Origin of the sequence: Microbacterium sp. AG238 (genome assembly GCF_003610405.1) — a bacterium.
Taxonomy (GTDB): Bacteria; Actinomycetota; Actinomycetes; order Actinomycetales; family Microbacteriaceae; genus Microbacterium.
In genome coordinates this window covers 1,475,809-1,531,883 of record NZ_RAQC01000001.1, presented here as the reverse complement: position 1 = coordinate 1,531,883, position 56,075 = coordinate 1,475,809, and the positions used below count along the sequence as shown (strand labels likewise).

Genomic DNA, 56,075 nt, shown 5'->3' with positions numbered 1-56,075 from the left:
GCGCACCAGGCGTCGATGCGCGAGGTCATGTCGCCGGGCGCGAGGAACCGCGGGTCGTTGACGTCGAAGACGACGCCGTCGGCCTCACGAGCGGCGTCCAGGAGCGTCGGCAGATCGATGCGGTGGCCTTCGCGACGCTCCCACTGCCGCACGGCCTCGCTCAGGATCCACAGCCCCATGACGTTGTGCAGCAGGCGCACGCGCCCGTCGACCCCGCCCTCGTTCGTGAAGTTCGCCTCGAGCGCGGCGCGGGTGAGTACGAGGTGGTCGACCTCCACACCCACGAGGCCCCACGTGCCGCACGAGATGTAGGCCGCGGCATCCGGCTGCATCGGCACGGCGACGACGGCCGAGGCGGTGTCGTGCGAGCCGACGGCAGTCACGGGCGTGCCGGTCGGCGCCCCGATCGACGCGGCGACGTCGGTACGCAGCGGTCCCAGCCGATCGCCCGGTGCGATGAGCGGGGGGAGGATGCCGCGGGGGATGCCGAGCGCCGAGACGAGGGCGCCGTCCCATGAGGCCTGGAGCACCCGCAACAACCCGGTCGTCGAGGCGTTGGTCTGCTCGGCGCGGGCGACGCCGGTGAGCCAGTATCCGACGAGATCGGGCACGAGCAGCGCGGTGTCGGCGAAGGCGAGCAGCTCGGGGTCCTCGGCGGCGAGCTGGTACAGAGTGTTGAACGGCAGGAACTGCAGGCCGTTGCGCTCGAAGAGCTCCGCGTGCGGGAACCGTGCGTGCACGCTCTCGACCCCGCGCGAGGTGCGCTCGTCGCGGTAGTGGAACGGTTCGCCCAGCAGGCGTCCGCCGCGCAGCAGCCCGTAGTCGACGGCCCACGAGTCGACGCCGATCGAGGCGATGCCGGGGGTCGTGCGGAACGCGTCGCGCAGCCCTCCCAGCACCGAGCCGTACATGCCCACGAGGTTCCAGTGCAGGCCATCGCCGGCGTGCACCGGTTCGTTGGCGAACCGCGCTACCGTCTCCGTTTCGAGGGTGTCGGCCCCCACGTGCCCGACGATGACCCGCCCACTGGTGGCCCCGAGGTCAACAGCCACCACATTCCCTGGTGCGCTCATGCGCGGCACCTCTCTGCCGAATGCACGGCCGCGTGCCGAGCGCACGAGATCGGCGCGTGGGGGTGCCGTGCACTCGGCGCGAAGCCATGCACTCGGGTGCCGGCGTTCATCGGAGGAAGGCGGCGGCGACGCCGGAGTCGACGGGGATGTGCAGGCCCGTCGTGCGTGAGAGCTCGGGGCCGGTGAGGACGTAGACGGCGTCGGCGACGTTCTCGGGCACGACCTCGCGCTTGAGGATCGTGCGGTTGGCGTAGAACTGGCCGAGGTCCTCTTCCTTGACGCCATAGGTCGCGGCGCGGTTGGCGCCCCAGCCGGCGGCGAAGATGCCCGAGCCGCGCACGACGCCGTCGGGGTTGATGCCGTTGACCCGCACGCCGTGCTCGCCGAGCTCGACTGCGAGCAGCCGCACCTGGTGGGCCTGGTCGGCCTTCGTCGCCGAGTACGCGATGTTGTTGGGCCCGGCGAAGACGGAGTTCTTCGAGGAGATGTAGATGACGTCACCGCCCATTCTCTGCTCGATGAGCGCCTTGGCCGCAGCCTTGGACACGAGGAACGAGCCCTTCGCCATGACGTCGTGCTGCAGGTCCCAGTCCTTCTCGGTGGTCTCCAGCAGCGGCTTCGACAGCGACAGCCCGGCGTTGTTGACGACGAGGTCGATGCCCCCGAACGCGAGCAGCGTCGCGTCGATCGCGGCCTGCACGCCGTCGGCGTCGGCGACGTTGGCGGCGACGCCGATCGCGACGTCGGTGCCGCCGAGCTCCGCGGCTGCGGCCTGCGCCTTCTCGAGGTCGAGGTCGGCGACGACGACGCACGCGCCCTCGGCCGCGAGCCGGGTGGCGATGGCCTTGCCGATGCCGGATGCCGCTCCCGTGACGAACGCGATGCGCCCCTGGTGAGTCTTGGGCTTGGGCATCCGCTGGAGCTTCGCCTCTTCGAGGGCCCAGTACTCGATGCGGAACTTCTCGGCGTCCGAGATCGGCGCGTAGGTCGAGAGGGCCTCGGCGCCGCGCATGACGTTGATCGCGTTGACGTAGAACTCACCCGCGACCCGCGCGGTCTGCTTGTTCGCGCCGTACGAGAACATGCCCACGCCCGGGACCAGCACGATGAGCGGGTCGGCGCCGCGGATCGCCGGCGAGTCCGCATCGGCGTGGGCGTCGTAGTACGCCTGGTAGTCGGCGCGGTACGCGGCGTGCAGCTCGTGCAGACGGGCGATCTGCTCCTCGGCCGACGCCGTCGCCGGCACGTCGAGGATGAGGGGCTTGACCTTCGTGCGTAGGAAGTGGTCGGGGCAGCTCGTGCCCAGAGCAGCGAGAGCGGGTGCCTTCTCGGATGCCAGGAAGTCGAGCACGACGTCGGCGTCGGTGTAGTGGCCGACCATGGGCTTGTCGGTCGAGGCGATGCCGCGGATCGTGGGGGCGAGGGCGGCTGCGCGGGCGCGGCGCTCGGTCTCGGGCAGCGCCTCGAACCCGGCGCGCACGCCGCCGAAGGGCTCGGCCGCGCCGTGCTCGTCGATGTAGGCCTGCGCGGTCTCGATGATCCACAGGCTGTTGCCCTCGGCCTCATCCGAGGTGTCGCCCCACGCCGTGATGCCGTGCCCGCCGAGGATGCATCCGATGGCCTGCGGGTTCTGCGCCTTGATCTCGGCGATGTCGAGGCCGAGCTGGAAGCCCGGGCGCCGCCACGGCACCCACACGACCTTCTCGCCGAAGATCGCGGGGGTCAGCGTCTCGCCGTCGGCGGCCGTCGCGATCGCGATGCCCGCGTCGGGGTGCAGGTGATCGACGTGCGCGGCATCCACCAGTCCGTGCATCGCGGTGTCGATCGAGGGCGCGGCGCCGCCCTTGCCGTGCAGGCAGTAGTCGAACGCGGCGACCATCTCGTCCTCGCGCTCGACGCCGGGGTAGACGTTCACCAGCGCCCGCATCCGGTCGAGGCGGAGCACGGCGAGCCCTGACTCGGTCAGGGTGCCGAGGTCGCCGCCCGACCCCTTGACCCACAGCAGCTCGACGGGCTCACCGGTGACCGGATCGATGTCGGTGCCCTTGGCGGAGGTGTTGCCGCCGGCGTAGTTGGTGTTCTTGGGGTCGGATCCCAGGCGGTTGCTGCGCGCGATGAGGTCTGCTGCTGCGGCGGAGGTCATGGTTTTCCTTCGGGGTAGGGAGGGGAGGTCAGGATGCGGCGAGGTCGGCGAAACGCCGCACGATGCGTGCCATCGAGGCTGTGAATCCCGGATGCTCGGGCCGGTTGAGGTGGCCGTGGTCCGTGCCCGGCTCGACGACGACGTCGACGTCGCCGCCCGCGGCCCGCAGCGTCGCGGCGAACACGTCGCCTGAGACGCTCAGCTCATCGATCTCGCTGTTGATCATGAGTGTGGGCGGGAAGCCGCGCAGCTCGGCGGCCGACGCGAGGCCCGGCACCGCGGCGATCGGCGCGCCGATCACGGAGCCGCCGAGGTAGTTCTCGTACATCTCGCGGACGACGTCGGTGCCGAACCGGTCGTGCTCGGGATGGGCGGCGAGGGCCGCGCGCAGCGCCGGACCGGGGGCGGGCTGGACGGCGAGCAGGGTGGGGTAGGCCAGCACGACGAGGCGGGGAAGGATGCCGCCCGCCCCGAGCAGGCGCAGGGTCGCACCCGTCGCGAGGTTCGCCCCCGCACTGGCGCCGCCGACCGCGAGGCGCGTGACGCCGAGCTCATCCGCGTGAGAGGTCGCCCAGTCCCATGCGCGCAGGACGTCGTCGGATGCCGCGGGGTAGCGGTTGCCGGTGCGGTCCTCGATCTGCTGGTCGGCGCCGTCCCAGGTCGGGGGGACGGGGGCGAGGCGGTAGTCGACGGAGAGGACGGTCGTCCCCGCGGCGGCGAGCCCGCGGGCGACGGCATCCGCTTCCGGCATGTCGAGGTCGCCGAACGCGAAGCCGCCCCCGTGCATCCACACGAGGCCGGTGCCATCGGGTTCCGCGGCTCGGTAGAGGCGGATGAGCCCGTCCGCCTCGGACGTGGGCACGGCCGCGGCGGCCGACGGGGCGCTCATCGCGACACCGACTCTTCCGCCGGGGTCGGGACGTGCCGGCCATAACGCTCGAGCTCGATGTCCTCGAGCGACTTGCCCTCGGTGTTCGGAGCCCAGATGGTCCCGATCAGCAGCGCCGCGACGAGCAGACCGAGGATGATCACGCCCAGGCCGCCGAGTCCGAGACCCGACAGCAGGACGGGGAAGACCAGGCTCAGGAGGCCGACCATGACGCGCGCGAGCATGAAGAGCATGCCCTGGGCGCTCGCGCGGTAGCGGGTGGCGAACAGCTCGGCGGTCCACAGTCCGTAGAACGCCTGGGCTCCGACACCGGCGGAGACGCCCCACGCGACGGCGAAGAACAGCAGCGAGAAGAGTCCGGGCGGGGCGTAGATCAGCACCGCCCAGGCGACGACGCCGAGCCCCGCGCCGGCGAGGTACAGCCACTTGCGGCGCACGCGGTCGCCGAAGCGCATGAAGCCGAAGAAGGTCGCCGCGGCCGTGAGGCCCCAGACGAGCACCTGCAGCAGGTTCTGCTGCATCGGATCGTGGAGGCCCGCGGCGTCGTATACCCGCGGCTGGAAGATGCCGGCCTGGCCGGCGACGGTGTTCCACAGACCGTAGACGCCGATGAGGAAGGCGAGCGCGCCCCAGTTCTTCGGCTCCTTGAGCAGGCCGATGATGCCGGAGAAGAACGACGGACGCTCGCCCGCGACGAGGGCGGCCTCGCGCTGGCTCTTCCACCGGCGCGACTCGGGGAGCCCGCGACGGACCCACCACGTGACGGCGGCGATGACGAACAGGTGGAAGAAGATCAGGCGCGAGCCGAGCAGGCCGAGCGGGCCGACGGTCACGGCGAGCAGGAATCCGACCGCCGGGCCGATGGACCAGGCGAGCTGGGCCGTGCCCACGTGCGCGGCACGGTGCTCGTTCGGAGCCTCCTCGGCGATGTAGGTCCACGACGCCGGAACGCCCGCGCCGACGGCGATGCCCATGAGGATGACGCCGACGAGGAGGATCGCGAGGTTCGGGGCGAACGTCACGGCCAGGGCCCCGAGCATGAACACGATCAGGTCGTAGGTGTAGATGAACTTGCGGCCGAGCCGGTCGCACAGGGGACCGCCGATCGCGGCACCGATCGCGGCACCGAAGGCGTTGGCCGAGAGGGCGGCGACGATCCCGACGACGCCGTCGTCGAAGCCGAACGCCTCCTGCCACAGCGTGAGGCTCGTGGCGAGCGCGATGATGGCGCCGGCCTCGATGTAGTTCGACATGGCGACGGCGATGGTCGCCTTCCAGGCGCTCAGCGGGCGGCGGGTGCGGGTGGTGCTCATGCGCCCCATCCCGCCTGGGTGCCGCCGACGCGGTCGGCTTCGATCTTCTGCTGGTAGCCGGATGCCGCGTACGCGGCCATCGGGTCGGCGGGAAGTCCCCGCGACTCGCGCCACTCGGCCAGGGCCGGGCGGACGTCGGTGTAGAACGCGTCCATGAACACCGCCTGCGCCCCGAGCACGTCGTTCGCGGTGCGGGCGGCGGCGAGGGCGTCGGCGTCGATGAGCAGCGCACGGGCGGTCATCTCCTGGACGTTGAGCACCGAGCGGATCTGCCCGGGGATCTTCGCCTCGATGTTGTGGCACTGGTCGAGCATGAAGACCACGTCGGGGTTGTCGAAGCCGCCGCCGCGCAGCACCTCGACGAGGATGCGGAACAGCTGGAACGGGTCGGCCGCGCCCACGATGAGGTCGTCGTCGGCGTAGAAGCGGGAGTTGAAGTCGAACGAGCCGAGCTTGCCGAGGCGCAGCAGCTGCATGACGATGAACTCGATGTTCGTGCCCGGGGCGTGATGCCCGGTGTCGAGGCAGACCATCGCGCGCTCGCCGAGGGCCGCGACCTGCACGTAGCTGGTCCCCCAGTCGGGAACGTCGGTGTGGTAGAACGACGGCTCGAAGAACTTGTACTCCAGCACGAGGCGCTGCTCGCCCGTGAGGCGGTCGTAGATCTTCTGCAGCGAGTCGGCCAGGCGGTCCTGGCGTGCGCGCATGTCGTTCTGCCCGGGGTAGTTCGACCCCTCGGCCAGCCAGATCTTCAGGTCGCGCGAGCCCGTGGCATCCATCACGTCGATGCACTCGAGGTGATGATCGATGGCCTTGCGGCGGATCGCGTCGTCTTCGTGGGTGAGCGCGCCGAACTTGTAGTCCTCGTCCTGGAACGTGTTCGAGTTGATCGTGCCGAGGGCGACGCCGAGGTCTTCGGCGTGCCGACGGAGAGCGCCGAAGTCGTCGACCTTGTCCCACGGGATGTGCAGCGCGACGGCGGGGGCGAGGCCGGTGACGCGGTTGACCTCGGCGGCATCCGCGATCTTCTCGAACGGATCGCGCGGGGTGCCGGCCGTGGGGAACACCCGGAACCGGGTGCCGGAGTTGCCGAACGCCCAGCTGGGCAGCTCGATGCCCTGGCGCTCGAGCAGGGCGAGGTGGTCGGGGGAGAGGGTGCTCACGATGCGTCGTCGCTTTCGTCGGTGGGGGTGGATGTCGGTGAGGCGGCGCCGGTGCCGGTCGCCGCGAGTTGGTCGTGCAGATTGAAGATCTCGGTCAGCGGGGTGGCCGCCTGGTCGGGGCGCCCGTCGAGGCCGACGAAGAAGCGGGCCATCTCGGCTTCCCAGCGCGCCGCGATCGGCGACGCGGCGAGGTACGCCTGGGCTGCGGCGTCGTCGTCGACTTCGTAGTAGCCGATCAGGCGGCCGCCCTCGCCGAGGAACAGCGAGTAGTTGCGGCGGCCGGATGCGGCGATCTCCGCCAGCATCTCGGGCCAGACGGGGGTGTGCCGGGAGATGTACTCATCGAGCAGGTCCAGACGGATCTGCAACGAGAAGCAGACCCGGTGGGCAGATGCACTCGTCATCGAGGCTCCTTGGTGAGCTGGTGTGAATCGTTTCACGAGCGTAGCGGTTTGCGAGCGCGGGCACAAACGGCAAGCGCTTACCCATATCCTGCCGTTGCTGTCGCGCTCGCGCTACGGTGGTGTGCATGGCAGTGAGCGTGCGGGATGTCGCGGTCGCGGCATCCGTGTCGGTGGGGACCGTCTCGAACGTCCTCAACAATCCGACGCGCGTGTCGCCCGAGATGGTCGCGCGCGTGCAGCAGGCCATCGCCGACCTCGGGTTCGTCCGCAACGACGCGGCGCGGCAGCTGCGGGCCGGGCGAAGCCGCTCGATCGGCCTCGTGGTGCTCGATATCGGCAACCCGTTCTTCGCCGAGGTGGCCCGGGGCGCCGAGCAGCGCGCTGCCGAGAGCGGCATGGCGGTGCTGCTGAGCACGAGCGACGAGAAGCCCGAGCGCGAATCGGCGTATCTCGACCTCTTCCGCGAGCAGCGCGTCAACGGCGTGCTCGTGACTCCTGCGAGCGACGATCTCGAGCGGTTGCGCGGGCTGCAGGCGGCCGGCGTCCCGGTCGTCCTCGTCGACCGCGAGGTGCCCGACGACGTGTTCGCCTCGGTGTCGGTCGACGACGTCGAGGGCGGCTACCTCGCCGTGGCGCACCTTCTGGCACGCGGGCGTCGGCGTATCGCGTTCGTCCGCGGGCCGGTGTCGATCCGGCAGGTCGCCGACCGTCTCGAGGGTGCGCGCCGAGCGGTGGCCGAGGTCGCCGGTGCACGGCTGGAAGAGATCGCGGTGCCCGCCCTGTCGGTCCTGCACGGGCGCGCCGCCGGAGAGCTGCTGCGAGACCGTCGCGGAGACGACCGCGTCGACGCCGTGTTCGCGGCCAACGACCTGCTCGCCGTGGGGGTGCTGCAGGCGTTCTCGGTGCTCGGCCAGTTGCGGGTGCCCGACGAGGTCGCGCTCATCGGCTACGACGACATCGACTTCGCGTCGGCCACCGTCGTGCCGCTCAGCTCGATACGCCAGCCCGCGCACGAGATCGGATACCGCGCCGTCGACCTCCTGCTGCGCGGCCTCGACGACCCCGCCGGCGAGCACGAGCGCCGCGTGCGCTTCCGCCCCGAGCTCGTCGTCCGCGACTCCACCGCCTGACCCCAGCCCCCGCCCCGCTGCTGCCCCTCCCGCACCTGCTGCCCCCGCATCCTGCTGCCCCCGCGAGGTCCCAGTTCGGCCGGTTCTGTGCGCCGCATTCCCGGCCGAACGGGGACTTCGCGCCCACCCCACCCGGTTCCGCTCTTACCGGGCGACGAGGGCGCACATCTGCACGGTGCTGGGGCGGTCTGACCGTGCGGATGCGCGTCCTCGGCGGGCGAGGCGCGTCAGAGGCGGGACCGGGACCAGGTGCCGGGGGAGAGCATGACGGGGGCGAGGGAGACGGCGGCAGGGCGAGCGCCGGGGAGAGCGCCGGGGAGAGCGGCGGGGGAGAGAGCAGCGGGGGTGGCGGGGAGAGCGGCGGGGGTGGTCACCGTGAGCGTGCGGGGACGGGTGTCGAGGTTGGCTGCGAGCACCGTGACCTGGCCGTGGCGCTCGGCGCCGACGGCCCAGACGAGGCCGTCGGGACTCGAGCCCGACAGGAGCTCACCGCCCGCGAGCGCGGTGAGGGCTGCGATCGCCTCGGCGGCGGGCAGCGCCGTGCCGTCCGCGGCGAGGATGCCGCGCGGACCCCACGACTCGAAGAACGTCAGGCTCGCGACGCCGCGCACCGCGAGGGCCGCGGCGCTCGCGATCGTCCAGGCCGCGAGCTCGGGCGAGCGCTGCCGCGGGTCGTCCGCGTCGGTCAGGTGCGTGCCGTAGCCGGCCGACAGATCGGATGCCGCAGGGCGCGGTGGCGCCGTCGTGGCGACGTCGTTGAAATGCGGGCGCAGCGAGACCGGCCCGACGTGCACCGGCACCCCGCCGCCGATCTCGACCGCCTGCGTCGCCACGAGTCGCTGCATCGCGAGCGACTCGACGAGCTGCTCGGTGTCGCGGCTGTGGAAGAGCGGGGTGACGCTGAACGTCAGCCCCGCGAGATGCCGCGGCAGGCGGTGGTGCTCGCGGTTGAACTCGGTGAAGTGCGAGCGTGCGCCGCCGACGATGGGTACGGCCAGGCCCGACTGATCCAGCGCGCCTCGGAGCAGCGCGACCGTGGCCTCGTCGGAGATGTGACGGGCCGGCCCGGAGGGCTGGAACGCCGCCACCCGGGCCACACGATGACGTGCGAGCGCGGTCACCGCGTCGGAGAGGGATGCGGCGATCGCGGCATCCGCATCATCCGAGACCCCCGCCTCGGCGGGCAGCACGAGGCGGACGTCGAGGGGCGGACCCTCGGATGCCGCGCGCTCGAGCGCCGCCGGCCATCCCGGCCACGCGAGGTCGAGCTCGACGAGGGTGCTCGCCGCATCGCCACGCCCGACGTGCGCAGGCGCGGGCGCGGGGCCCGGCGCGGTCGACGCGCTCAGCCCGATCTCAGGGAAGGCCCCGGCACGACGCAGCTCGATCAGCGCGTCCTCGGTCCCGTGGCCTCCGGCTGCGGCATCCGCCATCAACGCGGCATCCGACGTCGCCACCACGGCAGTGTTCGCCATGAGGTCCGCGGTGACGGTGATCGCCTGCCGCACCCGCTCACCGGCCCCGACCTCGTACGGGAACGGCAGCGCGAGCGGCCGGCTGTAGACCTTGAACGAGGCATCGGTCCAGTTGCGCTGATCCTCCATCTCGAACACATCGCCGTCGAACGCCAGCCCGATCTCGACGCCGTCGTCGCGCCACCGCAGTCCCGCGATGTCGAACACCGGCTGGTGGGGGCTGATGGCGACCGGCAGCGCCGTGTCCGACACCCGGCCCGTGCTGTGGGCCACCGACAGCCCGGCCCCGGCCGCGCCGGGCGGGATGAGGGCGACGAGGCCCGTGCGGTTCGTCTCGAGGGGCGACGCCGCCTCGAGGTCGCACAGCACCCGCAGGCTCTCGCCGCGCACCTCGGCACGCACCACACCGCTCAGCGGCATCCGCTCGTCGGCGGTGCGGACGTGCAGCATCAGGCTCGTTTCGGTGGCGGTGACACGGTCGACGACGAGGTCGGCCGTGTTCCAGTCGCGGTCGCGGACGACGGCCCGGATGCTGCGCAGCACGCGCCGTCCGCTTCGCCGGATGTCGGCGAGCTCATCGCCGCGCAACTCGAACTCCCACACTCCGATCCGTCGTCGGTCCGCCTCGGCGCGCCCCCACATCGTCGGCATCCTCAGAGGGTCGTCATGCCGCCGTCGACCGAGAACGTCGCCCCCGTGGCGAACGAGCCCTCGTCGCTCGCGAGGTAGACCATGATGCCGGTGACGTCGGCGGGGGTGCCGGCGCGGCCGACCGGGATGCGCGAGACGATGGCCGCCCGCGACTCGGGGTCGTCGCTGATCGCCGACACCAGCGGCGTTTCGGTGTACGCCGGCTGCACGGTGTTCACCCGGATGCCGCGGTCGGCATATGCCGCGGCGACCGTGCGACCGAGTCCGTGTACGCCGGCCTTCGACGCGCTGTAGGCGGTGAACGCCCATCCCTCGCCGTTGACCGCGGTGGGGCTTCCGGTCAGGATGATCGACCCGCCGCCGCGCGACAGCAGCGCGCGGACGGCGTACTTCACCGTCAGGAACGTCCCGGTGAGGTTGATGTCGATCGTCCGCCGCCAGACGTCGAGATCGAGGTCGGCGGCGGGTGCGTCCTGCCCGAACAGCTGCACGCCCGCGTTCGCGACGACGACGTCGGGCGTCCAGCCGGCCGCCTCGAGCTCGGCGAACGCCGCCGCGACGGCGGTCTCGTCGCCGATGTCCATCGTGACCGCGCGTGCGAGCGGGCCCAGGGCCGATGCGGCGTCGGCCACGGCCGGCCCGTTGCGATCGGCGAGCACGACGCGCGCGCCCTCGGCGACGAACCGCTCGGCGACGGCGTGTCCGATGCCCATCGCAGCGCCCGTCACGAGCGCCGTCTTGCCCTGCAGTCTCGTCATCGTCGTCGTCCTCAGCGCTCGATGTGGTCCAGGTGCAGCATCCGCGCGAGGTTCTTGTCGAGCTCGTCGTCGCGGAAGATCTTCTTCCAGTCGTCCTTGATGATGCTCTCGCGACCGTAGTCCATCGCGATCAGGCACGCATCGCTGAACGGGTTGTCGCCGCGCAGGCCGTTCGCGAGGGCGACCTGGGTGTGGCCGTACAGGATGCTGCGGGCGGCTGCCTCGGGCACGCCCATCGTGTGGATCGCCTCGTCGAGAGCCTCGTTCAGGAGCGAGCCGATCATGCAGGCGACGGTCTCGACGAGAGTGGGCTCGAGCTGGGCGAGCTGCTTGATCGTGACCCAATGCACATCGATGACGGGCGCGTAGATCGCGCGGACGGTCTCTTCGACGATGCGCTTCTTCTCGGGGTCGTCCGACTCGATGGCCGCAATCGCATCCTGCGGGGCGGCGATGCCGCCGAACGTGTCGGCCCATTCCTCCTTCGTCGTGCGTTCGAGGAACACCGACGGGTGGCACGGGTGCGCGACGGCCTGGATGATCTCGTCACGCGTGGTGAGCAGCCCCGCGTAGGCGGCGGCCGGGTCGAGGGTCAGCACGATGGCGCCGGCCTTCAGCTGCGGGACGAGATCGGCGGTCACCGGACCGAGCGCGAGATCGGGCACGGCGAGCACGACGATGTCGGCGTCGGCGACCGCCGCGGCGGCATCCGTCAGCTCGCGCCCGGCGGCGATCGTGCGCTCGCGGCCGGCCGGCGAGTTCTCGACGTAGAAGACGGTGTGGTCGGTCTTCACGAGGTTGTTGGACACGCGCATGCCCATCTTCCCGCCTGCTCCGACGACGGCGATCGTGTGGCTCATCAGGTGCTCCTCAGGTATTCCAGGGTGGCGCGGGTCCATTCCCGCTCGGTTCGGACAGTGGTCTGGGCATCGCCCTGCCAGGGCAGCCAGTGCTCGACGATCTCGTTGACCTTGGGCTCGTTGACCCCGCGATCGCGCGGCCGGACGGTCTCGAGCAGATGGGGGTAGTCGTGCAGCCCCTCGCCCATGCGGGTTCCGGTGAACGTGAAGCCCACCCATCCGGGCTGCCGGTCGAAGGCGAAGTCCTTCACGTGGATGTTCGTCACGTACGGCGCGGCGAGCTCGATGGTCTCGCGCGGCAGCTCCAGGCGCGCGACGACGTTGGCCGGATCGAGGCACACGCCGAGGGCAGGGCTGTCGATGGCCGCGATCAGGCGCGTCAGATCGGCGGTCGACACCTGCTCGTAGGTCTCGAGCGCGAGTGCGACGCCCGCGGACTCGTAGGCGGGCAGGATGCCGCGCAGCCACATCTCGGCCTGCGCGAGCGTCGGGCGCGAATCGGGAGCGTAGATCATGCTGCGCACGAGCCGCGCGTCGAAGACGGCCGCGAGCTCGAGGAATCGGGCCAGGTGCTCGGGCGCGACGCCCTTCGTGCCGACCTCGATCGTCAGCCCGAGGTCGCGGGCCGCGGCGGCGGCATCGCCCAGCTCGACGTCGTCCATGCGTTCGAGCGGGGCGTAGTCGCAGATCTGGAAGAGGTCGACGCCGAGCTCGCGCGTGCGCTCGAACGCGCCGACGAGCGAAAGCGGCTGGGGTGCACGGTCGGAGTGCTCCCACAGGAAGGCGTAGGTGCCGAGGCCGATCACGGGGTCGCTCCGTCTCGGGGGCTGCGCGAGGTCGCGAGGGCTGCAGCCTCGTCGATCACGCGGCAGAAGGCGGCCGCGTCGTGCGCGAAGCGCCCGAGGAAGAGTCCGTCGACCGCGCCCTCGAGCCGAGCGAGCAGACCGGGGCCGGCGGAGCCGCCGTAGATGACGCTCGATCCGGCGCGCGCGGGATCGGCGTCGAGGGCTGCGCGCAGGGCGCGGCTCACGGCGACGATGTGCTCGGTCGGCGCGGGCTCGGGAGTCCCGATCGCCCAGACCGGCTCGTACGCCACCACGACGCGGCCCGCGGGAGCGCCCGCGAGGTCGGCGTGGAGCTGCGCGACGCTCGCGCGCGCCGCGGCCCCGGCATCCATCCGCTCCGACTCTCCGATGCACAGCACCGGGGTGATGGCGTGGCGCAGGGCCGCCGCGGCTTTGGCCGCCGTGATCTCGTCGGTCTCGCCGAACAGGCGCCGGCGCTCGGCGTGGCCGACCTCGGCGAACGTCCCGCCCGACTCGGCGACCTCGGCCGCCGTGATCTCGCCCGTGAAGGCCCCCGGCTCATGAGCCGAGACGTCCTGGACGCCGACCTGGATGCCGACGGGCGCGAGGAAGTCGCGGGCGTCGTCGAACTGCAGGTACGTGGGGATGACGAAGACGTCGACGACGCCGCTGCGGACGGCCTCGTGGGCGCCCACCGCGGCGGCGACCTCGCCGAACCACACGCGCGCGGCGCGCCGGCCGAAGTACGCCTTGAGGCTCACCCCGACGGTCACGCGTGGCGTTGGCGTCTCGCCGGAAGCTGCGACGGGCGGCATCAGCAGGAGCCGGTGCTCTCGTACCGGTCGATGACGGCGACCTTCTCGGCCGAGGCGGAGGCGGTGTCGAAGCGATAGGTCAGCCACTCGCGGACGAGGCGGCGCGCGAGCTCGATGCCCACGACACGCTGTCCCATCGTCAGCACCTGCGCATTGTTGGAGAGCACGCCGCGCTCGACCGAGAACGAGTCGTGGGCCGTGACGGCGCGGATGCCGGCGACCTTGTTCGCCGCGATCGCGACGCCGAGGCCGGTGCCGCAGATCAGCAGGGCGCGGTCGGCCTCGCCGCGTGCGACCCGCTCGGCGGCCTCGATCGCGACGGTCGGGTAGGGGGTGTGCCCGTCGGCGCTCACACCGACGTCGACGACCGACGCGACGTCGTCGCTGGCCTCGAGGTCGCGTTTGAGCACCTCTTTGTAGTCGAAGCCGGCGTCGTCGCAGCCGATGACGATGCGGAGCGGTTCGGTCATGACGGGGTCCTCTCGTGGTGGGCGAGCACGTCGCCGATGGCGGTCGCGATGAGGGCGAGCGAGTGCGCGCCGGGGTCGGGGGTGCCGACGCTGTGCTGGCCGTGGGTGCGCGCCCGGCCCATGCGGGGCAGCAGCGCGGCGGTCGCGGCGGCGGACGAGGTGGCGACGGATGCCGCCGTGCGCCAGGCCTCGGCGAGGCTGGCCACGGTGGCGACGCCGGCCGACAGCTCGGCGCTGAAGGGCACGAGGGCGTCGACCATCGTCTTGTCGCCGAGCTCGGCCTTGCCGTACGACATCACGCCGCGGGTGGCGGCGGCGACCCCGGCCGCGACTCCTGCGGCATCCGGTCGGCCCGCGTCGCCGAGCGCGCTCGCGACCGAGGTGAGGATGACGCCCCACAGCGCGCCGGAGGTGCCGCCGGCACGGTCGGACCAGGCGTCGGCGGCGCGGGCGAGCGTCGTCGCCGCGCCAGCGCCGGCGGCCTCGGCCTCGTGCGCGGCGGCGCGGGCGGCGTGCGAGCCGCGCTGCATCCCGATGCCGTGGTCGCCGTCGCCGGCGATCGCGTCCATGCGTCCCAGCTCATCGACGTGCGCGTCGACGGTGCGGGCGACCGCGTCGACGACCTCGACCACCACGCGGGCGACCGATCGCGAGTCGGTGTCACCGGGGACGATTGCGGTGGCCGCGTCGGCTGCGTCCGCGTCGGCCGTCGCGCCGGACTCGCCGGACCGGGCGGAGGCCTCGGGGGCGACGGCTCCGCGGCGGTAGGCGGGGGCGTCGACGGGGGTCTCCCACAGCTCGGCGAGCTCGTCGTCGAGCCAGAACAGCGTGAGCGAGGTACCGGCCATGTCGAAGCTCGTGCAGTACTCGCCCACGTGCGGGTCGATCACCTCGAGGCCGGCGTCGGCGAGCAGCTGGGCGATGCGCCGATAGACGACGAACATCTCCTCGTACTTGAGCGAACCGAGGCCGTTGAGGATGGGCACGACGCGTGCGTCTGCGCCGTCCGGCCGTTCGGCGAGCAGCGTCGTGACCAGCAGCTCGGCCAGCCCGTCGGCCGTCGGCACATCGCTCTCGTCGATGCCCGGCTCGCCGTGGATGCCGAGGCCGATCGCCATGCGACCATCCGGGACGCTGAACAACGGCGCGGGAGCACCCGGCAGCGTGCATCCCGAGAACGCGACACCGAACGAACGGGTGCGGTCGTTGGCGAGACGCGCCACGCGCGCGACGCCCGCGAGGTCGTACCCGGCGGATGCCGCACCCGCCGCGGAACGGAACACGGTGAGGTCGCCCGCGATCCCGCGTCGCCGGTGCTGCTCGTCGGCCGCCGCGCTGGCGATGTCGTCGGTGACGGCGACCGTCTCGCAGGCGATGCCCTCGCCGCGCAGGCGTTCCTGCGCGGCGTCGAAGTTGAGCACGTCGCCGGCGTAGTTGCCGTACGAGAAGAGGACCCCGCCGCCCGCGTGGGCCGCGCGAGCGACGGCGTTGATCTGCTGGGCCGACGGTGAGGCGAAGAGGTTGCCCATCGCGGCGCCGTCGGCCAGGCCCGCGCCCACGAGCCCGCCGAAGGCCGGGTAGTGCCCCGACCCGCCGCCGACGACGACGGCCACCCGGCCCTCGGGCGCCGGGGTGGCACGGACCACGCCGCCCGGGACGCGGCGGACGTAGCGCGCGTTGGCCGCGACGAAGCCCTCGATCATCTCGTCGGCGAAGTCGGCCGGTGCGTTCCACAGGCGGGTCATCGTGCCGCGGGACCGTTCTGCGTCACGGCCGTCGTCTCACCTGTGTGCGGGACGGCGGCGGGCGCCATCCGGTTGCCGCGGGCGAGCAGCACCATCAGCACGGCGGACACGAGCATCACGACCCCGACGATGACCATCGGCATCTCGTACCCGCCGGTCCAGTCGCGGACGGCGCCGGTGATGTAGGGCGCGCTGAACCCGGCGAGGTTGCCGACGGTGTTGATCAGCGCGACGCCGGCGGCGGCCGCGGCTCCCGTGAGGAAACGGGTGGGCAGGGTCCAGAAGTTCGGCAGAGCGGCGAAGATCGCGCACGCGGTGACCGTGATCACGGCGATCGTCGCGGCGGGCGACCCCGCGAAGAGCGCGAGCGGGATCGAGACGGCGCCGGCCACGGCGGGCACCGCGATGTGCCAGGTCTTCATGCCGCGGCGGTGCGCGTCGCGAGACCACAGCACCATGACGATCGCGGCGGGCAGGTACGGGATCGCGGTGATCAGGCCCTTCTGGAAGACGTCGAAGGTCTGGCCCGTCTGCTCCTGGAAGCCCTCGATGATCGTGGGCAGGAAGAACGCGAGGGCGTAGAGGCCGTAGATGAAGCCGAAGTAGATGAACGACAGGGCCCACACTCGTCCGCTGCGGAACGCGAACCGCGCGGAGACGTGCTTCTCACGGGCTTCCGTGGCCGAACGCTCGGCGGCGAGAGCACCCGTGAGCCAGGTCTTCTCCTCGGCCGTGAGCCATGCGGCATCCGCGGGGGAGTCCTTGAGGTAGAACCAGGCGACGACACCGACGATGACGGCGGGGATCGCGACGCCGAGGAACATGAACCGCCAGCCCTCGAGCCCGAAGAAGACGCCGTGCTGCTGGATGAGGGCGCCGGCCAGCGGGGCGCCGATGACGGTGGTGAGGGGCTGGGCCAGGTAGAAGAGCATGAGGATGCGGCCGCGGTAGCGCGAGGGCACCCACAGGCTGAGGAACAGGATCGCTCCGGGGAAGAAGCCGGCCTCGGCCACGCCGAGCAGGAAGCGCAGGACGACGAGCTGCTCGAAGTTCTGCACCCACGTGAAGAGCACCGCGACGATGCCCCAGCTCACCATGATGCGCGCGAGCCACTTGCGGGCGCCGAACCGGTGCAGCGCGAGGTTGGAGGGCACCTCGAGCAGGATGTAGCCGATGAAGAAGACGCCCGACGCGAACCCGAACTGGGCGGCGCTCAGGGCGAGGTCGTCATTCATGCCGTTCGGTGCTGCGAAGCCGATCGCGGTGCGGTCGAGGTAGTTGATGAAGAACATCAACGCCACGAACGGCACGAGGCGGATAGCGACCTTGCGGATCGCGGAACGGGCTACGGGTGATTCCGTTTCGGAAGAGGTGTCCACGCTGACTTCCCATCGTCGGTTGCGCGACGAGTTGCCTCATCGCCCGGCTATTTTGGCAAACCGGTTGACCAATTGCAACCTCATTCCTGCCGGGTAGGTTTGTGGTCATGCCCGCCTATCGCTCCGACGGATCGCCCGACCTCGCGGCATCCCTCGCAGCGCTCCCGGCGCGCACACCCGTCTCGGAGGTCGCGCGACGCCTGCTCGATCTGTTCACCTCGGGCGATGTCGCCCCGGGCACGCGGCTGCCGCCGGAGCGGCAGCTGGCCGCGACCCTCGAGGTCGGGCGGTCCGCCGTGCGCGAGGCGCTCGCCGCTCTCGAGATCCTCGGGATCGTCGACGTGCGCCCCGGCTCGGGAACGTACCTGCGCGGCGCGGCGAGCGAGCTGCTGCCGCAGACGCTGCGGTGGGGATTGCTCATCGGCGAGCGGAACACGCACGAGTTGATCGAGCTCCGGTCGGGACTGGAGATCTACGTCGCCCGTCTGGCGGCGGCCGCCGCCGGTTCTGGCGATCTCGAAGCGCACGTCGAACGGATGCGGTCGACGCTGGGCGACCTCGGCGCGTTCGCCCGTGCCGATCTGGCATTCCACCACGAGCTCGCACGCATCGCGGGCAACGCGATGCTCATCGATCTGCTGCACGTCGTCCGGTCACTGCTGCAGGTCTACGCCGACCGCGCGGTGCACGACGACGAGCAGGCCCGTCGTGCGCTCGCCGAGCACGAGGTGATCGCCCGTGCCGTGGCGGCGGGCGACGAGGACGCCGCCGCATCGGCGATGGCCGCGCATATGGCGACGGCCGCCCGCCGCATCGCCCCCTGATCCCTGGCGCGCGAGGTCCCACTTCGGCCGGTTATCCGGACGCCATACCCGGCTGAACTGGGACCTCGCGGGTTGACCCACGCGGGTCGCGGGTCAGTCGGCGACGCGGGTGAGGCGGATGCCCATGTAGGGCCGGCCGGGAAGCTCGACGCGCAGCTGGCCGCGATGCTCGCCGGGCACCGGCTCGACGGTCATGTTCCACGTGTCGACGACCTCGACCCGCCATGCGCCCTCGTCGAGGATGACGTTGCGGAACCGCGGGCGGTTGAAGCCGAAGTAGCCGATCTTCACGGCCCCGGCGACGCCGCCCCACGGAACGTCCCAGTCGCTCGGCAGGGGATCCCAGACGCCGGTCGGCGACTCGGCCTGGAGTCGTTCGAGGAACGCGATCCGGTCGGGGGACGAGCCGTGCAGCTCACCGCCCTTGGACCACCAGAGGACCTCGTCGTCGCGGCCGTGCGCCGGCGGGTAGTAGGTCTCGCCGTGGCCGACGTAGCCGCCGCGCACCGCTCCTTCCCAGAAGCGCCGCGTCATCTCCTCGCCCGTGATGTTGCCCCAACCCTGGTCGATGTCGCCCTCGTAGGCGCACTCGTCGATGACGACGGGTTTGCCCCACTGCTCGCGCCACTGGTCGGTGTTCTCGGCTGTGCGGTACACGTCGACGCGCTGGATGCTCACATGCGTGATCCAGGGCTTGTCGTAGTCGTAGACGGGACGGCAGTTGTGGATCGAGTTGAGGTGGCCGAATGCATCCTCCTCGCCGACGACCGCGGCGAGCCGCTCCCAGTCGTCGAGGTCCTTCGACCACAGCAGGTCGTACTCGTTCGCCATCGACCACCACACGTTCGCGTAGCCCGACAGGCGCCGCACGACATAGCGCAGGTACCGCTCGTCGACGGCGGGTCCGAGGTCGGCGAAGCCCCATCGGTCGTAGGCGTGGAACAGGATGATGTCGGCCTCGATGCCGAGTTCGGCGAGCTGAGTGATCCGCTTCTCGAGGCGGCGGAAGTGCGCGGGGTCGAAACGCTCGAGATCGAACCCCTCGGCCAGGCTCCCCGCGAAGGGGAAATCCGCGGGCTCGTCGCTGTTGTACAGGTACGACTTCGGGAAGACGCACATGCGCAGCTTCGCGAACGACGTGGCGGCGAGCGTCGCGAGGGTCTGTTCCTGCAGGGCGTCGGGCTGGTGCGTCCAGGCGTACGCGGTCGTGCCGAGCGGACGGTGCCGGGTGCCGTCGGCGTGCCGGAAGTGGAAGCCGTCGACGCGCACCGGGCCGTGCGAGCCCGCGCGTGCCGCGACGACCTCGAGCCCGCCGGTGACGCCGTCGAGTGAGCGTGCGGTCGAGCGGGTGCGGAAGCTCCAGGCTCCGAGCGTGTCGGCGAGGGCGCGGATGATGTAGACGCCGTCGCCGTCGTAGAAGCCGCCGACCCGCACCTCGGCACCGCCCCGCTCGAAGACCGCGTCGACCTCGACGTCGACGAACGGATTGCCGTGGGCGGGTCCGGTGAGCCGGATCTCGATCGGATCCCACAGCGCCGCGCTCGCGGGCACCTCGACCGTCGCCGACCCCCGCGCGACGTCGGCGCCCTCGTATGACGGGTCGGGGTCGATCGCGGGCGCGTACGGCGGGCGGGCCGCCCCGGTCCCGACTTCGGCGAGGGCGGCGAAGAAGCGTTCGCGCTCGTCGAGGTTCTCGAGCGCCGGCACGATCGCGACGAGCTGGCCGAGACGTCCACCCCGGAACTGCGTCGCCATCGGCGAGGCCGCGACACCGGGCATGTACCGCTCGAGGATGGCGCGGGCGGCGGGGTCGTCGAGGGCTTCGCCGAAGGTCGTGGCGCGGTCGAACATTCATGCCTCCTGGGCGGTGAAGGGTATGCGGTGAAGGGTGTGCGGTGACGGGCGGGTCAGGACGCGGTGGCGTCGCGGATCGCGGAGTCGACCGCCGTGAGGAGGTCGGGCGGGCTGAACATGAGCACCGAGCTCACCGTGCGGCCCGAACCCCAGCGGGTCTCGTCGCGCACGGCCGGCACCCGGTCGGGGGCGTGCTGGTCCAGCGTGCCGAGCAGAGCGTCGTACGCCCGTGGGTCGTCGATGACGTCGGCGAGCGAGGCGCTCAGTCCGTCGAGCGGGGGGAGCGCCGTCGGGCTCTCGGCCGTGAATCGCCACTCGTGCGTCCCCGATCCGACTTCGGCGCGCAGCCCCGGCAGGTCGACGTCGGCGCGGGTGCTCGGCGGCACGGTCGCGGTGACCACGATCTCTCCGCCCGCGCGGCGCCACGCCACGCTCGCCTCGCCGTACGGCGTGAGGTGTCGCGCCGCGGCGTGGTCGAGCGAACGCAGCGGGCGCGGCGCGATCCGCAGCCGCCGGTAACCGGGGGCCGCCGGGGCCAGGCCCGCGACGGTCCGGTGCAGCCAGTCGGCGACGGCGCCGAGCGCGTAGTGGTTGAACGAGGTCATCTCGCCCGGGTTGACACTGCCGTCGGGCAGCAGCGAGTCCCAGCGTTCCCAGACGGTCGTCGCGCCCTGCGTGACCGGGTACAGCCATGACGGGCACTGCGTCTGCGTCAGCAGGCGCTCGGCGGCATCCAACCGCCCACCCTCGGTGAGGGCGTCGGCGACCAGCGGTGTGCCCACGAATCCGGTGCCGATGCGGTAGCCGCCTTCGCGGACGAGGTCGGCCAGTCGGGTCGCAAGTGCCGCCCGCGCCTCATGGTCGACGACGAGGTCGAACTCGAGTGCGAGCGCGTATGCGGTCGGGGCGTCGCTGACCATCCGGCCGGCCGGGGTGACGTACTCCGCGACGAAGGCCGCGCGGCTGCGCTCCGCGAGCGCCCCGTAATGCGCGGCATCCGCGTCGAACCCGAGCAGGCGGGCCGCGTCGGCGACCAGCCGCAGCGACCGGGCGAAGTAGGCGCTCGCGACGATGTCGGAGTCGACCTTCGCCTGGCCCGGCTTGTCGGGGGGAGCGGAAGGGTCGAGCCAGTCGCCCAGCTGCATGCGTCCGGCCCACAGCCCGCTCTCGCCCGCATCCGCTGCCACCGCGTCGACCCACGAGCGCATGCTCGGGTACTGCGCGGCGACGACGTCGCGGTCGCCGAAGCGCTCGTGCATCACGGTGGGCACCACCGTCGCGGCATCCCCCCAGGCCGCCGGGCTCACCCCGAACGCCCCGAAGGCCGTGAGAGCGGCGGGGACGACGACGGGGACCGAGCCGCCGCTGCGGCGCTGCTCGTGGGCGAGGTCGCGCAGCCACGACGTCAGGAATCCGGCGCAGTCGTAGAGGAAGGATGCCGTCGGCGCGAAGACCTGCAGATCGCCGGTCCAGCCCAGGCGCTCGTCGCGCTGCGGACAGTCGGTCGGTATCGAGAGGAAGTTGCCGCGCATCCCCCACACGACGTTCTCGTGCAGTCGGTCGATCAGCGGGTCCGACGAGGAGAACCACCCGGTGCGCGTCATGTCGGTGTGCAGGACGACGGCCTCGATGTCGGCCGGGTCGACGTCGGCGCCGGTGACCTCTGCGTAGCGGAATCCGTAGAAGGTGAAGCGCGACTCGAGCACATCGTCGTCGCCGGTGAGGTCGAACGTCGCGGTCGCGGCGGCGTTGCGCAGCGGCCGCAGGGCGAGCTCCCCGTGCTCGAGTACTTCGGCGTGGCGGACGACGACGCGCTGCCCGGCCCGGCCGCGCACGCGCAGGCGGAGCCGGCCGACGAGATTCTGGCCGAAGTCGAGGATGCGGCCGCCCGAAGGTGCGGTGAGCACCTCGGCCACCGGGAGCGTCTGGGTGCGGCGCACCGGCGGTGCGATGCGAGCCTCGGGCGTCGGGACGTTCTCGTAATCGGGGCGGGCCGCGGCGCCGACCCTCGCCGGCGAGAACTCCGTCGCGGCGCGTGCGAGGTCCTGGTGCTCGCCGGCGTAGATGCCGGAGTCGACGACCGGGCCGTCGCCCGCCGCCTCCCATCCTGCACTGGTCGCGGCGAGGGTCTCGCTCGTGCCGTCGTCGTAGGTCACCCGCAGCTGTGCGAGGAACGACGGCTGGTCGCCGTAGAGGCGGTCGGCGAACGCGAAGAACCCGTACTTCTCGGTGTACCAGGCGCCCGCGAGCGTCGCGGAGAGCTCGTTGTCACCGTCGCGGATCAGGGCCGTGACATCGACGGTCTCGTGCACCAGGCGATCGCGGTAGGCGGTCCATCCCGGCGCGAGCACCTCGTCCGAGACGGCGCTGCCGTTGATCTCGGGCTCAGCCGATCCGAGCGCCGTCCAGAAGAGGATCGCGCGCGAGACCGGGCGGGCCGGCCGGAACCTCGTACGGACGACGGCGGGCTGCGCCGGGCGCTCCGGGTCGGCGAGCCCGATCGGCTCGGCGACCCATTCGTCGTCGCCGAGGAAGCCCGCGGTGACGACGAGGTCATCGCTCCAGGGCGTCGCCGTGCCCGACATGCCTTCGACCCGGATGCGCACGCGTCGCGTCTCGCCCGGGGCGAGCGGGGTGAACGGCCACGGAACGAGCGCGCTCTCGTCGTACTCGAGGGCGACCGGGCCCGAGCCGTCGTCGATCTCGGCCCGGCGCTGCATCCAATCGGGCTCGTCCGTTCCGACCGTCCAGCTCAGTCGCGGGGTGGGCGTTGCGACGAACGCCGTGTCGTCGCGCAGTTCGGCGCGCAGCGTCGCGACGGCGGCGCTCATGCGTCGCCCAGGATGCGGCCGAGCCGGGCCGCCAGCGCCACCGCACGCGGATCGGCGCCGCCCGGCCAGGGACCGCGGGCGATCGTCCAGGCGAAAGCGAGCCCGGTGTCGGGGTCGACGCAGGCGAGCGCGCCCGCGGCCCCGTCGTGCCCGAACGCGCGAGGACCGCCGAAGGCGAGCTGCTGCGACGGCTTCTGGAAGACGATGGCGTGTGCGCGGTCGTGCTGATGGAGCACTTCGTCGTAGCCGCGGATCTGCTGCTGCCCGATCGCGGCCACGGTCTCGGGGCCGAGCGCCGGCGCGGCGCCGTCGACCCCCGTGACCATGGCGGCGAACAGGCGGGCCAGACCGCGGGCCGAGCCGGTGCCGCTGCCGGCGGGATGCCCGTAGCGCCAGCTGCGCGGCGAGTTGGCGAGGTCGATGCCGCCCGCCGCGGGGGCGAACACCTTCGGGCCGAGCGTCGACGACGACCGCTCGGCGGTGTCGGACACCGGTCGGATCATCGGCAGCACGTCCACCTGGCGGTGCTCGAGCTCAGCGGGGAGCCCGAGGTGGAACTCGATCGCGTGCGGCGCCCGGATCTCGGTCTCGTAGAACTCGTGGAGAGTTCGGCCGGTCACGCGGTAGACCAGCTCATCGCCGAGGCTGCCGATCGTGATCGCGTGGTACCCGAATGCGCTGCCGGGGTGCCAGAACGGTGTCGATTCCGCCAGCCGCGCGGCGGCGGCGTGGTGGTCGAGCAGCTCGTCCCACGTGAGCGGATCGTCGGTCTGCGGGAGCCCGGCCTGATGCGACAGCAGCTGGCGGACGGTGACCGCCGCCTTGCCCTTCGCCGCGAACTCGGGCCAGTAGTGCGCGACGCGCTCGTCGAGGTCGATCTCGCCGCGTTCGACGAGCAGGCCGATCGAGAGCCCGATCGTGTTCTTGGTCACCGAGTACGGCACCATGACGGAGTCGCCGTCGAGGTGCGGGCCGCCCCAGGCGTCGAGCACCGTGCGGCCTCGGTGTATCGCCGCGACCTGGAACGACAGGTCGGGGTCCGCGGCGAGCAGCCCCTCGAGGTCGGTCACCACGTCGGTCAGGCGATAGTCGGCGTGCCCGCGGAGGATGCCGGTCAGCTCGGTGATCGATTCGGTGGTCATGCGGGAACCTCCCACTCGGCGGTGAGCGGGAGCTCGGCCACGGACGCTCCCGTGTGCAGGGTATAGGTGCCGGGCTCTACGACCCAGGCGCCGTCCCAGTACGCGAGGAGGCGCGGGTCGACCGCGATCTCGACCGTCACGGTCTGGCCGGCCTCGGCACGCGCGACGGCGAAGCCGACCAGCCACCGCACCGGCCGGTCGACGGCGGAGCCCGCCCGCTCGGCGTAGACCTGCACGACCTGCTTGCCCGCGCGATCGCCGGTGTTGGTGAGGGTCACCGCGAGCGCGTCGCCGCGTCGCTCGGCGGCATCCCATCGCCAGGTCGTATAGCCGAGCCCGTGCCCGAACACGAAGGCGGGCTCGACGTCGTCGCGCAGCCAGGCCCGGTATCCGATGTGGATGCCCTCGTCGTACCGCAGCACGCCGTCGGTCGGCGTCACCTCGGCGACGGGGACGTCCGACAGGGCAGCGGGCCACGTCGTGGGGAGGCGCCCGCCGGGCTCGGCTGCGCCGGTGACGATGTCGGCGAGGGCGTGGCCGAACTCCTGGCCGCCGAAGTATCCCTGCAGCACGGCGGCGACCTCGCCGGCCCACGGCAGCACGACCGGCGACCCCGCGTTGACGATGACGATCGTCGGGGTGCCCGTGGCCGCGACCGCTCGCACGAGGTCGTCCTGGCGGCCGGGAAGGTCGAGGTCGACGCGGTCGTAGCCCTCGGACTCGACCTTGGAGTTCGTGCCGACGACGACGATCGCGACCTCGGCCGCGGCGGCGGCGTCGACCGCGCGGGCGATCAGCTCGTCGGGGTCTGTGCGCTCGGGGGCGACGCCGACCGTGGCCGAGAAGGCGCCGGCGATCGCACCGTTGCCCGCCCGGGCGAACTCCACCCGGATGTCGATGGGGGTGCCCGCCGTCACCGTGACCGGCGCCGTGAGCGAGGGCGGGTTCAGGAACGCCGCGCCGAGGTCGGTACCGGTCAGCACGGGCGCGTCGTCGAGGCGCAGCTCGCCGTCGACGAAGAGACGGCCGGGGTTCGCCCCGGCGAAACCGAGCTCGATCTCGCCGGACTCGGCCGGGGTGAGGCGCGTCTCGTAGACGATCGTCGAGCTCTCGGCGATCGGGGCGCCGCCGCCGAACCACACGAGGGCGGTCGAGCGGCGGTCTTCGGCGAAGATCTCGGCGCCGGCGGCGTCGAGGAAGCTCACGCGCATGCCCGGCTCGCCCGTCACCGGGTTCGTCAGCTGCGACAGCGGCAGCTCGGCGACGCCCTCCTGCACGACGGCGCCGATCTCGAAGCGCACCTCGGCGCCCGGGAGTGTCTCGCGGAGCGCATCGAGCGGCGAGCTGACGCGCTCGGGCACCACCGTCGCCGAGCCGCCGCCCTGCGTCCGCGCATCCCGGGCGTTCTGGCCGATGACGGCGACCCGACGGAGGACGTCCGCATCGAGCGGCAGCGTCCCGTCGTTGCGGAGCAGCACGGTCCCGGCGACGGCGGCCTCCCGTGCGAACGCGACGCCGTCGACGGCGGCCGTCTCGCGCGGGGCGCTGTCGCCCAGGGCGCCGACCCGCTCGGCGAGCAGCAGGATGCGCAGCACCTTGCGGTCGAGATCGGCCTCGTCGACCCGCCCGTCGCGCACCGCGGCGACGAGGTCGGCGTACGCCGGCGCCGGGCCCGGCATCGCGAGGTCCTGCGCCGCGGAGACGGCACCGAGCGAGCGCACGGCGGTCCAGTCGCTGATGACGACGCCGTCGAAGCCCCACTCGGAGTTCAGCGGGTTCTCGAGCAGGTCGTTCTCGGTCATCGTGACGCCGTCGACGGAGTTGTAGGAGCTCATGAGGGCCCAGGCGCCCGCATCCGCGACCGTGCGCTCGAAGGGGGCGAGGTAGAGCTCGCGCAGCGCGCGGGCGTCGACCTGCACGTCGACGGTGAAGCGGTCGGTCTCGGAGTCGTTGGCGACGTAGTGCTTCGGCGTCGCGGCGACCCCGTTGTCCTGCAGGCCGCGCACGTACGCGGCACCGAGCTCGCCGGTGAGCTCGGGGTCCTCCGACAGGCACTCGAAGTGACGTCCGCCGAGCGGGGAGCGGTGCAGGTTGATGGTCGGGCCGAGCACGACGTCGACGTCCTTCCGGCGGGCCTCCGACGCCGAGGCCGCGCCGTACCGGTAGGCGAGGTCGGCGTCCCACGACGCCGCGAGCGCGGAGCCGGAGGGCAGGTTCAGCGACGGGTCGCGCTCGTCCCAACGGGGGCCCCGCACACCCGCGGGTCCGTCCGAGAGGGTCATCGCCCGCAGCCCGATCCCGGGCAGCGGCACCGTCGTCCAGAAGTCGGCGCCCTGCACGAGGGCGGCCTTGTCCTCGAGGGTGAGGCGGTCGAGCAGGGGACGGAGGTGGTCGGTGGACGCGGTCACGGGGACTCCAAGCGAGAGGGGGGTGGTGGGAGGGGGATGCCGGGGCGCCGGAACGGGAGCCCCGGCATCCGTTCAGGCTGCGCCGCGCGCGGCCTCCGACGCGAGGAACGTGCGTCGGGCGGCGCGACGCTCCTCCTGCCGATCGGGGTCGGGAACGGGTGCGGCCATGAACAGGCGCTGCGTGTACGGGTGCTCCGGCCGCGCGGTGACCTGGTCGGCGTCGCCCGATTCGACGATCTCGCCGCGGTACATCACCGCGACGCGGTGGCTCACGTGTCGGACGACCGCGAGGTCGTGCGTCACGAAGAGGTAGGCCACCCCGGTGCGTTCCTGGATCTCGATGAAGAGGTCGAGCACGCGGGCCTGCGTCGACAGGTCGAGCGCCGAGACCGGCTCGTCGCAGACGATCAGGCGGGGGCGCAGTGCGAGCGCACGGGCGATCGCGACGCGCTGACGCTGACCGCCCGAGAACTCCCGCGGCAGGCGGCTGCGCGCATCACCGGGGAGGCCGACCTGGTCGAGCAGCTCGCGGACCCGGTCGCGGGCCTCGCGCGTGCCGACGCCGGCGGCCGTGAGCGGCTCGGTGAGGATCTGCTCGATCGTCATCGAGGGGTTCAGCGACGAGTACGGGTCTTGGAAGACCACCTGGATGTCGGCGCTGAGGGGGCGCCGCTCACGCCGGGAGAGGTGCGAGATGTCGCGTCCGTCGAAGACGATCGAGCCTTCGGTGACGGGGGCGAGCCCCAGCGCGGCGCGGCCGAGGGTGGTCTTTCCTGACCCCGACTCGCCCACGAGCCCGACGGTCTCGCCCGGGAGGATGTCGAGCGAGACCCCCTTGAGGGCGCGGAACGGTTCGGCTCGGAACCCCTTGCCGGGGTACTCGACGACGAGGTCGGAGACCTCGAGCAGCGGAGCGGTCATGCGCTCGCTCCCTTCGTGACCAGCGCCGGGCGGGCGGGACCCTCGTCGAGGATCGCGTCGAGCAGCGCTCGGGTGTACGGATGACGTGCGTCGCGGAAGATCGAGCGCACCGGGCCCTGCTCGACGAAGCGCCCGTTCTGCATGACCGTGACGCGGTCGCACAGATCGGCGACGACGCCGAAGTTGTGCGTGACGAGCAGCATCGCCATGTGACGCTCCGCCTGCAGGTCGCGGAGCAGATCGAGCACCTCGGCCTGCACCGTGACGTCGAGAGCGGTCGTCGGCTCGTCGGCGATGATCAGGTCGGGATCGGTTGAGACCGCCCCGGCGATCAGCACGCGCTGCGCCATTCCGCCCGACACCTCGAAGGGGTAGGCGTCGAACGTGCGCTTGGGCTGGGGGATGCCGACGCGGGCGAGCAGGTCGAGCGAGCGCTCGGTCGCATCCTTCTTCGACAGGCCGAGCGTCGCGCGCAGGGGCTCGACGAGCTGGCTGCCGATCGTGAAGGCGGGGTCGAGGTTGCTCATCGGCTCCTGCGGGATGTAGCCGATGCGCTTGCCGCGCACCCCCGCGTAGACCCGGTCGGAGGCGTCGGCGAGCTCGATGCCCTCGTAGCGGATCGACCCGTCGGTCACCCGGCCGCCGCGGGGGAGGAGACCCAGCACGCCGAAGGCGGTCTGCGTCTTGCCCGAGCCCGACTCGCCGATGAGCCCGTGCACCTCGCCCTTGCGGATGTCGAGCGAGACGCCGTGCACCACCTCGATGTGCGAGCCGTCGGGCTGGTCGTAGCCGACATGCAGGTCGCGGATCTCGAGCACGCGCTCGGTCGCCTTGCTGCGCGCGTCCTCCGGGTGGACGATGACGCCGGTGCCCTCGACGACCGGCAGCTCGTCGAGGTCTTCGATGGGCTCGCCGCCCCCGGTCGACACCGAGGTGGTGACGGCTGCGACCGAGCCGGTCGCGGTGGTGACAGCACGACGACGCTTGCGGCGGACGGTGACGGTGCGCTCGAGCTCGTCGCGCATGACGTTGGCGAGCAGGGTCAGCGCGATGCACGTCAGGGCGATCGCGAGCGAGGGCCAGATCATCAGGACGGGCGTCTTGTAGATGTTCTTGAAGCCGTCGGTCAGCATCGACCCCCACGTCGGCACGTTGACGTCGCCGAGGCCGAGGAACTCCAGGCCCGACTGGATCGCCAGGGCGATGCCCGAGATGATCGCGCCCTGGATGATGATGGGCGCCCGGACGACCGCGAGGACGTGGCGGCCGATGATGCGGCCGTCCCCGAGACCAGAGACGCGGGCGGCGTCGACGTACAGCTCGCCGCGTACCGCCGTGACCGCCGCGTAGACGAGACGGAAGAACGCGGGGGCGAGCAGGATGCCGAAGATCAGCATCGAGATCCACACCGACGGGCCGAGCACGGCGCGCGCCGCGAGCAGGACGACGATGCCGGGCAGCGCCATGTTCAGCTCCGTCACCCAGGTGGCGACGGTGTTGAACCAGCCCTGGTAGTAACCGGCGATGAGTCCGCTGACGACGCCCAGCACGACGGCCACGACGACCGCGATGAGGGCGGCGGCGACGCTCGTCTGCGTCGCGGCGAGCAGTCGCGACAGCACGTCGCGCCCGCTGCCGTCGGTGCCGAGCAGGTGTGCGGCGCCGGGCGGGGCCAGGATGCTGCGGATGTCGGCGAAATTGGGGTCCTGCGGTGCGATCGCGGGGCCGATGATCGCGATGACGCCGACCAGCAGCAGGAACAGCGCCGAGATGACCCCGAGAGGCTTCTTCAACAGGCGGCGGAACAGATTCACCCGCACGGGGGCGATCGGGACGGCGGGAGGGACGTCGACGGCGGTCATGACAGTCTCACCTTCGGGTTCAGAGCGGCCTGGGCGAGGTCGATCAGGAGGTTCACGATGACGACGATGATCGCGAAGGCGATCACGAGGCCCATGACGACGGGGACGTCGCCGAGGGTGGTGGAGCGGACGCTCAGCTGCCCCATGCCGGGGATGGCGAAGATCTGCTCGACCACGACCGCGCCGCCGAGGAGGCCCACGAACTGCACGGCCAGGACGGCCAGCGCGGGTCCGCCGGCGTTGCGGAGGACGTGCTTGTAGATGACCGAGCGCATGCCGAGGCCGCGCGAGCGGAGCGTGCGGACGTAGTCGCGCGACATGGCGTCGATGACCGAGCCGCGCACCTGGGCGGCGACCGTCGCGATCGCGCCCAACGAGAGGGCGACCACGGGCAGGGTCACCGAGGCGAGCCAGCCGGTCGGCGACGTCGTGATGGGCACGTAGCCGGTCGCCTTGAACCACCCGAGGTTGATCGCGAAGACGAGCACGAGCAGCAGGGCGATGAGGAAGCCCGGCACGGCGAAGCCGACGAGCGAGAGCAACTGCACGGCCCCGTCGACGATGCCGCCGCGACGCGCGGCGAGGACGCCCAGGACGACGGCGAGGATGGCGGAGACGATGGTCGCGCCCAGGACGAGCGACAGCGTGACCGCGAGGCGTCCGCTGACGCTCACGGAGACGAGCTCGCCCGTGAACCAGCTGCGGCCGAGGTTGCCCGAGAGAGCGGAGACGACCCAGTCCCCGTACTGGACGAGGAGGGGGCGGTTCAGACCGAGTTCCTCGGTCTTCTTCGCGACAGTCTCGGCGGTCGCGTTCTCACCGAGGATGCGGCGTGCGATGTCGCCGCCGCCGGCGTAGAGGAGGACGAACGCGAGGAACGAGATCACCGCGATCAGCACGACGCCCGAGATCAGGCGGCGCAGGATGAATGTGAGCATGATGCCTTCCCGAAGGTGGAGCCCTCGGACCGGGCGGAGACGACCCGCCCGGTCCGAGGGGGTGCGGTCAGTTCTTCGGCGAGAAGTCGAAGATCGACGGGTAGGCGTTGGTGGGCCAGAACTCGAGGTTCGTGTTCGCGTCGGTGGCGAACGTGCCCTGCACCCGGAAGAACGGCGCGAACCACGCCTGGTCGACCAGGTACTTGTTGAGGTCCTTGAGGGCCTGGTCCGACTCCTCGGGCGTTCCGAACTGCACGGTCTGGATGTAGCCGTCGACCGTGGGGTCCTGGTACGTGAAGGGGTTGAATGTCGCGTCGGGGCCGACCATGAAGTTGATCAGCTGCCAGTCGGGGTTCTGCTCGAGGGCCATCCAGGTGGCGGGGTACTTCGGCGCCAGCATGTCGGTGATGAAGTTGCCGGTGCCCGGGTCGGTGTAGTTCACCGTGATCCCGATGTCGGACAGCTGCTGGGCGACGAGGTCGAAGGTGGTCTGGAAGGCCGGGGTCGACATCATGTTGAGCGTGAAGCCGTCGGGGTAGCCCGCCTCGGCGAGGAGGTCCTTGGCGGCATCAGGGTCGTACGGGTACGTGGTGTCGAGAGCGGCGTCGTACGCGACGGAGGTCTCGGGGAACACCTGCTCGGTGACGGTGCCGTAGCCGCTCTGCAGCGACGCCAGCAGCGCCTCGCGATCGAAGGCCATGTTGATCGCCTGGCGCACCTTCACGTCGGCCAGCTCCGGGGCCATCGTGCCGGCACGGTCGAGCAGCAGCAGGCCCTGGAAGTCGAGTTCGTTCGACTCGATCGTCCAGCCGGCGCCCTCCACCTCGGAGATCGTGTTGTTGTCGGCGATCTTCGCGCCGTTCGCCTCGCCCGCGCGCACGGCGTTGACGGTGGCGGTGACGTCCTCGAGGACGTTGATCGTGAGGTTGTCGTACTTGACCGCGTCGGCGTTCCAGTAGTCGGGGTTGGCGGTGTAGTTGTACGTGGTGCCGGTGACCGACGAGGCGGTGTCGAGGATGTACGCGCCCGAGCCGATCGGGTCGGTCGCCGCGTCGGGGTCGTCGAAGGTCGACGGCGCCTGGATCAGGCCCGGGGCGATCGAGAGGAGGTTGATCAGCGACGGGTCGGGCGCCTCCTGCGTGATCGTGACCGTCGTCGCGTCGACGGCGGCGAACTCCTTGCCGGCGAGGGTGGCGGCCTGCGGGGCGGTGCCGTCGCGGAAGTGCTCGAGGCTCGAGACCACGGCCGCGGCGTCGAGGTCGGTGCCGTCGGTGAACTTCACGCCTTCGCGGAGCGTCAGGGTCAGCACCGTGTTGTCGTCGTTGTACGACCATTCGGTGGCGAGCCAGGGCTGGGTCTCACCGGAGGAGTCCTTCGACAGGAGCGTGTCGAAGACGGCCTGGAAGAACGGGCTGCGGTTGCCCCATTCCGCGCCCTGGCCGATGTCGTAGCTGGTGGGAGCGGCGATCGCCGTGAGGGTGAGTCGATCGGCGCGACCGCTGTCACCGCCGCCGGATCCTTCGTCCGTCCCCGCGCACCCCGCCAGAGCGAGTGCGGCGACGACCGTGAGGGCTGCTGTGGCCTTCCATCGGAACATCTTTGGTCCTTTTCTCGGGAGAGGCGATACCCCGGTGGATCGCCCTGGCCGTGGACGCTAGCACCAAATCCGAGCGGTGACTAGATTTTTGAAACGAATTTCTACCGATCGCTAGGTTTTCGTTATTCGAGCGGGCAGACTGGCGTCCGTTCGCCGACGAGGGCGACCACGGACAGATGGACGATGATGACGACGACCGACACGACGACGCCTGAGCGCCGTCGACGGCGCGGCTCGTACGCGAAGACCGAAGCCACCCGCCAGGCGATCCTGGATGCCGCTCTCGAGGTGTTCTCGCAATCGGGGTACCGGGCCGGATCGCTCCGCGACATCGCGATGCGCGTCGGCATGAGCGAGGCCGGGCTGCTGCACCATTTCCGCAACAAGAGCGCGCTGCTGGAAGCGGTGCTCGAAGAGCGCGACGCCCGCGCGCGGGCGCTGGTGCCGATCGAGTCGGAGGACGGGGCCGAGGTGCTGCGCGGACTGGTCTTCCTCGCGGCTCACAATGCCTCGACGCCCGGCGTCGTGGAGCTCTACACGACCCTGTCGGCCGAGGCGACGGCATCCGACCATCCCGCCCATGCCTACTTCGTCCGGCGCTACGAGTACACCCGCGGCAACATCGAGCGGTCGTTCCGGAGCCTGCGCGACCAAGGGCGCCTGCGGCACGGAATGACCCCTCGCCGGGCGGCGATCACGGTCGTCGCCCTCATGGACGGGCTGCAGGTGCAATGGCTGCTCGACCGCGACGCGTTGGACATGGCGGGCGAGCTGCGCGCCTTGTTCGCGAGTTTCGTCGACATCGACTGGTCGGTCGAACGCGACGAGGAGCCGCCCGCATGATCCGGATGCCGCTGCACGACGGGTGGACCGTCGGCCCCAAGCTCGGCCCGTTCGAGTCGGCCGCGGAGGGCCGCGCTCCCGTCGCGGTGACCCTGCCGCACGATGCGCTGCGCGATCTGCCGCGCTCACCCGACGAACCGCAGGGGGTGCACACCGGATACACCCCGGGCGGCGTGTTCGAGTACGCACGCTCGCTCGACGTGCCCGACGACTGGCGCTCGCGCACGGTCATGCTCGAGTTCGAGGGCGTCTATCGCGATGCGGTGGTCTTCGTCGACGGTGCCTTCGTCGCCCACGAGGCAGGCGGCTACGCCGGCTTCTCGGTCGTGCTCGATCCCTTCCTCCGCTTCGGCGCCGTCAACCGCATCAGCGTCGAGGCGCGCGCGCATCGCGATTCGCGGTGGTACTCGGGCGCCGGGATCTACCGTCCGGTCCATCTCGTCGTGGCCGACCCCGTCCACATCCCGCTCGACGGGGTGCGCGTGGAGACCCCCGATATCGACGACGAGCGCGCGGTCGTCGCCGTCGCGACGGAGGTCGCGAACACGACCCGGCACACTGCGCTCACGCGCGTGAGCTGGCACATCACCGCACCCGACGGAGCGGTCGTCGCGTGCGGGGAGTCGCCCGTCACGGTGCTGCCGGGCGAGCGCGCGGTGGCGCGGGCGCGACTGGTGGTCGACGCGCCCCGGCGCTGGGACGTCGAGACCCCCGAGCTCTACCGCCTCCACAGCACGCTGACCTCCGCAGACGGTGCGCACCTCGACGACGACGTCGCCGACTTCGGCATCCGCTCGTTGCAGCTCGACGCGCGGCACGGGCTGCGCCTGAACGGCCGCTCGATCGACCTGCGCGGGGCGTGCGTGCACCACGACAACGGGATGCTCGGGGCGGCGACCGAGCCCGCGGCCGAGGACCGGCGCGTCCGCCTGCTCAAGCAAGCGGGATTCACCGCCCTGCGCAGCGCCCACAACCCGATGAGCCGCGCGATGCTCGCGGCGTGCGACCGGCACGGCATGCTCGTCATGGACGAGCTCACCGACGCCTGGACCCGATCGAAAGCCCCCTTCGACGCGACGATCACGTTCGCCGAGCGCTGGCACGACGACATCGCCGCACTCGTCGCGAAGGATCGCAACCACCCGAGCGTCGTCATGTACTCGATCGGCAACGAGATCCTCGAGCTCGCCACGCCGCTCGGCGCGACTTGGAGCCGGCGGCTCGCCGAGCGGGTGCGCGAGCTCGACCCGAGTCGTTTCGTCACGAACGGGATCAACGGCATCATCGCGAACCTCGACCGCATGGCCGAGGCGCGTGACCAGGTCCCCGACGCGAACACGATGATGGCCGACATGGGCGAGCAGATGGGGCTCATGAACGCCTCGCCGCTCGTGAGCGCGTCGATCGAGGAGTCGGCGGCGGTGCTCGACGTGGTCGGGTTCAACTACGCCGACTCGCGCTACCGGCAGGACGCCCGCGACCATCCGAATCGCGTCATCGTCGGGTCGGAGACGTTCCCCGAGCGGATCGATGTGATGTGGGGCCTCGTCCGCGAGCTGCCGCACGTCATCGGCGACTTCACCTGGACCGGATGGGACTACCTCGGCGAAGCCGGTATCGGACGCGTCGACTACACCGACGAGCCCGGCTACGCGCCCACGGGCACGGCCGGCGCCTACCCCTACCGGCTCGCCGGGTGCGGCGACATCGACATCACCGGCTTCCGCCGACCGATCTCGTACTACCGCGAGATCGTCTACGGGCTGCGCCGCGACCCGTACATCGCCGTGCACCGTCCGCAGCACCACGGCCGCCCGACCGCGACGACGCCGTGGTCGTGGACCGACACGGTGGCGTCGTGGTCGTGGGATGCCGCCTCCGGCGCACCCGTCACCGTCGATGTGTACGCCGATGCCGACGAGGTCGAGCTGCTCCTCGACGACGAGAGCGTCGGCGTCGAGCCGGTGGGCCGCGAGAAGGCGTTCCTCGCGCGATTCGAGACCCGCTATCGACCGGGGCGCCTCGTCGCCGTCGCGCGCCGCGGAGGTGCGGAGGTCGGGCGATACGCGCTGCGCACCGCGGGGCCGGTCTCGCTGGTCGCGCGCGCGGAGGACGAGGTCGTGGGCCGTGACGGGCTCGCGTTCGTCGCGCTGACGCTCGAGGACGACGCGGGGATCGTGGTGTGCGACCGCGATGTCCCGGTGACGGTCGAGGTGACCGGAGCCGGGGTGCTGGCGGGCATCGGCTCCGGGCGGACCGACAGCGAGGAGTCGTACGCGGGTCCGGTCTTCACGACCTTCGACGGTCGCCTGCTCGCGGTCGTCAAGCCCACCGGAACCGGGACGGTCGCCGTCACGGCATCCGCCCCCGGCCATGTCCCCGCGACCCTCGAGTTCGAGGTGGCCCCCTCCCCGTTATGAGCCGCGAGGGCGCGCGAATGCACGGTGCCGGCGGGTCCAGACCGTGCAGATGCGCACCCTCGGGCGCGGAGAGCCGGGATGCGGGGGATGAGAGAGAACTCATCGGCGAGAGGGGAGCGGGCGCTTAGGCTCGTCGGAACGCAGGAAAGCGCATTCCGATGGGATCGATTCAATGAAGAACAGACTCCGCTCCACGCTGCTCGCGGGCCTCGCCGCGGGGACGCTCGCCACGGCGACCCTCACCGTCGGGGGCGTCGCGACGTTGCCCGCCGCGGGAGCAGAGGCGTCGCCGTCCGCACCCGTGCCCCGACTCGAGGCCCTCGACCGCGGCCTCGTCGCCGTGGCGACAGACGACGGCGTCTTCCTCAGCTGGCGCCTCCTCGCGGGCGAGGCCAGCGGTGCCGGCGAGACCGGCCTCACCGGCACCGACTTCGTCGTCTACCGTGACGACGAGCCGATCGCCACCGTCACCGACAGCACGAACTACCGCGACGAGGCCGGTACGGCGACATCCGTCTACCGTGTGGCGCCGGTGGCGGCGGGCGTCGAGGCGGCCGCGAGCGATGCCGCGATCGCGATGGATGGGGGCTTCCTCGACGTCGCGCTGCAGCCGCCCGCGGACGGCGTGACGCCGGCCGGCGAGGAGTACACCTACTCGGCGAACGACGTCTCGGTCGGCGATGTCGACGGCGACGGGCGCTACGAGTTCATCGTGAAGTGGGATCCCTCGAACTCCAAGGACGTCTCGCAGGTCGGGTACACCGGCGGGGTCTACATCGACACCTACAGCCTGGAGGGGCGCCTGCTGAATCGGCTCGACCTCGGTCCGAACATCCGCGCCGGCGCGCACTACACGCAGTTCCTCGTGTACGACTTCGACGGCGACGGTCGCTCGGAGACGATGCTCAAGACCGCGCCCGGGACGAAATCGATCACTTACGCCGACGACGGCTCGATCGCCTCGGAGCAGTACGTCACGCTGCCGCGCGAAGACATCGCGGCCGGGTACGCGCACACCGACGACTACCGGATGAGCGCGGCCGACTACGCCGACCACCTCGCGGAGATGTTCCGCGGGTGGTCGACGCGCGACGAGGTCGTCTCAGGACAGTGGCCCGCCACGCTCGAAGAGGCCTTCGGCATCGAGCCGCGCTACGACTACCCGCTGTCGGATGCCGACGCCCGTGCTCTCGTGGACCACTTCATCGACGTGTACGCCCCGAGCCGCAGCGCCCGCAACGCCCTGCGGGACTTCGAGGGGTTCATCCTCGACGGGCCCGAGTACCTCACCGTGTTCGACGGCGAGAGCGGAGCCGAGCTGCAGACCGTCCGGTACGAGCCGGATCGCGGCGACGACGGCCTGCTCTGGGGTGACTATGCGATGGCGCGCATCGAGCCCGGCAACCGGGTCGACCGGTTCCTCGCCGGCGTCGCCTACCTCGACGGCGAGCGTCCCTCGGCGGTGTTCGCCCGCGGCTACTACACGCGCACGACGATCGCGACCTACGACTGGGACGGCGAGAATCTCGTCAAGCGCTGGTTCGTCGACAGCGGCCACGCGCCGATGAGCAACCCGTTCAACGACGGCCCGCACGGAGTCGACGGCGCCGATCCCGTATACGGCTCGATCACGACCCAGGGCTTCCACAGCCTCTCGGCGGCGGATGTCGACGGCGACGGCCGCCACGAGATCGTCTATGGCTCGGCGACCCTCGACGACGACGGGAGCCTGCTCTACAGCTCCTTCGCCGAGATGCCCGAGGGCTCGGCGACGCCGGGCGAGGTCGCGCGACTCGGTCACGGTGACGCGATGCACGTCGCCGACATCGACCCCACCCGGCCGGGCCTCGAGATCTTCACCGTTCACGAGGGCGGGGCGTATGCGCCGTACGGAACGGCGCTGCGGGATGCCGCCACCGGCGAGGTCATCTTCGGCGCCTACTCGGGTCGCGACACCGGGCGCGGCATGATCGGCGACGTCCGCCCCGACGTCCCCGGCATGGAGGTCTGGTCGAGCATGCCCGGCGGAACGGATGCCTCGGGCCTGCTGACGGCGCAGGGCGAGGTGCTCTCGGCGGCGACGCCCGGCACCAACGCCTCGATCCGGTGGGCCGGTGATCTCACGACGCAGATCGTGAACGGGAGCGGCGACGCGACCCCGACGATCGATGACTGGACCCGGGGCACGGTGCTGACGGCATCCGGAACCCTCGCCAACAACGGCACGAAGGGCAACCCCGGGCTCGTGGCCGACGTGTTGGGCGACTGGCGCGAGGAGCTCGTCGTGCGCACGGCCGACTCGTCGGCGCTGCGGGTGTACGTCTCGACCGAGGTCACCCAGCACAAGCTGTACACGCTGATGCACGATCCGCAGTATCGCGCCGAGGTCGCGCGGCAGCAGACGACATACAACCAGCCGAGCTACACCGGTTTCCACCTGGCCTCGGGCATGGACTTCGGCGGCGTGCCGCTGCGGCCGGCTCCTGCGCCGGTCGCGGCGCCGGTCATCGGTGTCGACTCGGCCGGGGTGAACGTCACCTGGAAGACGACGGATGCCGGGGACCCGGCCACCGGCTTCAGCGTCATCCTCCGCTCGGCGGCGGGTGAGGTGATCGAGCAGCAGGTCGGTGCCGATGCCCGCGTGGCGCGCTTCGCGCAGGTGCCGGCGGGGGAGTGGTCGGCGACGGTCACCCCCGCGGGGCGCTACGGCTCGGCGGTGGCGTCGCAGCCGTCGGCGGCCGCGGTCGTGCGCGAGGGGCAGCCCGTGGTTCTCCGCGTCAGTGCCCGGTCGCAGTGCGTGAACGGCGCGGTGCACGTTGCGGTGCACGCGGCCAACCAGGCGGGGTCGCCGATCGATGTGCGGCTCGCGGCGGTCGGCAGCGACCACGCACAGCAGAAGGTCCCCGCCGACGGTGCCGCCTACCGCCTGTTCGACTCGGGCCGCGACTCGCTCGTGCCGGGGTCGGCGACGGTCACCGCTTACCAGTGGCTCGACGGGGTCGGCTACCACGCCACCTACACAGTGCCCTACCTCGCCCGGATGTGCTGAAACGGCCCGCTCGGACGCGATGCTCCGCTACATCTGCAGGTCAGCGGCGGGGCCGGTCGGCGGCCGGGTCGGGCAGGGCGATCGGCGTGGTGCCGGCGACCTCGTCGCTGAACTCCTCGGGTGCCACGACCGAGATCGGTCGCGTCTCATCGAGTGAGAGCGCGAATCGGCGCGAGCTTGAGCGGTGCACGCGTCCGGAGACGAGCATCCACGTCGCGCCGACGCCGAAGGCGACGAGAGCGGCGACGGCGCCGAGGCCGATGGCCGCTCTCGGCCCGAACTGATCGGCCACCCACCCGACGATGGGCGCACCGATGGGCGTGCCGCCCATGAGGATCGCCATGTACAGCGCGAGCACGCGGCCGCGCAGGGCGGGGTCGGTCGTGGTCTGCACGTACCCGTTCGCCGTCGTCAGGGTGGTCACGACCGCGAAGCCGGTGAACATCAGGGTCACCGCGTACAGCCAGTAGTTCGGCATGAAGGCCGACACCGCCGCGGCGACCGCGAAGAGGCCGGCGCCGAAGATCACGACGCGGATGCGTGCCCGCTCGCGTCGCGCCGCCATCAGTGCCCCCGCGAGCGACCCGATCGCGAGGATCGAGCTGAGGAGCCCGTAGCCGTCGGCGTCGCGCCCGAACTCGATCGCCATCGTCGAGGCGAAGATCGGGAAGTTCATGCCGAACGCGCCGAGAAGGAACACCATCGCGAAGGTGACGATGAGGTCGGGGCGGCCCTTGACGTAGCGGAAGCCGTCGGCGAGGCGCGCCGCGCCCGCGGCGGTCGCACGTGGGATGAGCTCGCCGGGGCGGATGAGGAACAGGGCGACGATCATCGCGAGGAAGGTCGCCGCGTTGATGAAGAAGACCCAGCCGGTTCCGACGGCGACGATCACGATGCCCGCCGCGGCGGGACCGATCATGCGGGCGCCGTTGAAGGATGCCGCGTTGAGCGCCACCGCGTTGGCCGCGATCTCGCGGGCGACGATGTCGGACACGAAGGCCTGGCGCGCCGGGTTGTCGAAAGCCGAGATCATCCCGAGCGTGAACGCGAAGACGTACATGAGCGGGAGGGTCATGACGCCCGTGAGCAGCAGTGTGCCGATGACGAGCCCGACGAGCATGAGCGAGCTCTGAGTGACCACGAGCAGGCGGCGCCTGTCGAAGCGGTCGGCGACCCATCCCGTGACGCCGACGAGCAGCAGCGGTGGGGCGAACTGCAGCGCCATCGTGACGCCCATCGCGCCGGCGTCGTTATCGGTCAGCCCGGTGAGCACGACCCAGCTGAGTGCAGTCGCCTGCATCCAGGCGCCGACGTTGGACACGAGCGCGCCGAAGAACCAGACCCGGTAGTTGAACACCGAGAACGAGCGGAACATCGCGGAGCTCATCGGTCGGCCACCGCCCGCATGATGACGGCCGCGGCGGCGAGGGTCTCGCGGTCGGCCGGCTCGAGCTCCTCCAGTGCGTGCTCGAGCCAGGAGTCGCGGCGGCGGGTCGTCTCGATGACCACGGTGCGGCCCTCGTCGGTGAGGGCGATGTTGACCTTGCGGCGGTCGCCGTCGTCGGGTGTCCGGGTCAGGTACCCGAGTTCTTCGAGGTGGTTGACGGTGCGGTTCATCGACGGTGCCGACACGCGCTCGCGGTCGGCGAGCTCGCCGAGCGTGTGCGGTCCGTGCACGTGGAGGTTCGCGAGCACGGCGAACTGCCCGTCGCTCATCGAGTCCACGGCGCGCTGGGCGCGGAGCCGGCGCGCGAGGCGGAACGTCGCCATGCGGAGGTCGGTCGCGTCGTGCGCGAGATCGATGGCGGGCGGCGGGGCGGAGGCGGGGGAAGAGGTGCTCATCTGTGATGTTTAGCTTAGCTCATTAGTCTTGCTAACGGTCAGGGGTGTCCGGAAGGCGATGACTGAAAACGTAGACTCGCCGCATGCCCGAGTTCACCGACGCGCACGGGGTCGCGATCGTCTACGACATCCATCCCGCGCAGGGCGAGCAGCGGGCGGTCGTGCAGCTGCTGCACGGCGTCGGCGAGCACGCGGGCCGGTATGCCGAGCTCGCGGGGGTGCTCGCGGCCGCCGGCTTCACCGTCTACGCCGACGACCACCGCGGGCACGGACGCACCGGCATCCGCCAGCACGGCGACCCGCGCAAGCTGGGCCGCCTGGGTCGCGGTGGGCTGCACGCCGCGCGCGATGCGTGCGCCGAGCTGACCCGCATCATCGAGCGCGACCATCCCGGGGCGCCCATCGCGCTCCTCGGCCACTCGTGGGGATCGTTCCTCGCCCAGATGCTGTTCGACGATCGCCCCGACGCCTACGCGGGACTCGTCCTGTCGGGGTCGGCGCTGCGGTGGCCGGGTTCGTTGAACTCAGGCGACCTCAACGCGCCGTGGAAGGCTCCGGGTGCGACCGGCGTGGAGTGGCTGAGCACGGATGCCGCGGTCCAGCGGGACTTCCTCGACGATCCGCTCACCACGACGACGCCGTTGCCGCGCCTGTTCGGGCCGCTCGAGACGCTCAAGCTCATCGGCCGCCCCCGCCGCGACCTCGGGGTCGACGTCCCGGTGCTGCTGATGGTCGGCCGCGACGACACGGTGGGCGGCCCGCGAAGCGTGCACCGTCTCGCCGACGCTTATCGCACCCGCTCGGGGCTGACGGACGTGACGACGCTGGTGTACCCGGGAGCTCGTCACGAGATCTTCAACGAGGCGGTGCGGGCCGACGTGCAGGCGGATCTGCTCGCCTGGCTCGACGCCCGCTTCCCGCGGCACTGAGCCGCGGGAAGCAGGGTGACGACGGGCCCGACGGTCACCCGGCGGACCCGCGCAGGATCGCCGTGACGAGCGGACGAGAGGCGACGAGCGCGAGTGCGACCGCGCCGAACCCCGCCGCGAACGTCGCGGCGATGACGGCCATGGTCAAGGGCGCGACGATGAGGCTGATTCCCACGATCGGCAGGGCCAGCGCCGCGCCGACGACCGCGCCGCCCGCGGCGGCCCACCGCAGGGGCAGCATGACCGTGATGCGGCGTGCCCGGGCGAGCTCCGTGGGCTCCATGCCGAGGTGGTCGAGGCCCACGATCAGCTCGCGGTCGTCGAGCACCGACGCCGCCTGACTGACGCCGACCGAGGCGGCCAGCAGGATGAAGCCCGCGCCCAGAGTGACGAGGACCCCCGTGCGGATGTCGGCGAACAGCGTCGTGCCGGTCTCGTCGCCGGCGAGCTCGGTGATCGCGATGCCGCTGCCGCCGACGACGGCGATGAACGAGATCATCGCGATGCTCGAGACCCGGCGCCACGCGGTGGGGGCGTGGGCGGCGAGTTCTCGTCCGGCGATGAGCTGTGCTGCCGTCCGCGCTCGGCGCGCCATCGATCGGCCGCGGGCCGCGACGATCGGCGTCCCGATGAGGTTGACCAGAGCGAGGGCACCGGCGAAGAGCGCCAGCAGAAGCGCGATCGACGCGGCGGGCGCCAGGAGCGAGGCCACGCTGCCGAACTGGGCGACGACCAGGCCCACGACGACGATCGCGATCGCGGAGAGCACGAGCGTGCGGGTACGTCGCGGCGGAGCATCCGTGCGGCGGCGCACACCGAGAGGCGTCAGCCGCACGCGGCGCAGGCTCGCCGCCGCGCTCGCGGTAGCGATGAGCGCGACCCCGACGATGACGGCCAGGACGATCGGCCAGCCCGCCCACACGGCGGCGGCGCCCACGGGGCCGCCGAAGAAGGGGAGCAGCCCGACCAGCGGCAGTGCGGCGCCGTAGGCGGCGGCACCGACCACGGCTCCCGCGAGAGCGACGACGGATGCCTCCCCGACGGCCATCGCGCCGACCTCGGTGTTGGTGGCGCCGAGGAGGCGCAGGGTCGAGAGCCGGTCGTTGCGGCGACGGCTCGACAGGCGCGCGGCCGCGGCTCCGAGAGTGGCGGTCGGCACGGCGAGGAGGATGAGCGCGAGCACGCTCAGCACACCGTAGAGGAAGGCCGTCTCACCCGCGCGCGGGTCAGTGAGGAACATCCGCGTGCCCCCGGCGACGATGAGCATGAGCAGCGTCGTCACGGCGAAGGCCGTCAGCGGCAGGACGATCGCCGCCGACCCCTGACGGGCCGGACGGGAGAGCAGGACGGTCAGGGCGGCGACGCGGCGCACGCCGCCCGGCGCCGCGGAAACTGGGGACAGGGGAGCCGGCGGCCGCGGCACCGACGCCGTCGCGAGGCCCGCCGCGCTCATCGGGTCACCTCGGCGGTACCGGCCGAACGTGCCGAGGCGACGGACTGCTCGGCGACGGACGAGTCGACGATGCGGCCGTCCCGCATCCGGAGGACGCGGTCGCAGCGGCGCGCGACCTCGGCGTCGTGGGTGACCACGACGAGGCTGCGTCCCTGACCCGTCGTTGCGTGCAGCAGTGCGTCGAGAACCTCCGACGAGGTGGTGGAGTCGAGGGCGCCGGTCGGCTCGTCCGCGAACACCACGGGGGCCCCGGTCACCTGCGCGCGGGCGATGGCGACGCGCTGCGCCTGCCCGCCTGACAGCTCGCCGATGCGGCGGTTCTCCATGCCCGCGAGGCCGAGCGCGCCGAGCCATGCGGCGGCGTGGGCCTCAGCGGCCGCACGAGCGGTGCCCACCAGGAGCAGGGGCAGCGCGGCGTTCTCGACGGCGGTGAGCTCGGGCAGCAGCAGGTGGTCCTGGAAGACGAACCCGAGGCTGCTGCGGCGCACGGCCGAGCGGTCGGCGTCGGGCATCCCGACGAGCTCACGCGCCGCGGTGCCGGGAGCGGTGAGTCGCACCGAGCCGGAGTCGGGCGCGATGATGGCGGCGAGGCAGTGCAGGAGGGTCGTCTTGCCCGACCCCGATGCGCCCATGATCGCGACGGCTTCGCCCGCGCGCACGGTGAGGTCGACGCGGTCGAGCGCGGTGAGCGCCCCGTAGCGCTTCACGAGCCCCCGGGCTTCGAGGACGGGGGCGGATTCGATGGTGGGGTTCATGTCATCCACTCTCGCGATCGCGAGCCTCGTCGTCGTCCGTCGCGAGGTGTAACGGCATCCGTCGCGCGACCGATCCTCCGCCCCGGTCCTAGGCTGGACGCATGCACGGCGAATACAAGGTCCCCGGGGGAAAGCTGGTCGTCGTCGACCTCGAGGTGCGCGAGGGGCGCATCGCCGACTTCCACCTGGCCGGCGACTTCTTCCTCGAGCCCGACGACGCGCTCGCCGACATCGACGCGGCGGTGACGGGGCTTCCCGAGGAATCGGATGTCGCCACGATCGCGGCCGCCGTCCGCTCGGCGTTGCCCGACGGCGCCCAGCTGCTCGGCTTCACCCCGGAGTCGGTCGGCACGGCCGTGCGTCGCGCGATGATCACGGCTCCGGGTTGGCGCGAGTTCGACTGGGAGGTCATCCACGACCGAGCGGTCTCGCCCAGCATGAACCTCGCGCTCGACGAGGTGCTCACCACGCGCGTCGGCGACGGCCGCCGCAACCCCACGCTGCGCATCTGGGAGTGGAACGAGTCGGCCGTCGTGATCGGGTCGTTCCAGTCGTATCGCAACGAGGTCGACCCCGAGGGCGCTGCGAAGCACGGCTTCGACGTCGTGCGCCGCATCTCGGGCGGTGGCGCGATGATGATGGCGGCCAACTCGATCGTGACGTACTCGCTGTACGTGCCGGCATCCCTCGTGGCGGGGCTGACCTTCGCCGACTCGTACGCGTTCCTCGACGACTGGGTGCTCGAGGCGCTCCGCTCGCTCGGCATCGAGGCGACCTATCAGCCGCTCAACGACATCGCCTCGCCGTCGGGCAAGATCGGCGGCGCGGCGCAGAAGCGTCTGGCCAACGGCGGGGTGCTCCACCACGCCACGCTGTCGTACGACATGGACGGTCAGGTGCTCACCGAGGTGCTGCGCATCGGCCGCGAGAAGCTCAGCGACAAGGGCACCGTCTCGGCCGCCAAGCGTGTCGACCCGCTGCGCAGCCAGACGGGCCTGCCGCGCGACGCGATCATCGAGCGGTTCATCGAGGTGTTCTCGAAGCGCTACGGGGCCGTGCCGGGCACGATCTCCGATGAGGAGTACGCCGAGGCCGAAGCCCTCGTCGAGTCGAAGTTCGCGACCGACGCCTGGCTCAAGCGCGTCCCCTGAGTCGCCGGAGCGACCCCGCACGCGTCAGCCGACGAGGGCCCGCACCGAGGCGTAGCCGTCGGCCACGACCGTCGGCACCGACGGCGGGGCACCGAACATGCGGGTCGCCCGCTCGTCCGGCATCCATCGCGGCCATCCCGGGTCTCCGGTGCGCACGAACGACACGGCGGCGCCGTGCATCGCGTCGGCCAGCTCCTGCGGCGGATGCTCGCCCGCGAGCTTCGCGACACCGTCGGCGCCGAGGGCGTCCCACCAGAACGGGACATCGAGGCAGTGCAGCGCCCACCGCTTGGTCGGCGAGGGCCAGCTGAAACGGTAGGCCCAGGTCGACGCGGCGCCTCGTGCCCGGGCGACGAGGGGCACGGTGTCGCGGAACACGCGGTCGGTGGCGTAGCGGCCGAGGAATGCCGCGGTGCCGAGTCGTCGCTGCGCGCGGTTGTCCCGGATGTAGCGCCAGCGCATCGCGTGGCCGACCCCGAGCGCGCCCAGCGCCAGCGCGGGCGGGACGAGCCGTAGCGGGCTCGTGGCGAGCCCATCGGTGACCATCGTGAACTCGTCGTCGGTCGTGCCGAGCACGAGCGGCTTGTCGGCGCCGACTCCGGCGGCGAGGGCGTCGAGGGTCGGGCGGGGCACGAGGTCTCCGTCGACGACCGGACCCCAGGTGAGCCCGTCGGCGAGGCGCGAGCGCACCGAGGCCACGATGCTGCCCTGTCGCTCCGACTCGAGCTCCTGTTGGCGTCGGAGCACGACCAGCTCGTCGACGCCGGCGAACGCCTCGCGTGTCGGCGCGATGCCGAGGTGCGCGGCGAGCCGGCCGGTGGCGGTCGCGGCCCGGGCGGGTGGCACATTCGTCAGGGCCGCCGAGATGGCCAGCACGCGATGGAACAGGTGCTGGGCAGCCGGCATCCCGAGCAGGGTGAGCACTGCTCCGCCGCCGGCCGACTGCCCGGCGATCGTCACGTCACCCGGGTCCCCGCCGAAAGCGGACACGTTCGCCTGCACCCACTCCAGGGCGGCGATCCAGTCGCGCACGGCGCGGTTGGTCGGGGCTCCGGGGAGCAGTCCGAATCCGTCGAAGCCCAGTCGGTACGAGACCGTGACCACGACGATTCCCGCCCGCGCGAACGATCCGCCGTCGTACCACGGGCTCGCCGGCGACCCCTGGACGAAACCGCCGCCGTGGATGTAGACGAGCACCGGGCGGGGGTCGGCCCCCTCCCCGGAGGATTCCGGTGCGAAGACGTTGACCGACAGGGTGTCGTCGCCCGGGATCGACGGCTCGGGAATGAGGGTGTCGCCGTAGTCGCCGCGCTGCGGGGTCGGCCCGTACGCGGTCGCGTCGCGGACGCCGTCCCAGGGGTCGAGCGTGACGGGGGCGCCGAACCGGCGTGCGCCGGTCGGCGGCTGCGCGTAAGGGATGCCGAGGAAGGCGAGGGTGCCGTCCGGCCGGCGGACGCCGCGCACGCGGCCCGCGGCGGTGTCTCGCACGAGCGGTTCGCCGTTCGCGACGTCGGCAGCGACGCTCATCGCGACACCCGCGTCCGGCGCATCAGCCGGGGTCGGGTCCGGGCGCCGAGCTCCTGGCGTCCGGCGGGGATCAAGTAGGCGAGGCGCACGATGAGGATCGCGGCCGTCAGGACGACCCATGTCGTGTCGCGCCCGGTGAGAGCCTGCAGCGGGGCTGCGGCGATCGGAGCAGCCGCCGTGATCACCGCGAGCGCATAGAACACGAGGTTGCGTCGGTACCGGCCGCTGATCGAGAACGGCGACACCTCGTACGCGAGGACGAGGACCGCGACGACGATCGCGGTCGCGAGCGAGAGCGCGACGTTATCGGACGCATCGGCGAACACTGCCGGGAGCACGAGGACGAGGGGATAGACCCCGCCGAACTCGAGCAGCAGGTTGCCCCACTTCATGTGGAGCCCGAACTGATCGTCCTGAAGACGTGACAGCGAGCCCGACGCGTTCGCGTAGATCTGTGTCGCTCCGAGGGTCAGGATCGTGGCGACCAGCAGGAAGATCCGCAGTGCCTCGGAGAAGTCGGGGATCGTCAGAGAGAAGCCGAGCAGGAAGGTGAGCGCCGCCAGGACTGCCCCCGCCTCGCCGGTGCTGACGGACGTCTCGTCGGCCCGCAGGCCGGGACGGTCCTCGACCTCGAAGGTCGAGACCTCGAAGAACGTCCCCTGCACGCTCTTGATCACGCTGGTGACGGCGTTGGCGTCGGCGCTCAGCAGGTCGAACAGGTGCTCGGTCGCGGCGACGGGGACGAGCACCCGGTCGTCGGGATCGGCGACCAGCTGCCGGCTCTTCAGCTGGAAGTACAGGCGGTCCTTGCGGGGGCCGAAGTAGGCGTGGATGCCGCGCGACCCGACGAAGCCGCTGCGGGTGAGCAAGTCGATCATCGCGACGTTCATGGGGCTGGTCACCGTCGTGGCCGAGGGGCGCGGCGACATCCCCTTCACGGTGTCGGAGAAGTGTCGGACGAGGCGGGCGCCGATGCCCGCGCGCTGCCGGTCGGGGTGCACCGCCAGCGCGGCGAGGTAGACGTGCTCGGGGCCGAGTCGTTCGGTCTGCAGCATCCCCACCACCGACTCCCCGATGACGGCGAGCGTGATCTGGCCACCCGCCAGCGCGTTCTCGAGCTCGTCGGGGTGAGCCGGTTCGACATCGTCGCGGCCGGGCGGGAAGCACAGCCTGTCGAGCTCCCGGACGGCGGGGAGATCTTCGGGATCCGCGGGGCGGAGAGAGACGGAGACGGTCGCAGACACAGTCCGAAGCTAGCGGAGTCCGAGGTGCCCGGTGAGGCGGATGCCGGTCAGGCGATGCGGCGGACCTGCACCGTGACGCGGTCGACCGTCGGATGCTGCGCGCACAGCTCGTCCGCGATAGCGCGCGCGACCTCGGGGGTGCGCGCGGCGATGGCGACGGTGACGGCGGCCGCGGCGGTCGTGCCCTCGGCTCCGGTCGAGACGATGACGCCGTCGGTCGGTGCCGCCGCGTCCAGACGCAGCGCCGACGCGGCTGCCCCGAGGGCGCGGGTCAGCGGCGGGCGCGGGTCGTGCACGGCGCTGACCCCGGGGATCTCGGCGATGGGGCGCGGCGCCGACGGGTCGACGAGGGAGGCGGGCTCGATCATGCGGTGTCCTTGGACGGGAAGGGACGGTGGAGATCTTCGACGGTCACGTCGACGGCGGTGATGTTCAGCTCGGTGTGCTGCGCCAGCGCCTCCGACACCGCCTGGCGAACGGCTCCCGCCGCGGCGGGCAGCGACTCGCCCCACGCCACCGAGGCGGTGATGTCGACGGCGATGGGGGCTTCGGGGACCTCGACGTCGCCGACGATTCTCGAGTGGCCGATGAAGACGCCGTCGATGGCGTCGCCGCTGGCTCGGATGAGCGCCTGAACCGCGCCTTCGGTCACGCTCATCGAGACGCGAGGATCGGGGTGCGACAGCGGGATGGAGCGCCCGGCCCGCAGCTCGGCACGCACCGCCGTCATCACCCCGTCGAACCAGCTCTCGGACGGTTCGGGCAGTTGAGCCGCATCCGCGGCGATGAGGTCGCGTGACAACCGCCCCGCGCGCTCGAGCGCGTCGAGGGCGTTCAGACAGTCGGGACAGGTCTCGATCTCGGGGTCGTACGGCGATCGACCGCTGTCGAGATACTCGCTGATCTCGTCGATCGTCTTGCCGCAGTCCAGAGCCATGCCGTCGGCATCCATCAGCGCCACCCCGCCATCTGGGTGGTGATGCTGGCGCGAGCGCGTGACAGGTTTCCTCGAACGGTGCTGAGAGGGAGGTTCATCTCTTCTGCGATCTCGGTATAGCTGAGCGATCCGACTTCTCGGAGCAACCAGCAGCGGCGTTGGGCTTCCGGCAGCGCATCGAGTGCAAGGGAGAGCGCTTGCAACTGTGCGTTGCGGATGGCAGCGGCCTCGGGGAGGAGACCCGCCTCCGCGGCTCTGTCGAATCCGTCCAGTGTGTCATGGGCGGGGCGTCTTCTGAGATGCGCGTACGCCTCACGGCTCGCGATCTTCATGAGCCACGCCTTCACAGCGCCCGGGTCGCGCAGCGTCGACAGCTGACGCCACGCCGTGAGGAATGCGTCCTGGACGACGTCGTCGGTCTCGGAGAGCGTGCCGACGATCCGGTAGACGTAGGCGCGAACGATCCGAGTGTGTCGACGGAGGAGCGCGTCGAAGGCCTCGGCGTCTCCCGAGGCCGCCCGGGCTGCCAGGATGCCGTCGGGCGCGGCTTGAAGATCGGTCACCGGCCCGCTCTCATCGGCTCGCATCGTTCCCCCAGAAAACTTCTCGAACTTTTTTGTGACGAATCCGGATGAGCCGCCCTCTTATCTGTAGAGCGAACGTAACGCTCACCGAATGACGAGCCGAGAGCTTGCGTCGGACAACCCAGACAGATAAGGAAACGCCATGGCTGAGGACCAGAAGAACACCGCCCCCGCTGTCGAGACCCCGAAGTCGCCGGCAGCCGTGCCCCAGGGGTCGCGTGTCGACCGCACGTTCTCGTCGTCGCGTGTCCCCGCAGAGACCGAGGCGGCAGGCAAGACGACGATCTCGGACGGCGTGGTGGCCAAAGTCGCCGGCATCGCCGCTCGCGAGGTCGCCGGCGTCTACGCCCTGGGTGGCGGCGGAGCCCGCGCGTTCGGCGCGATCCGTGACGCGATGAACGCCACCGACCTCTCGCAGGGAGTCAAGGTCGAGGTCGGCGAGACGCAGGCCGCCGCCGACCTCACGATCGTCGTCGAGTATCCGGCGCCGATCCAGGAGGTTGCAGACAACGTCCGTGCTGCCGTCGCCGGCGCCATCAGCCGACTCGTGGGCCTCGAGGTCGTCGAGGTCAACGTCGAGGTCAACGACGTCCACATCGCGGGCGCTGACGACGACGACAACGAGTCCGAGTCGCGCGTCGCATGAGCGCCACCGTCTCGGGTGCGCTGATCGGCGCCATCCTCGCCGCCGCCGCCCTGTTGTTCGGCTTCTGGGGGTTCCTCCTCGTCGCCCTCTTCATGGCGATCGGCGCGGCAGTGGGCCGCATCGCGTCCGGCAAGCTCGACGTCCGCGGGCTGGCCGACGTACTGACAGGTCGGCGCACCTCGTCATGACCGTCGCACAGGCCATCCGTCCCGGTGGCGGCGTCACTGCCGCCACCGGCGGGACGTCCGGTGTCGCCGGACGGGTCGATGTGCGCGAGCGCGTGGTGCGGAAGGTCTCGGAACAGATCGCATCCCAGGTCATCGGAGTCGACGTCGACCGCGTGTCGGTCGCGGCATCCGATCACCGGGGTGGGGTGGCCGTCCGCATCACCGCGCCGTTGCCCGTCCCGTCACTCGACGACACCGAAGCGGTGCGAGCCGCCGGCGCTGTCGTGGACGCCGCCCGTGAGATGCAGCAGCGGATGCAGCAGGAGCTCAGCCGCGTGCTGGGCAAGCCCGTCACCCGCGTCGACATCACCGTGAACGGCGCCGCCACCCCGATCAAGAGGAGAGTCCGATGAGCAGTCCCGTGCTGCGCCGCGTCGTGCGGCGCGAGACGCACTCGCCGCGCACCGTCGCGATGATCGTCGCCGTCGTCCTCGTCATCCTCGCGCTGGTGTACGTCGGCACGGAGATCGTGCTGAACCTCGCCGGTCAGCCGGCTCTGCTGCTGGGCCCCGCCGCCGCCTTCGGGTGGGTCGTCGGTCTGCCGACGGAGGTTCCCGTCGGCGTCAGCATCGCCATCGGCGCCGTCATCGCGGTGCTCGGGGTGATCCTCGTGGTGCTCGCGATCGCGCCGGGCCGGCTGTCGAAGCATCAGCTCGTCGTCGGCGAGAGTGCCGTCGTCGCCGACAACGGGGTGATCGCCTCGGCGATCGCGCAGCGTGTCAGCGCCGAGAGCGGACTGCCCCGCGATCAGGTGCGGGTCGGTGTCGGACATCGCTCGGCCGACGTCACCCTCACCCCCGCCGTGGGGGTGCCCGTCGATGAGGCTCAGATCCGCAGCACCGTCGACGCCGAGCTCGACTCGTATCGGCTCGCGTCGAAGCTGCGCACTTCGGTCCGGGTCGAGCGGCCCCGCGAACAGGAGGAGAACGCATGAACAACACCAATCGAGCGGTCAACCGCACGATCCTCCTGATCCTGGGACTGGTGCTCGTCGTCGTCGGCGGCGGAATCATCGCCGGAGCAGTGTGGCCGGCAGCCGCAGACACCTGGACCTCGGCCGGATCCGGTGCCCAGGACTGGGCGAAGCAGGCCTGGGATGCGACCGTCATCGCGGGGACGAGCCTCACCTGGCTCGCCCTCGGTGCGCTCGCGGCCCTCGCGCTGCTGGTCGTGCTGCTGATCGTCCTGATCGTGCGCAGCATCCACGGCCGCCGTCGTACCTCTCTTCGGGCGACCGGGGCGGAGAGCGATCTCGGCCGCATCACCGTCACCGAGGGGTTCGCATCCGACGCGCTGAAGAACGCTCTCGCCGAGCACGACGAGATCCTCAGCGCCCGGGTCACCGCCAACGACATCAAGCATCAGCCGGTGCTGCACGTCAGCGTGACGCCGCGGCAGAACACCTCGCCGCTGCACGTGGCCGAGACCGTCGAACGTCTCGTCGGCAACCTCGGCACCCTGACGGGGCAGCAGCTCACGGCCTACATCTCCATCCACACGGGGCTGCGCGCGAGGCTGGCTCACGACCAGCGCCGCCTGTCCTGACCGCACACGTCCACAGCCCCGCCCGCGGGGCGCCATCACCGAGAGAAAGGAGTCCCATCATGGGTCTCGACGACAAGATCAAGAACGCCGCCCAGGACATCGCCGGCAAGGCGAAGGAAGCCATCGGCAAGGCGACCGACAACGACAAGCTCGAAGCCGAGGGTAAGGCCGACCAGGTCAAGGCCGAGGCGAAGAAGACGGGCGAAGACGTCAAGGACGCCTTCAAGTAAGCCCCGCTACTGCGAGAGGGGGATGCCGTGTCGGCATCCCCCTCTCGTGATGTCGTGGCGACGTCAGCCGTCGCGTCGCGCGCCTGCCGACGGGCTGACCGGAAAGATCGTCGGGGCCGTATACCCCGCGCCGGCGAAGGCTTCTACGACGGCGGCGGCCACGGCGTCGACAGCACTGGTCTCGACGAGGGCGATCGCCGCGCCGCCGAAACCACCGCCGGTCATACGCGCTCCGATGGCGCCCGCGCCGCGAGCCGTCTCGACGGCGAGATCGAGCTCGGGTACCGAGATCTCGAAATCGTCGCGCATCGAGACGTGCGAGGCGTCCAGCAGCGGGCCGATCGCTCGCGGCCCCTGCTCGCGCAGCGTCCGCACCGTGTCGAGCACGCGCTGGTTCTCGGTGACGATGTGGCGCACCCGGCGGAACGTGACGTCGTCGAGGACGTCGGCGGCGCGGTCGAGGTCGGCGACCGACAGATCGCGCAGCATGGGCACGCCCATGAGCCGTGCGCCCTTCTCGCACGACGCCCGCCGCTCGCCGTAGCCGCTGGAGGAGTGCGTGTGCTTGACGTGGGTGTCCATGACCAGCAGCGTCAGCCCCGCGGCGGCGAAGCCGAGCTCGACCTCGTCGGTCGCGAGCGAACGGCAGTCGAGGAAGGTGGCGGCATCCGGCTCGCCGAGCATCGACGCCATCTGGTCCATGATGCCGGTGGGTGCTCCCACGGCCTCGTTCTCGGCACGCCGGCCGACCTGGGCGAGCGCGATGCGGTCGAGCCCGAGGCTCCACAGATCGTTCAGCGCCGAGGCGGTGGCTCCCTCGATCGCGGCGGAGGACGACAGGCCTGCTCCGATGGGGACGTCGGACGCGAAGGCGAGGTCGGCTCCCGCGAGCTCCGCCGGATCGGCCCCGGAGGCCTGGACGAGCGCCCACGCGACGCCGAGCGGGTACGCCGACCATTCGGGAACGGCATGCTCGCCGTCGACAGTCGGGAAGATCGCGTCGAGGTCGGCGATCGCGACTTCGACCGGCACCGCGTCGAAGGTCGAAATGACCCGCAGTCGCCCGTCGTCGCGAGGAGCGAGTGCGACGTGCGTGCGGTGGGGCGTCGCGAAGGGGAACACGAAGCCGTCGTTGTAGTCGGTGTGCTCGCCGATGAGGTTGACGCGGCCGGGCGCCGACCATTCGCTCGTCGCAGTCGCTCCGAGCGAGCTCAGCATGTCGCGCGCGTCGGTGCGCGGATCGGTCTCGGTCACAGGGTCACTCCTTCTACGGCCTCGCGGATGCGCGCGGCCGCCGTCTCGGGTGGGATGTCACCGATCCAGGCGCCCATGGCCGCCTCGGAACCGGCGAGGAACTTCAGCTTGTCGGCCGCGCGGCGCGGGCTGGTCAGCTGCAGGTGCAGGCGCGCGGTGTCGCGCGCGTGGCGGACCGGCGCCTGGTGCCACGCGGCGATGTACGGCGTCGGGGTGTCGTAGAGCGCGTCGATGCCGCGCAGCAGGCGCAGGTAGAGCGGGGCGAGCTCGTCGCGCTCGGCGTCGTTCGTCTCGGCGAAGTCGGCGACGTGGCGGTGGGGCATCAGGTGCACTTCGATCGGCCAGCGCGCGGCGAACGGGACGAACGCCGTCCAGTGCTCGCCGCGGAGCACCACCCGCGGGCCGGCCTGCTCGAACTCGAGGATGCGCTGGAACAGATCGGGTGCCGTGCGGTCGATCGAGTCGAGCAGGCGCGTCGTGCGCGGCGTGATGTACGGGTACGCGTAGATCTGCCCGTGGGGGTGCGGCAGCGTCACGCCGATCGCCTCGCCGCGGTTCTCGAACGGGAACACCTGCTCGATGCCGGGGAGCGCGGACAGCGCGGCCGTGCGATCGGCCCACGCTTCGATGACGGTACGGGCGCGGGTGACCGTCTGGGTGCCGAACGATCCGGCGTGCGCGGGCGAGAAGCACACGACCTCGGTGCGTCCGACGCTCGTGCGCGTGCGGCCGAGCCCCAGGTGCGCGAGGTCATCGATGCCTCGGGGCGGGTCGGATGCCGCGGGTGCGCCGCCGAACGCCTCGGCGAGGCCGGGACCGAACGACGGCGACTTGTTCTCGAAGACGGCGACGTCGTAGCGCGACGGGATCTCGGAGGGGTTGGTCGGCGTCTGCGGGGCGAGCGGGTCGAGCTCGGCCGGAGGGAGGAAGGCGCGATTCTGGCGCGATGCGGCGATCGAGATCCAGTCGCCCGTCAGGACGTCTTGCCGCATCGTCGCGGTCGCGGGACGCGGGTCGAGGGTGCGGGCATCGACCGCGCGCTCGGGGCCGAGCGTCGTGTCGGGGTCGTCGTAGTAGATGAGCTCGCGGCCGTCATCGAGTCGCGTGGAGCGTTTGACGACGCCCGCGCCGAGCGGCACGGCGGAAGGAGCACTGATGTTCACGATAACACGCTACATTCCGGGCGTGATATCGTCAACACACTCCGACGAGAGGACCGGTATGCGGGTGTCGATGGCCCAGGTGGCGGCGCACGCGGGCGTCTCGGCGCAGACCGTCTCGCGTGTGGCCAATGGCAGCCCGCGCGTCGATCCCGCGACGCGGGCCCGGGTCGAGGCATCCATGGCGACGCTCGGCTACCGCATGCATCGTGCCGCCCGGGCGCTGCGCACCGGCCAGACCCGCACGATCGGCCTGGTGGTCTCGACCCTCGCCTCGGTCGGCAACTCCCGCATGCTGCAGGCGATCGCCGATGCGGCGGGTGAGCGCGACTACGCTCTGGCCGTGGTGACGGTCGCCGGTGCGCGCGACATCGCGGAGGCGTTCGCCCAGTTGCGCGACCAGGGCGTCGACGGAGCGATCGTGCTCAACGAGGCGACGCGGCTCGCTCGCGACACCGCCCCGCCCGCCGACCTCCGCCTCGTCGTGGTCGACTCACCCCCCGACGACCGCTTCGCCATCGTGCAGACCGACCACGCGGGAGGTGCCCGGCAGGCGACGCAGCACCTGCTCGAGCTGGGGCACACGACGGTGCACCACCTCGCGGGGCCCGCGGCCTCGTTCGCGGCTCGAGAACGCGAGCGCGGCTGGCGCGAAGCGCTGCTCGACGCGGATGCCGCGGTACCCGAGGTCGTCCGCGGCGACTGGACCTCACGCGGCGGTCACGCGGCCGGATCGGCGCTCGCCGATGCCACCGCGGTGTTCGCCGCGAACGACCAGATGGCGCTCGGTCTGCTCCGTGCCTTCAGCGACGCCGGCCGCGCGGTGCCGGACGACGTCGCGGTCGTCGGATTCGACGACGTCGTGGATGCCGCGGAGTACCGCCCGCCGCTGACGACCGTCCGCCAGGACTTCGACGCCCTCGGCGCGTATGCCGTCGCGGCGCTCGTGAAGGTCATCGAGACGGGTGCCGCGGCGCCGTCGCAGACGGTGCCCACCGAGCTGGTAGTCCGGGCGAGCTCAGCGCGCGGGGCTGCGCGCAGGTAAGGTGCGCAGGTAAGGCGCAGTTCGGGGCGTCGGGCGCGGTTCGACCCGCGCCCCATCCCCGCAACTGCGCCTTATTCGCGCGCAGCGTGCGGCGCGCGGGGCGGCGGGCGAGGCGGTCAGGCGGATGCCGCGCGGCGGGCTTCCCAGCCGGTGCGAACCATCTCGTCGACCAAGTAGCGGTTGGCCCATTCCAGATCGCGGGCGGCGAGCTCGCCGGTGGCGACGATGCGGTCGGGGTCGCCGGGGCGGCGGGGGCCGATTCTCGGGGTGAAGTCGATGCCGGTCACGCGAGCCATCGCATCCATGATCTCGCGCACCGACAGGCCGTTCTGCGAGCCGAGGTTGTAGGCCGGCTCGACGCTCTCGCCCGCCGCGAGGCGCTGGGCGGCGACGACGTGGGCCGCGGCGATGTCGGCGACGTGCACGTAGTCGCGCACGTTCGTGCCGTCTTCGGTGTCGTAGTCGTCGCCGTTGATCTGCGGGGTCTCGCCCGCGATCAGCTTCTCGAAGACGATGGGGAAGAGGTTGTGCGGGCTCGTGTCGTAGACGGACGGGTCGCCCGACCCCACGACGTTGAAGTAGCGCAGCGACGTGTGGCGAAGCGGCGCGGCGGAGCCCGCCGTCGCGACCGCCTGGTCGCGCAGGAGCCATTCGCCGATGAGCTTCGACTCGCCGTAGGGCGAGGCGGGCCGTTTGGGCAGGTCCTCGGTGACGAGCGGCACGTCCGGGGTGCCGTAGACGGCGGCGCTGGAGGAGAAGACGATCTTGTCGACGCCCGCGGTCTCCATCGCCTCGAGGACGATTCGCGTGCCCTCGACGTTCTGCGCGTAGGTGTGCAGCGGACGGGTCACCGAGACGCCGGCATACTTGTAGCCGGCGACGTGGATGACGCCCTCGACGCCGTGCTCGCGCAGGGCGCCCTCGACGAGCGGACGGTCGAGGATCGAGCCGCGGACGAACGGAACACCCTCGGGGACGAACCCGGCGTGCCCGCTCGACAGGTCGTCGAGGACGACGGGGTCGAGACCCGCCGCGGCGAGGGCGCGCACGACATGCGCGCCGATGTATCCAGCACCACCGGTGACCATCCAGCTCATGACATCCATCCTGCCCGATCGCGGCGGGGCTCCTTCACGCTCACTCCTCGCGGTGGCCGAGATCAGGCGCGGCGATGAACGCGGCGACGGGCTCGACGACGTGCTCGAGCTCGACGACGACGATCTCGTTCGCGCCGGCGCGGGTCGCGGGCGCGGGAACGTACAGCGTGCGCTGCGGTCCGTTGCGCCAATACCGGCCCAGGAAGAAGCCGTTCACGAACGCGAACCCCTTGCTCCAGGCATCCGTGTCGAGGAAGAGGTCGGCGGGCTCGTCGAGGTCGAACGTGCCCGCGAGACCGGCGCGGCCCGCCGTCGTCTGCTCAGAAGCAGCGGGGATGCCGGCGGCGACGGCCGCGAGGTCGACGGGCTGCGCCGACCAGCCGGTCAACTCGTGGCCGCCGAGGGTCACAGGGCCGACGAGGCCCTTGTTCTCGCCCAGACGCGCGTCGTAGTTCACGCGCCCCTGGTCCTCGACGAGCACCGTGAGCTGCGACCCGCGGGGGATCGGCAGCGAGCGCTCGTGCAACGCACGCTGCAGGCGGCCGACGGGTGCCCGGTCGACCGCGACCCAGGCGAGGTCGCGGACCTCAGCGAAGGCGAGCACGGCGCTGTCGGTATCTCCGAACGCCTCGTCGGGCAGCGTGATGTCGTAGCGGACGAGGGGCCCGAGCTGTCCGAGCTCCTCG

49 protein-coding genes (2 of these 49 only partly in view) are annotated in these 56,075 nt (G+C 71.5%); 14 read left to right on the top strand and 35 right to left on the bottom strand.

The genetic code is table 11. From position 1 onward, the window contains the following. The 6 genes from DEU36_RS07170 to DEU36_RS07145 form a co-directional block, all read right to left on the bottom strand. Positions 1-1,073, bottom strand: the 5' portion of a protein-coding gene (locus tag DEU36_RS07170; protein WP_120264419.1) for a rhamnulokinase family protein. The gene continues 346 nt to the left of window position 1, outside the view; only the first 1,073 of its 1,419 coding nucleotides appear in the window; its start codon is at positions 1,071-1,073; its stop codon lies beyond the left edge, outside the window. Positions 1,074-1,179: 106 nt separating this feature from the next. After that, positions 1,180-3,216, bottom strand: a complete 2,037-nt coding sequence (locus DEU36_RS07165; protein ID WP_120263546.1) for a bifunctional aldolase/short-chain dehydrogenase — start codon at positions 3,214-3,216, stop codon at positions 1,180-1,182. 28 nt (positions 3,217-3,244) lie between these two features. Continuing rightward, positions 3,245-4,105, bottom strand: coding sequence for an alpha/beta hydrolase fold domain-containing protein (locus DEU36_RS07160; protein WP_120263545.1), 861 nt, complete (start codon positions 4,103-4,105; stop codon positions 3,245-3,247). Further along, positions 4,102-5,418, bottom strand: a complete 1,317-nt coding sequence (locus DEU36_RS07155) for an MFS transporter (protein ID WP_220700901.1) — start codon at positions 5,416-5,418, stop codon at positions 4,102-4,104. The genes DEU36_RS07160 and DEU36_RS07155 overlap by 4 nt, the downstream gene beginning before the upstream one ends. After that, the gene (rhaI, locus tag DEU36_RS07150; RefSeq protein WP_120263544.1) at positions 5,415-6,581 is read right to left on the bottom strand and encodes an L-rhamnose isomerase; all 1,167 of its coding nucleotides are present in this window, start codon (positions 6,579-6,581) and stop codon (positions 5,415-5,417) included. The genes DEU36_RS07155 and rhaI overlap by 4 nt, the downstream gene beginning before the upstream one ends. Then, entirely contained in the window at positions 6,578-6,985 is a 408-nt protein-coding gene (locus DEU36_RS07145) for an L-rhamnose mutarotase (RefSeq protein WP_120263543.1), read from the bottom strand. The genes rhaI and DEU36_RS07145 overlap by 4 nt, the downstream gene beginning before the upstream one ends. Positions 6,986-7,110: 125 nt before the next feature. On the opposite strand from DEU36_RS07145, the gene DEU36_RS07140 reads away from it, so the two are divergent. Continuing rightward, the gene (locus DEU36_RS07140; protein ID WP_120263542.1) at positions 7,111-8,115 is read left to right on the top strand and encodes a LacI family DNA-binding transcriptional regulator; all 1,005 of its coding nucleotides are present in this window, start codon (positions 7,111-7,113) and stop codon (positions 8,113-8,115) included. A gap of 227 nt (positions 8,116-8,342) precedes the next feature. Here DEU36_RS07140 and DEU36_RS07135 read toward each other — a convergent pair whose 3' ends face one another. The 8 genes from DEU36_RS07135 to DEU36_RS07100 are packed head-to-tail and all read right to left on the bottom strand — an operon-like array spanning position 8,343 to position 17,074. After that, entirely contained in the window at positions 8,343-10,241 is a 1,899-nt protein-coding gene (locus tag DEU36_RS07135; protein ID WP_183045310.1) for a hypothetical protein, read from the bottom strand. A gap of 2 nt (positions 10,242-10,243) precedes the next feature. Further along, positions 10,244-10,999: an SDR family NAD(P)-dependent oxidoreductase gene (locus DEU36_RS07130; RefSeq protein ID WP_120263541.1), complete on the bottom strand. Its 756-nt coding sequence runs from the start codon at positions 10,997-10,999 to the stop codon at positions 10,244-10,246. An 11-nt stretch (positions 11,000-11,010) separates the two neighbouring features. Next, on the bottom strand, positions 11,011-11,859 hold the full coding sequence (locus DEU36_RS07125) for a phosphogluconate dehydrogenase C-terminal domain-containing protein (RefSeq protein WP_120263540.1): 849 nt from the start codon (positions 11,857-11,859) through the stop codon (positions 11,011-11,013). Beyond that, positions 11,859-12,665, bottom strand: coding sequence for a sugar phosphate isomerase/epimerase (locus DEU36_RS07120; RefSeq protein WP_120263539.1), 807 nt, complete (start codon positions 12,663-12,665; stop codon positions 11,859-11,861). The genes DEU36_RS07125 and DEU36_RS07120 overlap by 1 nt, the downstream gene beginning before the upstream one ends. Then, positions 12,662-13,480 (bottom strand): triose-phosphate isomerase family protein, encoded by an 819-nt coding sequence (locus tag DEU36_RS07115; protein ID WP_120263538.1) that lies wholly within the window; start codon positions 13,478-13,480, stop codon positions 12,662-12,664. The genes DEU36_RS07120 and DEU36_RS07115 overlap by 4 nt, the downstream gene beginning before the upstream one ends. After that, a complete protein-coding gene (locus tag DEU36_RS07110; protein ID WP_120263537.1) occupies positions 13,480-13,950 on the bottom strand; it encodes a ribose-5-phosphate isomerase in 471 nt (156 codons plus the stop codon). The genes DEU36_RS07115 and DEU36_RS07110 overlap by 1 nt, the downstream gene beginning before the upstream one ends. Next, positions 13,947-15,695: a dihydroxyacetone kinase family protein gene (locus DEU36_RS07105; protein ID WP_120263536.1), complete on the bottom strand. Its 1,749-nt coding sequence runs from the start codon at positions 15,693-15,695 to the stop codon at positions 13,947-13,949. The genes DEU36_RS07110 and DEU36_RS07105 overlap by 4 nt, the downstream gene beginning before the upstream one ends. Then, positions 15,692-17,074 carry an MFS transporter gene (locus DEU36_RS07100; RefSeq protein ID WP_120263535.1) on the bottom strand — a complete coding sequence of 461 codons (1,383 nt, stop codon included), beginning with the start codon at positions 17,072-17,074 and terminating at the stop codon, positions 15,692-15,694. The genes DEU36_RS07105 and DEU36_RS07100 overlap by 4 nt, the downstream gene beginning before the upstream one ends. A gap of 107 nt (positions 17,075-17,181) precedes the next feature. Here DEU36_RS07100 and DEU36_RS07095 point away from each other — a divergent pair, with 107 nt between their 5' ends. Next, positions 17,182-17,898 carry a FadR/GntR family transcriptional regulator gene (locus tag DEU36_RS07095; protein WP_120264417.1) on the top strand — a complete coding sequence of 239 codons (717 nt, stop codon included), beginning with the start codon at positions 17,182-17,184 and terminating at the stop codon, positions 17,896-17,898. A 93-nt stretch (positions 17,899-17,991) separates the two neighbouring features. On the opposite strand, the gene DEU36_RS07090 is transcribed toward DEU36_RS07095, so the two are convergent. From DEU36_RS07090 to DEU36_RS07055, 8 genes are all read right to left on the bottom strand, one after another. Then, positions 17,992-19,749, bottom strand: a complete 1,758-nt coding sequence (locus tag DEU36_RS07090) for a DUF5605 domain-containing protein (protein WP_120263534.1) — start codon at positions 19,747-19,749, stop codon at positions 17,992-17,994. 56 nt (positions 19,750-19,805) lie between these two features. Further along, positions 19,806-22,583: a family 78 glycoside hydrolase catalytic domain gene (locus tag DEU36_RS07085; RefSeq protein WP_120263533.1), complete on the bottom strand. Its 2,778-nt coding sequence runs from the start codon at positions 22,581-22,583 to the stop codon at positions 19,806-19,808. Further along, positions 22,580-23,725, bottom strand: a complete 1,146-nt coding sequence (locus DEU36_RS07080; protein ID WP_120263532.1) for a serine hydrolase domain-containing protein — start codon at positions 23,723-23,725, stop codon at positions 22,580-22,582. Before DEU36_RS07080 ends, DEU36_RS07085 begins: the two co-directional genes overlap by 4 nt. Further along, the gene (locus DEU36_RS07075) at positions 23,722-26,007 is read right to left on the bottom strand and encodes a glycoside hydrolase family 3 protein (RefSeq protein ID WP_259455346.1); all 2,286 of its coding nucleotides are present in this window, start codon (positions 26,005-26,007) and stop codon (positions 23,722-23,724) included. The genes DEU36_RS07080 and DEU36_RS07075 overlap by 4 nt, the downstream gene beginning before the upstream one ends. A gap of 198 nt (positions 26,008-26,205) precedes the next feature. Then, positions 26,206-27,054, bottom strand: a complete 849-nt coding sequence (locus tag DEU36_RS07070; protein WP_120263531.1) for an ATP-binding cassette domain-containing protein — start codon at positions 27,052-27,054, stop codon at positions 26,206-26,208. After that, positions 27,051-28,916 (bottom strand): dipeptide/oligopeptide/nickel ABC transporter permease/ATP-binding protein, encoded by a 1,866-nt coding sequence (locus tag DEU36_RS07065; protein WP_120263530.1) that lies wholly within the window; start codon positions 28,914-28,916, stop codon positions 27,051-27,053. Before DEU36_RS07065 ends, DEU36_RS07070 begins: the two co-directional genes overlap by 4 nt. Continuing rightward, positions 28,913-29,854, bottom strand: coding sequence for an ABC transporter permease (locus tag DEU36_RS07060; RefSeq protein WP_120263529.1), 942 nt, complete (start codon positions 29,852-29,854; stop codon positions 28,913-28,915). Before DEU36_RS07060 ends, DEU36_RS07065 begins: the two co-directional genes overlap by 4 nt. A gap of 67 nt (positions 29,855-29,921) precedes the next feature. Next, positions 29,922-31,451, bottom strand: coding sequence for an ABC transporter substrate-binding protein (locus DEU36_RS07055; protein WP_120263528.1), 1,530 nt, complete (start codon positions 31,449-31,451; stop codon positions 29,922-29,924). 183 nt (positions 31,452-31,634) lie between these two features. Here DEU36_RS07055 and DEU36_RS07050 point away from each other — a divergent pair, with 183 nt between their 5' ends. The 3 genes from DEU36_RS07050 to DEU36_RS07040 all read left to right on the top strand — a co-directional run bounded on the left by DEU36_RS07050 (position 31,635) and on the right by DEU36_RS07040 (position 37,763). Further along, on the top strand, positions 31,635-32,294 hold the full coding sequence (locus tag DEU36_RS07050; RefSeq protein WP_220700900.1) for a TetR family transcriptional regulator: 660 nt from the start codon (positions 31,635-31,637) through the stop codon (positions 32,292-32,294). Further along, the gene (locus DEU36_RS07045) at positions 32,291-34,714 is read left to right on the top strand and encodes a glycoside hydrolase family 2 TIM barrel-domain containing protein (protein WP_120263526.1); all 2,424 of its coding nucleotides are present in this window, start codon (positions 32,291-32,293) and stop codon (positions 34,712-34,714) included. Before DEU36_RS07050 ends, DEU36_RS07045 begins: the two co-directional genes overlap by 4 nt. Before the next feature lie 172 nt (positions 34,715-34,886). Next, positions 34,887-37,763: a rhamnogalacturonan lyase gene (locus tag DEU36_RS07040; protein WP_183045309.1), complete on the top strand. Its 2,877-nt coding sequence runs from the start codon at positions 34,887-34,889 to the stop codon at positions 37,761-37,763. Positions 37,764-37,803: 40 nt separating this feature from the next. Here the strand turns inward: DEU36_RS07040 and DEU36_RS07035 are convergent, their stop codons facing one another. Together DEU36_RS07035 and DEU36_RS07030 are read right to left on the bottom strand one after the other, a co-directional pair. Further along, the gene (locus DEU36_RS07035) at positions 37,804-39,138 is read right to left on the bottom strand and encodes an MFS transporter (RefSeq protein WP_259455262.1); all 1,335 of its coding nucleotides are present in this window, start codon (positions 39,136-39,138) and stop codon (positions 37,804-37,806) included. An 8-nt stretch (positions 39,139-39,146) separates the two neighbouring features. After that, positions 39,147-39,605 carry a MarR family winged helix-turn-helix transcriptional regulator gene (locus tag DEU36_RS07030; RefSeq protein ID WP_120263524.1) on the bottom strand — a complete coding sequence of 153 codons (459 nt, stop codon included), beginning with the start codon at positions 39,603-39,605 and terminating at the stop codon, positions 39,147-39,149. Between the two features lie 83 nt (positions 39,606-39,688). Between DEU36_RS07030 and DEU36_RS07025 the strand changes: the two genes are divergently transcribed. Next, on the top strand, positions 39,689-40,534 hold the full coding sequence (locus DEU36_RS07025; RefSeq protein ID WP_120263523.1) for an alpha/beta fold hydrolase: 846 nt from the start codon (positions 39,689-39,691) through the stop codon (positions 40,532-40,534). A gap of 34 nt (positions 40,535-40,568) precedes the next feature. Here the strand turns inward: DEU36_RS07025 and DEU36_RS07020 are convergent, their stop codons facing one another. Further along, the gene (locus DEU36_RS07020; RefSeq protein ID WP_120263522.1) at positions 40,569-41,987 is read right to left on the bottom strand and encodes an FtsX-like permease family protein; all 1,419 of its coding nucleotides are present in this window, start codon (positions 41,985-41,987) and stop codon (positions 40,569-40,571) included. After that, the gene (locus tag DEU36_RS07015) at positions 41,984-42,742 is read right to left on the bottom strand and encodes an ABC transporter ATP-binding protein (protein WP_120263521.1); all 759 of its coding nucleotides are present in this window, start codon (positions 42,740-42,742) and stop codon (positions 41,984-41,986) included. Before DEU36_RS07015 ends, DEU36_RS07020 begins: the two co-directional genes overlap by 4 nt. 101 nt (positions 42,743-42,843) lie before the next feature. Here DEU36_RS07015 and DEU36_RS07010 point away from each other — a divergent pair, with 101 nt between their 5' ends. Beyond that, positions 42,844-43,893, top strand: a complete 1,050-nt coding sequence (locus DEU36_RS07010; RefSeq protein WP_120263520.1) for a biotin/lipoate A/B protein ligase family protein — start codon at positions 42,844-42,846, stop codon at positions 43,891-43,893. A gap of 24 nt (positions 43,894-43,917) precedes the next feature. On the opposite strand, the gene DEU36_RS07005 is transcribed toward DEU36_RS07010, so the two are convergent. The 5 genes from DEU36_RS07005 to DEU36_RS06985 are packed head-to-tail and all read right to left on the bottom strand — an operon-like array spanning position 43,918 to position 48,164. Next, positions 43,918-45,420 carry a carboxylesterase/lipase family protein gene (locus DEU36_RS07005; protein WP_120263519.1) on the bottom strand — a complete coding sequence of 501 codons (1,503 nt, stop codon included), beginning with the start codon at positions 45,418-45,420 and terminating at the stop codon, positions 43,918-43,920. Next, positions 45,417-46,664, bottom strand: a complete 1,248-nt coding sequence (locus tag DEU36_RS07000; protein WP_120263518.1) for a GNAT family N-acetyltransferase — start codon at positions 46,662-46,664, stop codon at positions 45,417-45,419. Before DEU36_RS07000 ends, DEU36_RS07005 begins: the two co-directional genes overlap by 4 nt. Before the next feature lie 47 nt (positions 46,665-46,711). Continuing rightward, positions 46,712-47,032, bottom strand: coding sequence for a hypothetical protein (locus DEU36_RS06995; protein WP_120263517.1), 321 nt, complete (start codon positions 47,030-47,032; stop codon positions 46,712-46,714). After that, positions 47,029-47,616, bottom strand: a complete 588-nt coding sequence (locus DEU36_RS06990) for an Asp23/Gls24 family envelope stress response protein (RefSeq protein ID WP_259455345.1) — start codon at positions 47,614-47,616, stop codon at positions 47,029-47,031. Before DEU36_RS06990 ends, DEU36_RS06995 begins: the two co-directional genes overlap by 4 nt. Then, a complete protein-coding gene (locus tag DEU36_RS06985; RefSeq protein WP_259455261.1) occupies positions 47,616-48,164 on the bottom strand; it encodes an RNA polymerase sigma factor in 549 nt (182 codons plus the stop codon). Before DEU36_RS06985 ends, DEU36_RS06990 begins: the two co-directional genes overlap by 1 nt. Positions 48,165-48,327: 163 nt before the next feature. On the opposite strand from DEU36_RS06985, the gene DEU36_RS06980 reads away from it, so the two are divergent. From DEU36_RS06980 to DEU36_RS06955, 6 genes are read left to right on the top strand one after another with little or no spacing between them, the layout of a single operon-like run. Further along, on the top strand, positions 48,328-48,831 hold the full coding sequence (locus tag DEU36_RS06980; protein ID WP_120263514.1) for an Asp23/Gls24 family envelope stress response protein: 504 nt from the start codon (positions 48,328-48,330) through the stop codon (positions 48,829-48,831). Further along, a complete protein-coding gene (locus DEU36_RS06975; RefSeq protein ID WP_023952539.1) occupies positions 48,828-49,019 on the top strand; it encodes a DUF2273 domain-containing protein in 192 nt (63 codons plus the stop codon). Before DEU36_RS06980 ends, DEU36_RS06975 begins: the two co-directional genes overlap by 4 nt. Next, entirely contained in the window at positions 49,016-49,411 is a 396-nt protein-coding gene (locus DEU36_RS06970) for a hypothetical protein (protein WP_120263513.1), read from the top strand. Before DEU36_RS06975 ends, DEU36_RS06970 begins: the two co-directional genes overlap by 4 nt. Continuing rightward, positions 49,408-49,992 (top strand): DUF6286 domain-containing protein, encoded by a 585-nt coding sequence (locus DEU36_RS06965; RefSeq protein WP_120263512.1) that lies wholly within the window; start codon positions 49,408-49,410, stop codon positions 49,990-49,992. Before DEU36_RS06970 ends, DEU36_RS06965 begins: the two co-directional genes overlap by 4 nt. After that, positions 49,989-50,603, top strand: coding sequence for a hypothetical protein (locus DEU36_RS06960; RefSeq protein ID WP_120263511.1), 615 nt, complete (start codon positions 49,989-49,991; stop codon positions 50,601-50,603). Before DEU36_RS06965 ends, DEU36_RS06960 begins: the two co-directional genes overlap by 4 nt. 59 nt (positions 50,604-50,662) lie before the next feature. After that, complete coding sequence (locus DEU36_RS06955) at positions 50,663-50,833, top strand: CsbD family protein (RefSeq protein ID WP_023952533.1); 171 nt, start codon at positions 50,663-50,665, stop codon at positions 50,831-50,833. Between the two features lie 63 nt (positions 50,834-50,896). On the opposite strand, the gene galK is transcribed toward DEU36_RS06955, so the two are convergent. Next, positions 50,897-52,051 (bottom strand): galactokinase, encoded by a 1,155-nt coding sequence (galK, locus tag DEU36_RS06950; protein ID WP_120264415.1) that lies wholly within the window; start codon positions 52,049-52,051, stop codon positions 50,897-50,899. A gap of 32 nt (positions 52,052-52,083) precedes the next feature. Further along, positions 52,084-53,244: a galactose-1-phosphate uridylyltransferase gene (gene galT / locus DEU36_RS06945; RefSeq protein ID WP_396652161.1), complete on the bottom strand. Its 1,161-nt coding sequence runs from the start codon at positions 53,242-53,244 to the stop codon at positions 52,084-52,086. A 76-nt stretch (positions 53,245-53,320) separates the two neighbouring features. Here galT and DEU36_RS06940 point away from each other — a divergent pair, with 76 nt between their 5' ends. Next, a complete protein-coding gene (locus DEU36_RS06940) occupies positions 53,321-54,292 on the top strand; it encodes a LacI family DNA-binding transcriptional regulator (protein WP_120264414.1) in 972 nt (323 codons plus the stop codon). 116 nt (positions 54,293-54,408) lie between these two features. Here DEU36_RS06940 and galE read toward each other — a convergent pair whose 3' ends face one another. Then, on the bottom strand, positions 54,409-55,389 hold the full coding sequence (gene galE, locus DEU36_RS06935) for a UDP-glucose 4-epimerase GalE (RefSeq protein ID WP_120263509.1): 981 nt from the start codon (positions 55,387-55,389) through the stop codon (positions 54,409-54,411). 40 nt (positions 55,390-55,429) lie between these two features. After that, positions 55,430-56,075: the 3' end of a beta-galactosidase family protein gene (locus tag DEU36_RS06930; RefSeq protein WP_120263508.1), read on the bottom strand. Its footprint extends 1,106 nt past the window's final position; the window shows 646 of its 1,752 coding nt (coding positions 1,107-1,752); its start codon lies beyond the right edge, outside the window; its stop codon occupies positions 55,430-55,432.

What these genes read in the sequence shown, in the direction of transcription:
- DEU36_RS07165 (WP_120263546.1), bottom strand. Translation starts at nt 3,216, where the DNA reads ATGACCTCCGCCGCAGCAGCAGACCTCATCGCGCGCAGCAACCGCCTG.
- DEU36_RS07160 (WP_120263545.1), bottom strand. Translation starts at nt 4,105, where the DNA reads ATGAGCGCCCCGTCGGCCGCCGCGGCCGTGCCCACGTCCGAGGCGGAC.
- DEU36_RS07155 (WP_220700901.1), bottom strand. Translation starts at nt 5,418, where the DNA reads ATGAGCACCACCCGCACCCGCCGCCCGCTGAGCGCCTGGAAGGCGACC.
- DEU36_RS07145 (WP_120263543.1), bottom strand. Translation starts at nt 6,985, where the DNA reads ATGACGAGTGCATCTGCCCACCGGGTCTGCTTCTCGTTGCAGATCCGT.
- DEU36_RS07140 (WP_120263542.1), top strand. Translation starts at nt 7,111, where the DNA reads ATGGCAGTGAGCGTGCGGGATGTCGCGGTCGCGGCATCCGTGTCGGTG.
- DEU36_RS07135 (WP_183045310.1), bottom strand. Translation starts at nt 10,241, where the DNA reads ATGCCGACGATGTGGGGGCGCGCCGAGGCGGACCGACGACGGATCGGA.
- DEU36_RS07130 (WP_120263541.1), bottom strand. Translation starts at nt 10,999, where the DNA reads ATGACGAGACTGCAGGGCAAGACGGCGCTCGTGACGGGCGCTGCGATG.
- DEU36_RS07125 (WP_120263540.1), bottom strand. Translation starts at nt 11,859, where the DNA reads ATGAGCCACACGATCGCCGTCGTCGGAGCAGGCGGGAAGATGGGCATG.
- DEU36_RS07115 (WP_120263538.1), bottom strand. Translation starts at nt 13,480, where the DNA reads ATGCCGCCCGTCGCAGCTTCCGGCGAGACGCCAACGCCACGCGTGACC.
- DEU36_RS07110 (WP_120263537.1), bottom strand. Translation starts at nt 13,950, where the DNA reads ATGACCGAACCGCTCCGCATCGTCATCGGCTGCGACGACGCCGGCTTC.
- DEU36_RS07105 (WP_120263536.1), bottom strand. Translation starts at nt 15,695, where the DNA reads ATGACCCGCCTGTGGAACGCACCGGCCGACTTCGCCGACGAGATGATC.
- DEU36_RS07095 (WP_120264417.1), top strand. Translation starts at nt 17,182, where the DNA reads ATGCCCGCCTATCGCTCCGACGGATCGCCCGACCTCGCGGCATCCCTC.
- DEU36_RS07090 (WP_120263534.1), bottom strand. Translation starts at nt 19,749, where the DNA reads ATGTTCGACCGCGCCACGACCTTCGGCGAAGCCCTCGACGACCCCGCC.
- DEU36_RS07085 (WP_120263533.1), bottom strand. Translation starts at nt 22,583, where the DNA reads ATGAGCGCCGCCGTCGCGACGCTGCGCGCCGAACTGCGCGACGACACG.
- DEU36_RS07080 (WP_120263532.1), bottom strand. Translation starts at nt 23,725, where the DNA reads ATGACCACCGAATCGATCACCGAGCTGACCGGCATCCTCCGCGGGCAC.
- DEU36_RS07075 (WP_259455346.1), bottom strand. Translation starts at nt 26,007, where the DNA reads ATGACCCTCTCGGACGGACCCGCGGGTGTGCGGGGCCCCCGTTGGGAC.
- DEU36_RS07070 (WP_120263531.1), bottom strand. Translation starts at nt 27,054, where the DNA reads ATGACCGCTCCGCTGCTCGAGGTCTCCGACCTCGTCGTCGAGTACCCC.
- DEU36_RS07065 (WP_120263530.1), bottom strand. Translation starts at nt 28,916, where the DNA reads ATGACCGCCGTCGACGTCCCTCCCGCCGTCCCGATCGCCCCCGTGCGG.
- DEU36_RS07060 (WP_120263529.1), bottom strand. Translation starts at nt 29,854, where the DNA reads ATGCTCACATTCATCCTGCGCCGCCTGATCTCGGGCGTCGTGCTGATC.
- DEU36_RS07055 (WP_120263528.1), bottom strand. Translation starts at nt 31,451, where the DNA reads ATGTTCCGATGGAAGGCCACAGCAGCCCTCACGGTCGTCGCCGCACTC.
- DEU36_RS07050 (WP_220700900.1), top strand. Translation starts at nt 31,635, where the DNA reads ATGATGACGACGACCGACACGACGACGCCTGAGCGCCGTCGACGGCGC.
- DEU36_RS07045 (WP_120263526.1), top strand. Translation starts at nt 32,291, where the DNA reads ATGATCCGGATGCCGCTGCACGACGGGTGGACCGTCGGCCCCAAGCTC.
- DEU36_RS07040 (WP_183045309.1), top strand. Translation starts at nt 34,887, where the DNA reads ATGAAGAACAGACTCCGCTCCACGCTGCTCGCGGGCCTCGCCGCGGGG.
- DEU36_RS07035 (WP_259455262.1), bottom strand. Translation starts at nt 39,138, where the DNA reads ATGTTCCGCTCGTTCTCGGTGTTCAACTACCGGGTCTGGTTCTTCGGC.
- DEU36_RS07030 (WP_120263524.1), bottom strand. Translation starts at nt 39,605, where the DNA reads ATGAGCACCTCTTCCCCCGCCTCCGCCCCGCCGCCCGCCATCGATCTC.
- DEU36_RS07025 (WP_120263523.1), top strand. Translation starts at nt 39,689, where the DNA reads ATGCCCGAGTTCACCGACGCGCACGGGGTCGCGATCGTCTACGACATC.
- DEU36_RS07020 (WP_120263522.1), bottom strand. Translation starts at nt 41,987, where the DNA reads ATGAGCGCGGCGGGCCTCGCGACGGCGTCGGTGCCGCGGCCGCCGGCT.
- DEU36_RS07015 (WP_120263521.1), bottom strand. Translation starts at nt 42,742, where the DNA reads ATGAACCCCACCATCGAATCCGCCCCCGTCCTCGAAGCCCGGGGGCTC.
- DEU36_RS07010 (WP_120263520.1), top strand. Translation starts at nt 42,844, where the DNA reads ATGCACGGCGAATACAAGGTCCCCGGGGGAAAGCTGGTCGTCGTCGAC.
- DEU36_RS07005 (WP_120263519.1), bottom strand. Translation starts at nt 45,420, where the DNA reads ATGAGCGTCGCTGCCGACGTCGCGAACGGCGAACCGCTCGTGCGAGAC.
- DEU36_RS06995 (WP_120263517.1), bottom strand. Translation starts at nt 47,032, where the DNA reads ATGATCGAGCCCGCCTCCCTCGTCGACCCGTCGGCGCCGCGCCCCATC.
- DEU36_RS06990 (WP_259455345.1), bottom strand. Translation starts at nt 47,616, where the DNA reads ATGGATGCCGACGGCATGGCTCTGGACTGCGGCAAGACGATCGACGAG.
- DEU36_RS06980 (WP_120263514.1), top strand. Translation starts at nt 48,328, where the DNA reads ATGGCTGAGGACCAGAAGAACACCGCCCCCGCTGTCGAGACCCCGAAG.
- DEU36_RS06975 (WP_023952539.1), top strand. Translation starts at nt 48,828, where the DNA reads ATGAGCGCCACCGTCTCGGGTGCGCTGATCGGCGCCATCCTCGCCGCC.
- DEU36_RS06970 (WP_120263513.1), top strand. Translation starts at nt 49,016, where the DNA reads ATGACCGTCGCACAGGCCATCCGTCCCGGTGGCGGCGTCACTGCCGCC.
- DEU36_RS06965 (WP_120263512.1), top strand. Translation starts at nt 49,408, where the DNA reads ATGAGCAGTCCCGTGCTGCGCCGCGTCGTGCGGCGCGAGACGCACTCG.
- DEU36_RS06960 (WP_120263511.1), top strand. Translation starts at nt 49,989, where the DNA reads ATGAACAACACCAATCGAGCGGTCAACCGCACGATCCTCCTGATCCTG.
- DEU36_RS06955 (WP_023952533.1), top strand. Translation starts at nt 50,663, where the DNA reads ATGGGTCTCGACGACAAGATCAAGAACGCCGCCCAGGACATCGCCGGC.
- galK (WP_120264415.1), bottom strand. Translation starts at nt 52,051, where the DNA reads ATGCTGAGCTCGCTCGGAGCGACTGCGACGAGCGAATGGTCGGCGCCC.
- DEU36_RS06940 (WP_120264414.1), top strand. Translation starts at nt 53,321, where the DNA reads ATGGCCCAGGTGGCGGCGCACGCGGGCGTCTCGGCGCAGACCGTCTCG.
- galE (WP_120263509.1), bottom strand. Translation starts at nt 55,389, where the DNA reads ATGAGCTGGATGGTCACCGGTGGTGCTGGATACATCGGCGCGCATGTC.